Raw genomic sequence first — 57671 nt, 5'->3', positions numbered from 1 at the left:
CAACCATACTTTTCCCCCTTTTCAGTTCAATTTGATACGATAGTGACACCAAAACCTTATATTATTCATTAAGCCCTTTATCTTATTTAATTATCTTATTTAATTGTCTTATTCTAAATCCAACTTCTTATCGTCCAGTTTGAAAATGATTCTGAACAAACTGCCTTTGCCCGGCTTTGTCAGCACCTCAATTTTGCCCTGATGGCTCTGGACAATTCTTTCCACAACCATCAACCCGAGACCGGTTCCGGAATCACCCTTTGAAGAGAAAAATTCTTTGAACAGGTTTTTTCGGGTTTTCCTATCCATGCCGCTGGCATCGTCTTGAACAACATACATGAGGTGGCGGTTATCATAAAAATCCACACGGACATATACCACATGATTGTTCTTTTCAGTGTCTTTTTGACAGGCCTGCAATGCATTCCAAATGAGATTTCCCAGCATCCGAGAAATACCCGTTGGATCCAGTTTCATCTTGGGTACTTTGGGATTGAACTGTGACAAAAGCTGAATGCCCATGAAAGATGCTTTTTCCGCAAACAACTGGCATGTCTGACGCGCCACATCCACAGGCGAGCTAATCTTTATCCTGGGTTTTCTTTCCTTGGCAGAATAGAGAATATTCTGGGTAATCCCGGTAATCTCTGTGATATTTTTTTTAACAATATCCCACCCCCTGCCCAAAAGTTTGGTATCCTTGTCCTTAAAGCCCTCTTCAACCACATAACTCCCCCCCTGGAGGCCTTCAAGAATGTTCTTGATATCATGGGAAAGCAGGGCAATGGACTGGCCAAGGGTCACAAGTTCCCTTTGAACATCCTTTATCGTTCCCACGTTGACCAGAAGTTTGATACATGCTTTTACATTCCCCACTGCATCAAATAAAGGGGCTGAATAGGCGATCATTTCAATGATGGTTCCGTCTGACAAATAAATGGTCTCTTCACTGATATGCACTTTTTTATCTTTAAATGTTTCCCGGACCGGACACACAGTGCATTGATTGCGCGAACCTTTCAGGACCGAATAACAGGGAACATTGATAATGTCATCACCAAAATCGCTTTTTAATTTATGATTGGCAAACAGGATATGAAATTGAGGGTCCTGAATCATGAGATAACAGGGCAGTGCATCAATAATGCTTTTGAATGTTAAGTCCATTAAGTCAGAATTATTTGAATCGCTCATATCATATCCTTGAAATTGAATCCCGGCCTAGGGTAAAAGATCCTTTTCATTGCTTTGGGCTTCCAATGGTGATGACCTGGCAATTGGCATACTTTGATACATTTTCAGCCGTCCGGACATGGGTTCGGCGTTTGTTTTCATGGTGTCCAATGGTTCCGAGGATGATCATATCAATATTATTTTTTCCAGAATAGGTAATAATTTCAACATCTGGAGACCCTACCCTGACGATAAATTCATGATCAATGCCAGACCTGAGTCGATCATGGTAAACCTTTTTTAATGCCCCGAGTTCCTGGAGCATGTAACCCTCATCAATTTTGTCAGATTTTTTTTTGGCCTCTGATTTAGACATGGATTTTTTAAACATATTCAACCCGCAGGGATTGACCGAAGGGATCACATTCATGATATGAAGCTTGGCACCATACTTATTGGCCTGATCAAAGGCATGAACAAAAGCCGCCTCAGCATCTTTGGAATAATCAGTACACAGCAGGATGTTTTGATATTTTAATTGAGTAACCATATGAATTATAAAGCTTCCTATATATTGGCTTGGAATATATGCGGCTCCATTTCCTGGCACAAGATAAGTTTAGCAAAGCCGGGATACCAGGTCAAGAAATAACAATTACCTGGTCTCAATAAACAAAATAAAATTATTGATTATTAAGTCTGGTATAGATATCATATTAACGATTCCAATCTTGAATACGCGTTGTTCAAATACTTTTTTTAAACTCTATTAAGAAAGGGGAAAGGGATTATGGAAGCACGTGAAATAAAAAAAGATGAACTGGACCAATTGCTTGAATTTTATCAACTGCATCTTTATGATGTAAAAGATGATCCTCCGGCAGATCAGAGTGTTGTTGACCGGATATGGAACACGATTCAGACCAGTGAAAACTTTGCTGTTTTGGGGGTGTTTGATAAAGGCCTGCTCATGGCCTCCTGCTCCATTACCATCGTCCCCAATTTGACCCGGGGGTGTCATCCCTATGCCCTGATTGAGAACATCGCCACCCACAGACAATATCGCAGAGAAGGATATGGAAAGGCCAATCTTCTCCATGCCACGGAATATGCAAAAAAACGCAGTTGCTATAAAGCCATGTTCATGACCGGTCATCTGAATACAAAGGTTGAAAAATTTTGCAAGGCCAGCGGGTTTAACAGCCAAGAAAAAAAAGCCTACATAAAAAGATGGGAATATTAACCCCTGACCAGGTCTAAAAAATGATCAGAGCAAGCTTGAATGGCTTTTTTAAACAATGGCTTTAATCATATTCATGATTTGAAACGTTTCAAACCCATTCAGGTTTATTGCGCCGGACCGGCAGGATGTGACACAAAGCCCGCACCCCTTGCACAGGGTCTCTTGAATCCAGGCTTTTTTGGTTTTAAGATGAAACATGGGCGCTAAATAGGGGCAGATGGAAACGCAGGTGCCGCACCGGCTGCAAAAAACCGGATTGACATAGGCCACTGTGCCTTGCAAAAATACCGATTTTTGTGACAGCACCGTCACAGCCCTTGCCGCGGCTGCCTGGGCCTGGGCTATGGATTCATCAATGGTCTTGGGCTCCTGGGCCAGACCGCATAAAAACATGCCGTCCGTGGCGAAATCGTTGGGCCGCAGTTTAACATGGGCCTCTGCAAAAAAATGATCTTCATTTTGCGAGACTTTGAATAATTTCGCCACAGGGTTCTTCTCCGGGGAAATGATGGCCGGGGCAAGCACCAGAAGATCGACCCCAATGACCATTTTCCGTTGAAGTACCCTATCGGTGAATTCAAGGGTGATTAACGCATTGTTTTGGGACACATGAAGACCGCTGTCATGATTGTACCGGATAAAATGAATTCCCATTTTCCTGGCAACCCGGTAAAGGTCCTCCTGCAGTCCATAGGCCCTGATATCCCGATAAAGGATATAAATTTGTTTTTTGGGGTCCATCTGCTTGAGCAAAACAGCATTTTTAATGGACTGGGTACAGCAAACCTTTGAACAATAGGGACGTTGTTTATTGCGTGATCCCACGCATTGAACAAAGGCGACGGCTTTATAAGATTCAAAGCCTGTGTTTTTTTTAAAGGCCTGTTCCAGGTCAAGGCTGGTCATGACACGGTCACTTTCTCCATAGAGATATTCGGTGGGAACATATTGGGATGCACCACATGCGATAATGACAACGCCATGGTGAAGGATTATTTTCCGGCCGTTGGAACGGATAATGGTCCTGAAATTGCCAATGGAACCTTCCACTTCCAGAATTTCAACATTCAACCAGAACAAAAGCTGTGTTTCGTCGGTGATATCATCCATGAGCCGGGCAAAATAATCGCTAACAAACTCGCCTTTCCAGGTTTTGTAAAGTTTTTTGGCATGTCCTCCCAATTGACTGGATTTTTCAATAACATAGGTCACATATCCCTGATGGGACAAAATTTTTGCAGCCTCCAGTCCTGCAATACCACCGCCGATAACCAGCGCCTGCTGGTTGACGATCATTTCCGGTTCCGCAAGGGGTTTGTCGAGCATTGCTTTTGCCGCAGCCATTTTTACCAGGTCTTTTGCCTTGGTTGTGGCAAGTTTCCGATCAGACTGATGGACCCAGGAACACTGATTCCGAATATTGGCCATCTCAAATAAATATTTATTCAACCCGGCCTTGGTAATGGTTTGTTGAAAAAGGGATTCATGGGTTTTTGGCGTACAGGCGGCCACCACCACCCGGTTGAGTTTCTGAGCCTTGATGATCTGTGCCATCTCGTCCTGGGTGTCTTGGGAACAGGAAAACAGATTCTGCCGACAAAACACGACATGGGGCAATGTTTTTGCATAGGCCACCACAGCCGCCACATCGACATAGGCCGCAATATTGGTTCCACAGCAGCAGACAAAGACACCAATTCTCGGAGGCTCTCCCCGGATATCTGTTTCCGGAACATGCCCATGGATTTTTGTCTGTGTCCACCTTGATTCCGCCAGCAGGCTGCCGGCCTTACCCGCGGCTGCACTGGCATCTGTAACAGCCATTGGAATGGCTTTAGGACTGTGAAAGGCACCGCAGACATAAACCCCCGGCCTTGAAGTTTCCACAGGTTCAAAGCTTGTGGTTTGCGCAAATCCATAATCATCGATTTCAATGCCGAGAACACGGGCCAAGGATTTTGATTTTTCCGGTATGGTTAACCCCACGGACAGGACCACCATGTCAAACTCTTCCTCTATTTTTTGCCCAAAATCATCAATATAACAAAGGGTGTGGTTCCCATGGGCATTGAGCGGTTCAATGGTGGTGATTCTGGATTTGATAAACCTGACCTTAAGATCGTTTCTGGCATGATTATAATACCGCTCCAGATCTTTTCCCTGGGTGCGTATGTCAATGTAGAATATGGCCGCATCAAGGGTTTTAATGTGATCTTTTGCCAGAATGGCCCCTTTTATGGACGTGGTACAGCAGATCCCGGAACAATACCCATGGGCCCCTATATGCTCATCCCTGGAACCAATACACTGGAGCCATGCAATTTTTTTGGGCGGTTTTTTATCAAGGGGTCGAACCAGGTGGCCTTCATAGGGTCCGGATGCGGACAGCACTCTTTCAAATTCGAGGCTTGTGATAATATTTTTTGATTTATTATATCCATAGATATCCCATTGTCCCGGATCATAGGCCTGGCTTCCTAGGGCCAGGACGACAGCCCCGATATGAAGCTTTTTCCGGCTGGGCGCTTCTGCAAAATCAATGGCCTGGGTGGGACATATTTTTTCACAGAGTTTGCATCGTTTTTTCTGTATGTAAATGCAGTGTTCCGGATCAATACAGTATTTCAAAGGGACAGCCTGGGGATAGTCAATATAGATGGCCTTGCGCCTGCTCAATCCTTCATCATAGTCATTGGCTACCTTTTTGGGACATTTTTCAGCACAAAGACCGCAGGCAATGCATTTTTCCAGGGATACCCGTCTTGGATATCCGATAAGCGTGGCAATGAAATCACCGGCACAGCCTTCCAATTGGGATATTTCAGATAAGGTGAGCAGTTCAATATTAATGTTCCGGCCGACCTCGACCAGCTTGGGAGAGATAATTCACATGGCGCAGTCATTGGTTGGAAAGGTCTTGTTCAGCTTGGACATCATGCCGCCAATGGAGGGAGAAGAATCCACAAGATATACATAGAAACCGGAATTTGCCACATCAATGGCTGCCTGCATTCCGCTGATCCCACCGCCAATGACAAGTACCGAACCTCGGTTGTTCTCAAACATGTAAGATCTCCTAAAAATATCTTTTTTGCATTAATCGGCTGAAGATAAATACGATTCCAATGATAAAATACTAATCTGGTTATTCGCAAGTCCCAGGGTAGTTGAATCAATGCCCATGGCCAATCCCAGAAGTTGAGGATATAAAACCGGCCCCAGGGTTTGAAAATTGGCATCCTGCTTTGCCACTCGGGACTGAAATGTATCAAATTGCAAAAATGAATAGGGACAGGCAATGGCGATAAAGTGGGCCCCGGCCTGTCTGGCACTGGCCAACTTTTTTTCCATGATACGTTTTGATAGATCATCATTGATACCAAGCAGGGGCGCACCACAGCAGTCTGATTTTTTTGACCAGTCAACGCTTTGGGCGCCGGTCAGTTTAACCAGATCATCAAAAAGTGTGGGGGATGCCGGGGTATCGAACCGGGTGACGCTGGCAGGTCGAAGGGCATGGCATCCAACGCTTGCAGCAATTTTGAGGTCTTTGTATTTCACTTTTATTCGGGTTTTTATATTTGCAATCCCGACATCCGTGTAAAGTACGGACAAAAAATGTTTGATGGTTAGCCTACCTTTAAAAACCAGGCGCTCTTTTGCCAATACCCGATTAATCTTTTCAAGAACCGCTTTATTTTGTTTTAAACGAAAATCCGCCATTTTAAGGCTGCCGTAGCAGCATTTACACAGCACCAGGAGCGTTTCTTCTCGCTGTTCGGCAAGGGCCAGATTTCTTGCGGCAGACAATAAAAAAGTGAATTCATCAATATTACGCATGGGATACCCGCAGCACATGAATCCCTTTAGGGCTGTCAGACCGATATCAAGGTTTGCGCAGACAGCCTTTGCCGCATCATGGTATTGCGGTACCCGTGCCGGGATATTACACCCTATAAAAAGCGTATAGTTCATACCGTTTTATCCCCGAGAAATGCGTTGTTTTTTAATTGGAACAAAATATCACAGACCGCCACATTTTGCGGACAGTGCTCCTGGCACTGGTAGCAGGTCAGACAGTTCCAAATCATGGCAGCCCCCTCTGCCATGTCCACAAGCCCCAATCCCAGGCAGTACATAATCTGATGGGGCAGAAGGGTGAGGTCTTCTGCCGGGGCTTGAAAGCTTGTCACCACAGGGCAGATGGTGGAACAATTCTGGCATCCAAAGCAAAGGGAAAAACTCTCTGTCAAGGAAAGATCAATGGTAAAACTGGATCCATCTCGGGTATCAATTGTTACCGGCGGGGTCTTATCAAGTATTGATACGGTTTTAGCAAACACCTCTGCCAGGGGAGGCGCATAGGCTTTTTCTTCGATATTCATGGGATTTAGCCCCCGGACAAAGGAAAATGTGGAAAGCATGACAGGCGTGTCCAGGTTTTGTTGGATAAAATTTTCCCTGACACTGAGCCATAATGATTTCATGTTGATCCCGGAAGGGCAGACCACGGTGCACCGGTCACAATTGGTGCACAGGTATACCCCCTGGAAAAGCGATGTGACTTCGTGAGTATTCAAAGGGTCTTTTGATGCCGCCTTTTTAAGCGCCTGCATTTTTTCCGATGGCAGGATATAGTCATTTTTAATGGATTCATATATCATTCCTGCGGAACAATTAAAATTGCATGTACAGCAATGGGTGCAGGCATCCAGCTCCATGGCCTGTTTTGTCAAACAGGTTTCGTCTTCCAAAAAATCTTTTGTCTGGGCCCCATTGCTCAGAAGGCTGATGGGGGTGGCAACAATATGAAACATTTTACTGAACGGTACCAGGGCCAGGCCTATAAAACAGGCCAGGATATGGACATAATAAAAAATGCGAACCCCCTGGATCTCATCCAGGAAGATGGCAAAGGGGGAGATGAGCCTTGCCGTAGCATATCCCATAAAAGCGGATTTATTGGGGCTGTGGCAGTCCATGCAATTGGTTTTATGCAGTTCCAAACCCAGATCAAGCATCTGTTTTTCAACGGGTGAATCCATTCTGGAGGAAACAAGGGCGAATTCTTTGACCCAATACGCTTCAAGGGCCAGAGTGTCTTCATAATCAAGGCCTGCATACGCTTCAACCATGGCAGTAAATTCTGAAACAGACGCCATTTTCATACCCTCCAATAAAATTCCCGACAAAATTATGGATAGAAGCATGAGGATAGCAAAAAGATCTGCCATGGCGTTCTTTAGCCTGGCAGGCCTGAGAATATATCTTCTGTAAACGGCAATGCCGACACCTGCAAGCACCATCAGGCCAAACAGATTTCGCAAGAAAAAAAACGGGTTCATCGTGGAATAATAATAGGAAAACAGATTTTCACTGAAAACCGTATCCAGGGCATGCATGAACACAAGGGCCAGAAATCCCACAAAAATAAGAAAATGCATTAACCAGCGAAGCAAACTGGTTTTCAAAATGCGTCCCTGGAAAAGAACATCAATGAAAAATACTGGGACAAGGGAAAAGATTTTTAGGCTGAAAACAGTTAAGAGCATGCCCTTGAAAAGAGTTGAAAAACGATGGGAAGACGCAAGGCCCCTTTCATAGCCGACCGTTTTCCTTGTCCAGGCAACCGCTTTATAGCAGGTCCCGACGATGCAGATGGAAAGAGAAAAATAAAAAATGAGATTAAAAATCATAAAATTTGCCTCGATGTGTAAACAAAAATCCCAGCAAAAAAAAGTTTAATTCATAACAAAGCCCAGGCGATAGTTAATGCCGTTTTTAATGGTGAGATTGCAGAAAATGAAGTCGGGTCAAAGGTGGGTGGTGATTTCAATTCAATTTATAATCAATAATAAGTGCTTGAATTAAATACTGATCTCTAACAAAAAATTTTAACATAAAATGCGAAAAGGTGAAAGGTGTATTTAATTTTTCCCTTCCAGGATTTTAAAGTAAATTGATATCGATCCTGCCCAAATAGTTCCAGTTGTGATAGCTGCCAGACAGGTGTCCTGCATATACACTAGCAAACCGCACATCTGTTTAACGGACGGGTGGTCACCGATTATTTGGGCAGCAGCGGCACGCCGGTGACCATTTCCATGGCCCAATTTACAGGATTGCTCGAAACCACACAAAAGTGGAATACCCTGTTTGGGCGTTATCTGAAAATTGCGCAGTTTTTTCGCGCCTGGGTCTGGTGTTGATCGTCTTGTCCCACATTGGCCTGGCGGTTCTGGTTCAAACGAGACTGAAATAGCTGGGTGTAGCCGCTCCCGATGTGCAGTCCTTCGCACACCTGGGAAACCGCCTGTGCGGAACCCCGCTCATTTCCAAGGCAGATACCCCTCCCCCAAAAAAAAATCGACTTTCCCTATTCTGATATTTTTCAACCGAATTTAAAAACACTCTTTCAGTTAAGGTAGTTACAAACTATTCCCTGGGACGGCACCAAATCTGGTTCATATTTTGCAATAATTGGTATGATTTCAAAAAAAAACGGATTAAACCATTAAACCCATAACCCTTAACATTAGGAACAGCATCACATGAAACCATTAAAAAAAATAATCACCTGCTTAACTGCTGCAGCCTGTCTTTTCTGGATTGCAGGAACGGCCCAGGCCTACGAGGCCACCACAGGACCCACCGGCGTTTTGAAATATGACAAGGGAAAAGCCTTTGAGGGATACACCCTGTTTTCACCCCAGATCGGCAGCAAGACGACCTATCTCATGGATATGGAAGGCAACATTGTCCACACCTGGAAATGCGATTCCACGCCGGGGCTTTATGCGGAACTGCTGCCCAACGGGAACCTGCTTCGGGGCGGACGGGTTGACCAAAAGAAACTGATCGAAGCCAAAACCGGCAAAAGACTCCACAAAAAAGACTTTAAAAATTATGTTGGCCTCGGCGGATTCGGCGGCATTGTTCAGGAAATAGACTGGAACGGCAAGGTTGTGTGGGAATACAAGATGGCAGAGCCCTACAAGGAAATACAGCACCATACCTTTCATCGTATGCCCAATGGCAACACCCTGCTTCTGGGCTGGGAATACATGACCAAGGAAGAGGCCATCAAGAAGGGCCGTGATCCCAAGACCATCCCCTCCGAGCCCGTGATTTATCAAGGGGCCAGCCATGACGGCTTTTGGAACGATTTTGTACGCGAAGTGGACGTCAACGGTAAGACTGTATGGGAATGGCACGTATCTGATCATATGGGCACGGGACCCAAAAAACTGGATTTCAACTATGTCCTTCCGAAACCGGTTGGTGGACTCTATTCAAACTTTGACTGGTCCCACTTTAATACGGTCAACTACATCCCCGAAACCGATACTATCGTTATGAACTCCCGCAATTTGTCTGAATTCTACTTTATCAACCACAAGACCGGTGACATCGAATACCGCTGGGGCAACCCCAGCGCTTACGACCCCAAGGCAAAAAAGCCAAGCTGGTACGACAACGGGGATCAGATCATCTGGGGCCAGCATTGTGTCACCCCCCTGGAGAATGGCAATATTCTCATGTTTGATAACGGCTCCGAAGCGCCGGAAACACGTCATTCCCGTGCAGTGGAGATGGATCCCAAGACCGACAAAATTGTCTGGGAATACCACACCAACCATTCTAACAGTTTCTATTCCCATCGCCAGGGCGGTGTTCAGCGTTTGCCAAACGGCAACACCCTCATCTGTTCCACCCACGGCGGCCATGTTTTTGAAGTCACCCCGGACAAGAAGATCGTCTGGGAATTTGTGAACCCCTTTGTTTTCGGCAAGGCCAAATGCGTCATAGATGATGATGAAGGGGCTTTGCCCTACAAGTACCATGACGATTCCATGTGGGGCATGCTCCACCGGGCATTCCGTTATGGTGCTGATTATCCAGGCCTGGCGGGCAAAGAACTGATACCCCAGGGCTATGTTTCAGGAGACGACTGTCCGCGCTTTTTCCGCGATTTTAAAAGCGGCTCAACCCTGGGTACCAAGAAATAGCATTTATACCCAGGTGAAGAAAAGAACAGCCCTGCCATGTATGACATTTCTGCTGGGTTGTTCAGGTTAATCTTCCCAACAGGGGCCGGTCAAATCGGTTTTTTGACCGGCCCCCATCATCTGCAGGGGTTCTCCCTTTGGCTATCACTGCCACCTTAATTTTCCCCCAATGCCTTCACCTTTTTCACAATTGCGCCAATATCGGATTTGATGGTGATGGACTTGTCTTTTATCTTCCGGTTAACGGCTAAATTTTCCAAATTAATCCGAATTAAGGTTGCATCCAGGCAATGGGCGGTGATCCGTTCAAAGGGGTATCGGATAATAACAGGCGTGTTAAGGCCGACGCCAAGTTCCAGTAAAACTAATTTGCTTTGTTTTGCCTGGTCTATGAAATCCACGTAGTGCTCCTGGTTCCACAAATAGGGGTCTTGAACAAAGGAATTGTCCGCTCTTAAATTATACGTCATCAGTTCACCGCAATCCGGACATCTGGGGATATCGGTTTTTCGGATACACAATGACTCGGGATCAAACCCCTGGAGCATGGCATCAACATAGGATTTATTATGATAAATTTTCTGGTTACACGGCCGGATACATTGAAACATGCCATAACTTCCCTGCATGGAAAAAATTTTGTTTGGGTCAAATCCCCCCTTGAAAAACTGCCCGTCCACATTTGTGGTAATGACAAAGTAGTTTTTGTTTTTTACCAGATCATACAGGTCTGAATAAACCGCCAATTGAGATGGTTTATAAAAGATAGCCTTGATGTGATGACACCAGAACCCCCAAAATTTTTCCGGTGGGACAAGGTTATCCAGTTTGAAAAAATTCATCCTGGCATGATCAATACTCTCATATCCCTTGTTAAAAAAGGGTTCGTAATGTTGGCGAAAAAATGTTGGATCCGTATAGCTCAGGCCGGCAGACGCTGACAGCCCGGCACCGGCTCCGATGAGAAGATAATCGGATTGGTCAATTTTTTCCCGAACGGCTTTGATCTGCTGAAGATACCTTTCTGTAAACATTTAATTCGTCCTCACTAAACACATTGACAATCACCCGGTCAAGGGCATCGGGGGTATGGTTCATATAGTGGGTAATTGTTTCCAATGCAATGGCTGCGGCCTGCTCTTTTGGAAAATTGAACACCCCTGTTGAAATCGAACAAAAGGCCATGGAACGGATAGACTCATGTTTACCGGCAGCAGACAGACAGGCCAGGTAGCAGTTTTTAAGTGACGTTTTGTGATCCTGGGTTAAAGGGCCGTCCACAATGGGCCCCACCGTATGGATGACAAACTTTGACGGCAGATTGTATCCCCTGGTGATCTTTGCCCCGCCGGTGGCTTCCTTTGACCCCTGTTTTGTCATAATTGCATGGCAGGCGTTCCTTAATGCAAGACCGCTGGCCGAGTGAATAGCATTGTCAATACAATTATGATGGGGGTGAAAACACCCGAGCAGGGCATTGTTGGCGGCATTTGTAATGGCATCTGTTTGTAAGGTTGTGATATCCCCTTGCCAGAGAAAAATCTTGTGCCCGATTTTTTCATGAATCTCATCCATCCCGGTAATGTGTTTTTGGGATAATTCATTTTGAAGATACGCGGCTTCTGCTGTATAATATTCCTGGCTTAAATCATGGGGCGGGGTGATGTTCATCAAGGATCTGATTAAATATTTTTTCTCATTCAATCTTGTCGGCAGGCCTGAATCAACCCCATTAATTTCCATCAATTCCTGCAGCAAATAATCCAGATTCATCTGTTCTCCATCCATTGGGCGAATCCCTCCTGTTGAAAGCCTTTAGCCTTACTCATTGATCACAATTTCAATGGCATCTGTTGGGCAGACCGTGTAGCAGTCGCCGCAGACATCACATTTTTCAGGATCTATCACAAACCGATCTTCCTGTTGATAAATGGCTTTAAAGGAACACCCTTCCTGGCATTCCCCGCAGGCGATGCAGTCATCGGTGATGCGAACACCGCTGAACGGGATGGCGGAACCGCCAAAGGCAAAGCCTGTGCGCAATAATTTATGGGGTCGGTGTTCCATTTCAAAATCAAAATCATACACCTCTCCCCAGGCCCGATAAAGGCAAAAGGTGGTCATGGCCGGGTACTTTTCAATGTCCTTTACCCCCAGCGCAAACATGTCATTTTTCTGGGCTTTGGTTTTAAGTTCTTCCAGTGAAATTTCCTTGATGTCACCGGTGGCACGGATGGTATATCCCGGGGGAAAATAGGGCATGCCCTCATCATTGTGGCTGACCATGGTTTTAGGATACATGCCGCAGATGGAAACCTTTTTCGTATCTTGCAGCTGTTTGTAAAACGCTTTGGTGATCATGGTTCTAAAATACAATCCCTCTTCATCCTGGGCAAACAGGTGGGCAATTCTTGTTTGAGGGATATTCTTGTCAATGGTGGCAAAGGTGAGGCAGCCAATTTGATCAAATTTGTGATAAATGTCGGAAATATTCATCATTATAATCTTCCTTTTGCTTTATAATCTTCAGTCCCATGGGAAGCCAAAGGGTCTGCCCGGGGATATCATCGCCGGGCAGGACCTTTGGGCATCTACCACAAAGGATGCGTATTTTTGCTGTTTTTGAGCTTGACAGGGGTTGCGGTGCCGAAATGTTCGGCAATTTTGCCGGCCGAGTTGAACCGAAATGAATGCTGGACCAGTATCCGCATGGGCGAGCCGTCATCTTTGGCTTTCAGCTCCTTTCGAATCTGGAAATAGACCAGGTCCTTGTCGGCGATAATATTATAAAATTTCACCGTGTGTTTGGGCCGGTCCTTGAATTTTGGATCGGTTTCCAGGTAGTGGATCAGGGTGTCGAATCCGTCACCGGACAAATCGGGATCATGCTGAATATACTCGGCCACATAGGTTCTGGCAGCCTCGTAGTCCCGATCGCCCACGATGAGTTGAAAAAATGTCGTGGCCGCTTTTTTATTGGCCACCTCCATGTCCTGTTTTGCCTGAAGGGTCATGTTTTCAGCGGTAAACCCCACCTGTCCCAGAACCATCAGTACCAGTGTCGCCATAATGCATATTGCTGTTTTTTTCATGGTTTTATCTCCTTATTTTGTAAGCCCCTGGGCGTTGTGCCGCAATTCCTGGGCTGAAGTGAAAATATAGTTACGACCGGTGGCACTCATCACCGTCTCTGCAATCGTGTCCAGGGCATCGGCCTTGATCCCCATGGCCCGGGTATCTTTGGGGTTAAGATTCAACAAATAATCCGCCAGTTGGGCTGCCCATTTGGCATCCCCATTGGTCAGCGCTGTTTCTGCTTTTTTCAAAAGCGCAACCGGGCCACCGGAAAGCGCTGCCATTCTGGTTGCTTCCTCTTTTAATGTCATGGGAGCCAGGTTAACGGCATTGCCGTCAAACCAGCCCAGGTGACCGGAAAAAATCGAGCGCACCGACCAGGCCACGTTACCATAATATTCACCCAGGTAATCCTTTTGGGCCAGTTCCGGAGGCAGTTTAACATACTCAATCAACTGGCGGGGGGTCATGCCCTTGTTCATACCCTCAATGGTCTTGTCATAGACAAATTCAATGGCATCCCGATAATCGCCCAGGGTCTGGGCCACTTTTTCTTTGCCGAAAACGGGACGGGTGTGACCGGGAACCAGGTATGAAGCTCCCTCTTTGCTCATCTCATCCACACTATGGGCCCACAGTTTGACATCCCGATAGCCAGAGCCTCGGATGGCATACAGGTTGGGGAAGGATGCATAATAATTATCCCCGGAGAAAAGGACCTTTCGTTCAGGCAGCCAGACATAAAGCGCGTCTGAGGTTTCTCCCGGGGCTGCCACCAGCTCCATTTTTACACCGAAAAGCGCAATGGCGATCCGATCTTCATCAAAGCTGTGATTGGGTTTCACCTGGTCCGGCATGAGGAAAGCGCCCTTTTGCTTTTTTTCACCCGGCTTGCCAAAGGGATACATGGCAGGCGCGATGCCGTTGTTGATGCGTTTTTCCGGGGGCAGTGCAAATCCCCCCTGGCGGGCCCCACGCATATTTGCCGCCTTGAGCACGGCTTTGAGACGGCTATTCTCGGAATTAAAATTGCTGCGGCCCCAGACCTGAATATCCTGACCTTCTGCCAGGAAAACCGAAGCGCCCCGGACATGATCCGCATGGGAATGGGTTAAAATAATGGCCCCAACCGGCTTGTCACTGATCTTGCGGAACTCGGCCATGATTTTCCGGGCGTGGGCGGGTGCAAATCCGGTGTCAATGATGATCAGGGCTGTATCTCCTTCTATCATCGAAACCGTGGAGACCGAGTGCCCCACAGAGGTGTAGATCTTGTCGGTGATGGGAATGATATCTTCCCTGAGCTCATGGGTGCGGGCCTTAAGTTTAAGGGTGGCCGGACTATCCTTGGCCATGGCCACTGAGGTGAACGAAAGGGCCAGCACAAAGGCCAGCATGGGTAAAATAAAATGGGGTGAAGTCTTCTGCTGCATGGTAGATGTTCCTTGTAAAAAAAAAGTTTTATGTCCAACTAAATAATCAAAAAAAACTATAAATTGGTTTTAATTCTATCCAGTAACGTGATGAGAATCCCTTGTTCAAGGTCTGTGAAACCCGCATACACCTTGCCAAGCAAATGGGCTGAGACCTCCTTGAAAACAGGTTCCAAGCGCTGTCCTTTTTCTGTCAACCGAATCAGGGTAACCCGCCCGTCAGAGTCGTCTTTGCGTTTTTTAAGATAGGACAGGCCCTCAAGTTTATTCACCAGGGTGGTGACCGTGGATTTGTCCCGGTCAATGGCCTGGGCCATCTGTCCCATGGTCATTTCCCCATTTCGAAACAAGGTTACAAAGATGCCGCCGTGGGCTGGCACCACATCAAGGATCCCATGGGACCTCAATTGATAAAGGATCTGCTGGTTGGCCTTGTCACGGATGGTGGAAACAAGGCCGATAATTTTATTGGAGGATTTCATGGGACAAATTATAGTTGGATATCAAACTAAAGTCAAGGCTTTTTATATCATTCAAATAAAAATGGCAGTGACCCTCACCCCTAATTTGGGGTGAGGGTCACTGCCATCCGTGTGCATCCCTGAACTGATCAAGTATCAGAATTATTCAATTCAGAAATACCGATTTATAGGAACGCCTTTCAGCCATATTCAGGCTAAAAGGGGCCGGTTATTTATACACTTTGTAAAATTGCTGACATCCACCCAGGGGCGCTTTAGGTGTCAGGTCTTTGCCGTTTAATCCTGAGTAGTCTTTTCCATAACGGTATGCCCTGTGGACCATATTAAACATGCTGTTTAGATGAAATTTTTCCGGGAATGCATCGGCTTCACCTACCACACACTTGGCCTTGTTTTTAAAAATCGGGCTGACATATTCCCAGACCACTTGTTTTTCCTTGGTAACTTCGATCATGTGTCCGCCATGGGTAGAGGTGATAAAGGTATTGCCATTGGCAAGTCTCTGTACAGACCCCTGGCGATAGGAGTAGAACCCGTTGGGATGTTTTGAATGATATTCCCAGACAATTTCACTGGTTTTTGGATCCACTTCCACAGCGGCGGATCGATTGCCTTCAGGGCGTTCAGACCCATTGTCAAACACCAACACATTGCCGTTGGCAATGGGGGTGGCACAATGAGACCCAAAAACCTTCTGATCGCCATTGTCGTACCATCCGGGTCGTTGTCCCTGACCATGGGTGGAAGGGTTGCCCCAGCGGTAGGTCATCTTACCGGTCTTGTGATCAATAAAGAAAAATTCGGAAAAATTCCGGGAATTTAAAACAATGGTATCTGTCTCGGGGATATAATTTACCGTATTGCAATGGCTCCAGTCCAGGTCGGGATACAGGATGCCATGGCCCACATGAGCAGGCAAATGGTAATTGATGTCAAACTGGTCCGGTCCGGTACCAATATGATCCCACATATGATATTCCCATACGGTTTTACCATTCATATCCACTTCGCGAATAAAGTCCACCCAGAAATCATCATGCATGACTTTTTTATACCGGACCGGTTTTGAAGGGATTGTTTTTGGATCACGGCCCTTGTTTATGGCTTCCTGTTTGGTCTTGGCTTCCCAGGCCAGGATCAGGGTGTTGCCGTTGGGCATGCGGGCAAAGGTATGATGTTGGATCTCCTTGCCGGTTTCAAACAATTTGTAGGACCAGACCAGGTTTCCATCCCAGTCAAACTCTTCAATGATACCGCCGACACCCCCTATTGCACAAAATTTTTCCCCTCTTGGCTGGGGAATGACGCCAGCGCGTAGCAGGTGGCCGTTGGGAAGAAGTTCGGAATAAAGCCCGGGGGTATACTGGCTTTCCCAGGTATGGGCCACATTGCCTTCCATATCGATAAGGTAGGTGGTCTTGCACCCGATCATGGGACTGAACAGGGTATACCCGTCATAGGCTTTTTCCTGGTCATAGGCCAGGACGCCTGTGGGACCGGTCAAGGATTCATACCCATAAACAGGTGACAGACAGGTGAGCATGAATATCAATCCCGCACAAACTATCAAATTTCGTTTCATTTTGTTCCTTTTCTCCAAGGGCTTAATGATGCGTTGTTATTGTCAAACAAAATCATATCAGATTAATCCAGAGTGTTAGTAGGCATTCATGCCGGGCTCACCAGCTTTTTCAAAAACAATATCCCCTTCTTCATCAAAGGGATCCAGCATTTTGTAAAGCTCATCGGTCATGCCGGGCACTTTTTTCAGATCTTCGGCAACCTTATAGGGACCATTGGCCTCCCGATAGCTCACAATCCCCTTGGCAACTGCTTCCGGGACTTCTACGATCTGGATTTTCATGAAGTCAGACGCCGGGGCGGTATTAAAACTGATGAAGTCATCGTCCGTGCCGGCAAAAGCAGGCTGCTGAAAGCAGGTAACTGCCAGGGCTGCAACCAGGACCAGTGTTGCGCATAGATATTTTTTAATCATTGTTGTTTTCATTTTAATCTCCTTAAATCAAGTTCAATTGAATCGTGTTAAAAATTTGCAAAGCGAGGTTCAACCATACACCTTACATCAGCACTTGGACGGCGCCAGTGCTGGTTCCGCATCTGGGTCATAGACAATGTCCCCGTCCATGTCCTGGGGGTTGAGCTCTTCAATAAAATCCTGGGTCATGCCCGGAACATTGACCACCTGTTCGGCGGTCTTAAAATCTCCATTGGCCTTGCGATAGGTCACCAGGGCCTGGGCCAGTTCCGCCGGAAGGTCCAGCTCTTCAAAAAGTGTCTGAATCTGTTCCAGGGAGGCTTTGTTCAGGCTGACAATTTCGTCTTCTGCCAGGACATTGCCGGCAAAAAAAGAAAGTCCCAGGAACAATATGAGTACCATAGCTTTAATATTTTTTTTCATTTCAACGATCTCCGTTTGGTTTGGGCAGATGCCCGGCATCTGATAACAACGGGCATCTGCATTTGGACCCCATGGGGGCCTTATTTACATGGTAAAACGGATCACCCCTGGGCTTTTATCCGAAAGGTTTTGCGATCCGGTGGAATTACCGCTTTTTCAGTTTGTTTTCCCAGTTGAGGGACATAGTCATAGGGAACCCGATAGGCACGGTAGACCAGGTTGTAATTTCCTTTTTTAGTGTAATAGGGGCTGATGTACTCCCATACAATTTCATGGTCCGGGGTCACTTCCTGGAACTGGCCAACCGCACCGTTGGTGATAAATGTGTTGCCGTTGGGCAGCCGCTGGGCAGAGCTGACATAGTCTGAATAAAACTGGTATTTGTTGCGCAATCCCATGGTTTTGGCCGAGTGTTCCCAGACAATTTTCAAGGTGCGGGGATCAATTTCAATCACCCGTGAGTAATCCCTTCTGGCATCGGACCATCCAAAATGGGCCCCCGGGTTCCGGGGGCCGTAACCGGCATATCCCCCATTGTCATAGATCATGATATTTCCCTCGCCGGGAAGACCTTTGGGAATCATGTGGGTGTGATGCTGGCCAATAATCTGGCCCAATCGTTTGTAGGCTCTTTTGTAGTACTTGCCATTGAACACCCACTTGGAGTCTGCATAGTAGAGGGGACCGATCTGCCAGACGATTTTACCGCTTTTTTTATCAATGATGCAGCTGGTGTTGGTCTGGCGGTTGGAAATAATGACATTTTCCGGATGAAACATTTTATAAAGTTCCGGGTCTTCAGTATACCACTTGTTGGGGCCTAAATAAGAAGCTGCGTTGACATGGATCCAGTCTCCGCCCTTGACACCGGGGGTTCGTGTCATGGAATAGGTGGGGTGTTTATACATGGCTTTGCGGAAGGATTCGGGAAAGTTCATCTCTTCCACATGGTCGCTGGCCAGCCACTCCCAGATGATCTTGCCATCGGCATCCACTTCGGCAATATAATCATCATACAGATCTTTGTCTGAGATGGCGGCATTTTTAACCATTTTATGGGAAAGGATCAGCATCTTTCCCTTGTAGTTGTCCACGGGCATGCCCGGAACGTGGTATCCCACTGGATTGCCTTCAAACTGGTAGTCATGGTGCATGCCGGCCTTTGGGATTTTTCGAACCACGTTGCCGTCCCAGTCAACCACCACAAGATCGGTGGAGTGTTCATCGTCCCAGATGCGCCCTTTTTTATCCGGAGCCGGCCGGGAGGTGCCTGCCAGGTAACCGCCTTTTAGCAATTTTGCGGGATGTTCCGCCTGGCAGATGGTGTTCCATTGTTTTACCACATCACCGTTCATATTGACCATTACGGTTCCCTGGTCCACAACTTCCGTGCCAAAAACGGTGAACCCGTTATAACATTTTTCCGGATTATAAATGGTGGTGCCATGGGGGAAAACCGTGGGAAATGCCAATGCTTTGATGGGGTTGGTCACGGCCAGGGCAATGGTAGTAACGGCAACCCCTTTGATAAAATCTCTTCTATTTTGATCCATTCAAGAACTCCTTCTCTAGTTAAATCGAATTCAATCAACGACACAATTTTGGACATATAATCACCGCGTCACGCTTGTCTTTTTTCCTGTTCTTTTGCAAATCATGTGCCCGGTATCTATTTTTTTAAAAAAAGCCCGAAACCCAGCGGCTTTCATGGTAATGATCCTAAAAAAAATTGGGGAAAGGTTTTTGTCAAAGGGATGGGTGTGCGGAGATGTGTACATAGGCCAGGGGGCTGTGCGTCCCACCGTACACAAAAGGGATCTTATTCGATGTGAAAAAATTCCATTTTATCATACAGAGTCCGCCTGCCAATGCCCAGGTTTTTTGCCGCCTGGGTGCGATTGCCTTCGGTCTGTTCCAGCATCTCCCGGATGGCGATTTTTTCTGCCTCTTCCACCACTTTTTTAAGGCAGAGGGGTTGCTGGACATTTTGGATAATGCCAGCTTTGATGTTAAAGCTGAGCAGATTCGGGGTAAAAACATCGCCTTCTGCCAGAAGAACAGCCCGTTCCATGGCATTTTCCAGTTCACGGATATTGCCCTTCCAGGGCATGGTCTGGAGGGTTTGCAAAATATCGGGTTCGAGACGGACAACCTTTTTATTATAGCGCTGGTTGAATTTTGTTAAAAAATGGGTCGCAAACAATGGAATATCAAATTGTCTTTCCCTCAGGGGGGGCAGGTGAAGGGGAATCACTGCCAGGCGGAAATAGAGGTCCTTTCTGAATCCTTTGGTTTCAATCTCTCGTTCAAGGTCCCTGCTGGTGGCGGAAATGAACCGTACATCAATTTTAACCGACCGGTTTCCCCCCACGGGTTTGATCTCCAGTTCCTGGATAGCCCTTAAGAGCTTCACCTGGGTGGCAGAGGTGAGTTCACCGATTTCATCTAAAAACACAGTTCCGCCGTGGGCCTCTTCCAGCAAGCCCCTTTTGGCTGCGCTTGCCCCGGTAAACGCCCCCTTCACATGGCCAAAAAGCTCACTTTCAAGCAGGGTCTCGGCAAGGGCAGCGCAGTCAATGGTCAAAAAAGACTGCGAACCCCGACTGCTCTTTTCATGGATGGTTCTAGCAATCATGGATTTTCCCGTGCCGGTTTCCCCCATGAGAAGGATGGGGGCATCTGAAGGGGCGACCTTTTCAATGGTGTGCATCACATCCTGCATCTGACGGCTGCTGCCGACAATTAAATTATCTTCCCTGGTATTTTTTTCATGTCGGGCCAGTTGCCGGTGAAGGCGCCCATTTTCAATGGCCCGCTGGAGGGTGATCTCCAGGTCGCCGGGGGCAAAGGGTTTGGTAATATAATGAAAGGCACCCTGTTGAATGGCTTCCACCGCACTTTCAATGGTGCCCACACCGGTCATGATGATGATGGGCAGCAAGGGATCTATCTTCCTGATTTCCTGGATCAGCGCAAGCCCGCTCATGCCGCCGGGCATGGACATGTCGCTGACAATGGCATCAAATTGGGTCTGATCCATTAGAGACAATGCGTTTTCCGCTGATGTGGCGGTTTGGGCCTGAAATTGGCCATAGTTGAAATAACTTTCAAGAACCCTGAGAAAATCGGGTTCATCATCAATGAATAAAATTTTATGTTTCATGACAAACTTCCTTGTTTACAGGGACTGCCTGCCGATTGTCTCGGGTTTCCATCAACGGCATTTCAATGATGAACTCCGAGCCTTTTTCAAGCTCAGATTCACAATAAATAATGCCGTTGTGATTTTCAATAATGCGATTGGAGATGAACAGGCCCAGACCAAATCCCTCTTTTTTGCCTTTGGTGAAAAAGGGTTCAAAGATTTCTGTCAGATGGGATTTGGGTATTCCCACCCCCACATCTTCAACCCGAAGCCTTGCCATACCGGATCCTTCAGGCACACAGCAGGTGACGGTGAGCCGTGGGGTCGGGGTGTTTTTCATGGCCGATACGGCATTTAGCAAAAGGTTGACCAAAACCTGCTGCAGTAGATTTGCATCCCCCCAGACCAGGGCGGGTTCTCCTTTGGTTTTCTGGGTGATCTCAATTCGTTTGAGATGGGCCCCCATCATGTCAAGGGTTGAGGTAACCAGTTCCCATAATTTTACGGTTTTCATTTCAGGGGTTTTGGGTCTTGCCATGGCAAGGAGGTCCTTGGTGAACCCTCCGGCCCGGATCGTGTTTCTCTGGCAGGATTCCAAAAACTCCCTTGCCTCATCCGTGAACCACCCCCGGGCCAGGATCAAGTCGATATTGGCCCGTATGATACCGATGGGATTATTGATTTCATGGGCCACATCCGCAGCCATCTGGCCGATGATGGCCATACGGTCTGCCTGGACAAGGTCTCGTTCAATTCGGTTTCGCTGGGTGACATCCCGGGCAAAACAACAGGCCTGGGGTTCTTCAGAGGGTGTGGATGGCAAAAGGGTGGCGGCCACATCAATTTCCCGAAAACTGCCCGACGCATTTTTCAGACGAAACTCCCGTGATGCGCTGTTTTTGCTGAACACCTCCCCCAGAAAGGTGTTAAATTCTATTTTATCGTTTGAGATCAGTATCCCTTTAAAGTTGATCGTCCTATTATGCGGGTTCATGGAGGAGGGGAGAAAGGTTCTGGCCTCCCGGTTGGCATGGTGGATGATCCCCTGATCATTTACGACAAAAATCATGTCCGGGGAAGATTCAATGAGATTTTTGTAACGGATCTTTGAGTCCTGAAGACTATCGGTCATTTTCTGGACCTTTTTTTTCAGCTGATAGTTCCAGGTGGTGACCATGAAAAGGATGAGTATAACCGAACCGATGCCGGAATAAATATAGAGGGTATATCGTTCCAGAAAGCTTGGAGAATAGGTGATGCCATACCATTTATCTTCTATTTTTTTAAAAGCGCCGGATTTATGAACCAGTGACATGACTTTAATTAACTGAGCATAAAGGATCTCATTTTTTTGCTGGACCGCAATCCCCAGGTTTGTCCGGTGTAAAACAAGCCCCACCCTGCGGATATTTGTAAATCCTTCCTCTTTTATGATAAACTGGGCTATGTCTTCAGCCGGTGCAATAAACACGTCCACAAAACCTGTGTCGAGCAATTTTAAGGCCTCCAGGGGTGTAGACATATAAAAAGCATTGCTTTCAATGGGCGGATCCATGAGCATCAAGGCCTGGGAGCCCTGGATGATGGCCACCCGCTTTTGGGTCAGGTCCTTGGCACAGACTACGGTGTTGCAGGATTTATGTACAAAAAGCCGGCTGTTGAGATGAAGCCCCACGGGAACATAATTAAACTCAGAACCGGTTCTTCCAGTTCCCGGTATACCGGAAAAGGCGGCCATGTCGATTTTCCCCTGTGCCAGCATTTTGTTTCGCGACTCAATGCTGTCGCATTTGATGTACTTGATGTCCACGCCCATGTGATGGGCCACCTGGTTCATAATATCAACGTTTATGCCCCGTAGGGCCATTTTTCCCCGGCGCCATGAAACAAAACAATAGGGGGGGATGGAGGTCCGGATTCCCACCTTTATGATTTTTCTTTCAACACCAAAGGCAGACGATCCCGGGGAAAAAACCATGAAGAAAAAAGCCAGCGCCAGAATGCGGCAGGCATTGTTAAAATGGTTCATGGGACGGTCACCCTTTTTATAAATGTTATCCGGTTAACGATTATCCTAAGATTTTTCATAGGGGTATTTCTTAATTCCTTATTTATATGCATAGACAATACCATAAAATTGATTTGTTTGCATTTTATGGTGGTTTTATTCCAGGCCACCCCATTAAACCCGAAGGTAAGCCAGGGTATCAACCCCCAGGGTATCAAACCCCAGGGTATCAACCCCCTGGGCAGCAATCACCATGGGGAGGCATATCTTTTCCCTTCATCGCCATGTCTGCGGTACAACCCCTTGGTGTGCTTGAATCCGCACAATGGAAAATAGGTGTGCGGTCCACCACACAAAAAAAGATCCCCGGCAAAAAAATGCATTTACTTTTGGGTCTTGGAAATGGATTGAATGTCCATGTGGCAATGTCAGGATAAAGGGATCTACGGTATGGATGGACCAGGAGATGCGCCTTTGCCGAAATAGTTTTTTTGGAAAAAATATAATCTGGTACGCTTATTGTAATGCTTGTCTGAAAACCTAAAACAATAAGGGCCACAGGATGATTAAGATGACAAAACCAAGGATGTTAATGAAAAAAAAGATATCAACGTATCTATTGCCGATTCTCCTGATTTCATGGGGGGTGATATTCAGTATTCCCTTTTCAGCCCATGCGGCTGATGTGGATCCCCATGGGCTTCAGCCGGCGGAAAATATGATGTTTCTTCCCAAGTTGAGTGGATTAAGAAACAAAACCTATAAAAATCAATATGGGAAGAAAAAAGCCCTGTCCGAAGCCGTTGTGCTCCGGCAGAGTGTCATAAAAAAAGGCCAGGCAACGGTTCCCCAAGGGGGGCTGTTTTATATTTCCGAAACCAGCGGGGATGCCCAGCCGTTTAGGCGGGATCCATTTCTGGTGCTGGGTGAACACGCCTATCTGGTGGATCTGTCCACTAAAACCCACACGATAAAGGATTTTAAGGTAAAGATCGGGGATCGCAAGCCTGTTGCAGACACGGGGTATCGCCTCTGGTTTGACTATGCCACGGATCATTATGAAAAACCATATGGCGAGCTGGCACTCATTGCGCCTTCCGGCGGCTGGCCCCTGGAATTTCCCATTTCCACTTCTTTTCCCGGCCGGGAGGAGGTTCGCAAACTTACCACCGGGGAAGGGTATGTGGGGCAGCTTCAAAAATTTTACATGGACAAAGAATATCATTATGGTGCCATGCACTTTAAGGCCAGCAACATTGGGTTTAAATCAGCGGAATTTGAAAAATTTGAATTTCCGGCCATAACCCATGCCACCTTTTCCATGCACCGACCCATTGTCATGGATGTGCGCCAGGAGGATTTCAGGTATTATTTTAACAAGCGGATTTATGCCTTTCGCAGGCCCGACGGGCTGCTTGTCCGTGTGACAGATTTTTCTGGCGAGAAGACTCTGGGAGAAAAGCTCGTCAAGCCGGTTACCGCACAGGGATATAAAACCCTGATGACGGAAAAGGACAAGTATCATCTGACCCTGCCCGAACTTGACATGCGCATAGAGGTGATGGTGCATCCTTCTTTTATGAAGCATTCCGACTTTGTGCCCTGGTCCACTTCAAAATCCCATGGATTTCAAAAGGGAGAACTTAATTTTGTCATCTACCGGGGGTTGATCCATGTGGAGAACAATCAACCCTGGCCCCTGGATCATCGGTATAATGTCCTATTGGAACCCAGCATGCTCACCGGCATGCTAAAACGGCTGGTCATTGAAAACAATGCCCCCTTTACCCTGGACAACGAAAACACCACCCACAAGGGGCCTGTAAAATGGTCTGATGTGTGGAACCGTCCCGCCTTTTCCCTCACAGCGGACACATTTGACGGTAAGGTGGTTCGTAACCTCTACCTGCGGGATTATTATTTCATGCGCACGGAAAACATGGTGGTCTGGGACCAGGAAGGACGTGAAAACATCGACTTTTTTGTGGGTTCTTCCCCTGTGCTGGAACCCATTCTGGAAGACAGCTTTTTGACTCGCCTTGCAGACTCGTCCTTTGGCACGGTGGTGGAAAAATCTCATTTTTCCTCCTATCCCAAGGTGATATCCGACGCCTCTTTTTACGAGCCGGATCATACCGCCCCCTTTGTCCCCAGGCTTAAGGGACTTAAAAGAAAGCTGGTGAGAAACCGGAAAAAGGAACGTCTGGTCTCCTCGGAAAGTGTGTTTATCCGGGGCAGTTACATCGACTGGCGAAAAAACCGGGTGGTGATTCCCCCGGCAGGGCTGTGCTATAGCACAAGAAACGCCAGAAACATGAGAACCCTGGCAGGAGAGGCATTTCATTTGCTGGGCAAGAAGGCCTATCTCACCACCTTTACCTCCAGCACCTTTGTAAAACGCAATTTTAATGTGGATTTCTGGAAGAACCAGCCCATGGGTGACGGTAACCTCATGTTTTGGCAGGACAAGCTGCTGGGGGTTCGCAACAAAGCCCTTCGCATGACCAAAAAGCATTACCTGGATGACCGCCCTGTGTCTGAACTGAGCCTGATGAAATATTCAGGCAACCGGTGGGGGGCCCATTTTCTCATGGCCCAGGGCCTTAACCCGGAGGATGGCGACCGGTATTATATTCCCGAGGTGTTTGCCGAAGGATCTACCTGGATCATCCCTGAGTATACCGGTTCAAATTTTATCAAAATCAAAGAGTTTGGTACCCCCTCCATTGAGGGCATCACCTTTACCTATAAAAAACCCAAGAAAAAGAATCTGGGGGTGGGGGAAAGGGTAAAACTTGGCCCATATACCCTTGTTTGTACGGGAATGGATCAGACGGCAAAAACCGTATCCCTTGAACTCCGGGATACCAAAGGAAAGCTGGCAGCATCTAAGGTATTGGGGCCATTGAACCAGGAAATGATTGATCTTTTGCCCCAGCACCAGACCGCGGCACGAGCCATGCAGTTTCTCCACGACACTGTACTGGCAGAGCTGGATATCAAAAATCCCTTTAACAAAGACAAGGTCCAGCTTTATTTGTTCACACAGATCCAGGCCCTTAAACGGGACACCCCCTTTGAGTATGATCACCGCTTCATGGTAAGGCCGGATGTCTGCGGCCACTGCTACCAGCTCAACGAGGTGTTGCTGGACAATCCTGAGCCGATTATTCTGGACAACGACCATCCGGTTTATGAAGGCCCGAAACGAAAGGACGGCACCCCCTTATACCGGCTGGTGCTGGATGATTTTGACGGGGAGATGATCCATGCCTGGCACGTGGAAACCGATGATGCCAAAAAGGGGGTCATCAAGACTGAAAACCTGGCATTTCGACCCAGAAATAATATGGATGTTCTCATTGGTGTGACCGGCACCACAGAGGGTTTTTTGCGGCTCTCCATGCTGCCCAGGCTTGGGTTCATGGAATCCTGGCGGGTCAGTGCCAAAGAACCGGCGGTCAAACTATCCGGGTCAGTTAACACCGGCGGCAGTGCCCATATCCGGCGTTAACAGGACGTAAGAATGCTGAAAAACGGATATCTTATATTGAAATTATCACAAGGAAACAGATCATGAATAGCATTGTATCCACATATAAAACAAATCAGGGGGGCGTGGCATCTGCCTATGATCGCTCAAGACGGTCCATCCTGAGTAGTCTTTACTCCTATAAGACTGTTCTGCCAGGGCTTTTGGCCATGTTGCTCATTGCCGTATTTGCCAATAACCTGCCAGGTGTGCCCAACCCCTTTACCCTTGAAAATCTTTTTTTCTGGCTGGACGGAGTGGTAGGCCCCTTGAATCATCAGCCCCTGTTTCAGATACTCAACTCCAACTTTGTGTGGAACCCGTTGCTGTTAGGGCTGATCATCGGCAACCTCTTTGGCGTGCCCGACATCTGGAAGCGGGGATTGAGCTATATTCACATGCTCATGCCATTGGGCATCATCATGCTGGCCCCCCATTTCATGATATTCCATGCATCCAAACTGGGAATTGCGCCCATTTTAATCTGTACCCTGGCCTTGTTTGCAACGGCCACCATCACCCTTGTGCTGGCAAAATATTTAAAGCTGGATGACCGGCACGGATCCATTATTGCCGGTGGGCTTGCCACGGGTGATCCCCATGCCTGTGTCATTTTAATGCCCCTGATCAAGGCCAAGGGCGGTCAGGTGGTTAATGGGGCCATCTGCGTTATTGCCTGGGGACTTGTGGCCATGTTTTTGCTGCCAATTCTGGGCGAGATGATCGGCATTCCAGCCAAATACCTGGGGCTGGCCGCCGCTACCGGGGTGGGCAACGGACACCAGGCGCTGTTTGCGGCTTATTCCGGAGGGTACGAAGCCGGAAGATATGCCATGTACTTTGATGTGGGCCGCCATGTGATCATGCCGGCAGGGTTTCTCTATGTTTTTACGGTCATGTTCATCCGTAAATTAAAATTTCGCAATGACCCAGAGGTCATGGCCACAAGGGGAATCAAGACCTTTCCCATCTGGCTGGGCGTATTCATCTTCTGCTGGATACTGGCCTGTCTGCACCTGTTCAAGGAACCGGCCCACCACATGATTTTTAATATGGTAAAATGGGACTTTTCCCTGGCAGCATCAGCCCTTGGACTGAGCCTTTCCTTCAAGGACATTGCCGCCCCGGGTCTCAAGGGATTTTTGGTCACCGCCATTGCAGGTTCCCTTCGAATTGTGCTGGTTCTGGCCGCTATTTTGCTCTGTGTCAAAGCCGGATGGTTCCCGGCCTAAGCCCACGGAGCCCAGGCCCTGTTTCACAAATGGAAAACTTTTTTTAAAAGCATTTATATGGAAAGAATAGGAAAAAAAATGGAAAAAAATATGCATACCACCGATGACACTGGGTTTGACTACATGGCCAACACCGGTGTCGAAGAAAAGGACCGGGATACCTGTGGGGTCATCATTGCGCTGATCATCATGGCAGGGTTAACCCTATTTCAATACCTGGGATGGTACTAGGAGGATTGATGTTTTTAAATATTGTATTTATCTGTCTGATGATCATGCTGTTTCTTTCGACAGGATCGGCTCTGTTCATGGGTATTTTTAAGGGTAAGACAGGGGGTGTCGGACGTAAGGTTCTGGAGCGCGGTATATCCTATGGAATATCCCTTGTCTTCTGGTGTTCCTGTTACAGCTGGCATTACCTTGGATGGTAATATCTTATAAAAAAAATAAAGGAGAATAAAAATGAAAAAAATGATTACAACACTGGTTTTGGGGTGTTTTCTATTTCTGACGTGTCTGACGGCTTATGCGGGGAATGAGAATGCCGGAAAGGTGAATCTCAATTCGGCCACAAAAGAACAGCTCATCGCCGTGGGAATTACCGAAGAAATGGCCACCGCTATCCTGGAACTCAGGACAGAAAATGAAGAATTTGTGGACATGGATGAGTTGCTGGATGTGGAGGGAGTGGATACAAATTTTCTTCGTCAGTTGAAGAAAAAAGTGTTTATTGAAGAGGTCAAGGGTTGTAATTGCTGATCTTTACCACTCATTACCTGCAATTGATTGTCGGTAATTGATTGTTCTGGATGTGTAATCCGAGAATGCGTAAACGCCCTGCGGGGCCTGGAGAATATCATGAATTCCAAACGAAATATTTTCATGTTTTGTGTTGCCACAGCAATTGCCCTGGCACCGCTTAAAGCAAACGCGGAACTATTGGGGGACTATGTGGGCTATAAGGCCTGTATTAGTTGCCATGAAGATAAAGTTGAGGGATGGAAAACCACCCCCCATGCCCATGCCTTTGAAAGCCTTGCGCAACAGGGCAAAGAAAAACAGACCACGGCAGGATGCGTCGAATGCCATGTGGTGGCCTTTGAAGAAGACGGGGGGTTTATCGATATGGCCATGACCCCGGAACTTGCCGATGTTCAGTGTGAATCCTGCCACGGACCCGGGAAAAACCATGTGGAAAGCGAGGGGGACACCTCCCTTTTAACGATGACCCCTTCTGATGCGTCCTGCCGGACTTGCCATACCATTGGCCAGGACAGAAATTTCAACTTTGACCATAAAAAACGCTGGGTCCATCAAAAATCCACTGAACCGGTTCAAGAAAAGGTGGCATCCAATGCCCATGCAGATGCCTTTTTTATCTCCAGCCAGGATATTGTCTTTGGCAATCTCATCGAAGGGGTGAGGGCGCAACGAGAGGTGACCTTAAAAAATATAGGCAAAGACCCTGTCAAAATTGTCTATGTAAAAACCAACTGAGCTTGCACCACCACCACGCTGGGTCAGCGTGAATTAAATCCTGGAGAGGCAACCACATTGACAATCGTTTACAATACCTACAAATTTCCGGGCCGGTTCAATAAACTGGTGACAGTGGCCACGGATATTGACGGGGGTGCAAACTTTGAAATTGAGCTCAACGGGTATGTGGATCCCATTCCCATGGGCGTCCTGAAAGTGGACAATCGGAAAATCCTTATAGAATATGCCATAGCCCTTGATACCCGGACCATTGAAATTCCCATCCGCAACACCGGAGATGCAGACCTGGTGATAACAAAGGTGATCTCTAAAAAACGGGGCACCCTTTATTATGACCAGAAAAAAGATGGGCCATTCATTATCAAGGCCGATAAGACAAGGGCATTGTCTCTTTCAATCACCCTGCCTGAAAAAGGCCGGTACATGGATTCAGTGATGATTCATTCAGATGCCAGGAATGTCACCGCCAAAGGCTACAAATTAATATTAAAAGCGGATGTAAAATAAATAATATTCGAATTCCCCGGGATAATCTGCCAGGGAAAAATCACGGGTATAAAAATGGCAGGGTCTCTTGGAGGCTCTGCTGTTTTTTATTTCCGTTATCTTTGAAACATAACGTATGTGGACCCCAGCCCTAACATCTGTGCATCTTATTATCTATTATACTCCAGGCCCTGACGGTTACCCACAGGGAATAAAATGCCGGACAGTCCTTTCTTGTTCTATGGGAACCTTGATGCGATGGCATCAATGGCATCCTGAGCAGCTTCTTTGAGATCCTCATTTTTTAAGTTCCGGATGCGTTTCTCCACCCACCTCTTTGTTTCAAGGTTCCCGGTTTCTCCAAGGGCATAGAGGATATCTCCCTGGACAGGGATCTCACTGTGCTCAAAGGCCTGGATGAGCGGGGAACATAATTTTAATGCCAGCTCCGGGTTTTCTTCGGCCAGGGATTCCACCACCACCATGGCCCCTAGTCGAACAGACCAGGTGTCATGGCGCAATAATTGAACAAACCCTTGAAAAATGGTGCCAGCCTGGATCATTTCTTGGGATATCCAGTCGGCATCCCCCTGTTCCAGAATGGTTTTCAGGGTTTGAGAACTTAAGCTTGACACATCCCGCTGGGTGATCATGGAAAGAACCTCTTCTGCCGTAACGGCACCGATCCACCGGAATCCATTGTCAAGGATCAGGCAGGGAGCGGACATGACCTTGTCTCGTTGGGCTGTTTCGGGAAACAAGGTGCCATCGATAATGTGTAGATTGATTTTGTCCGAGAAGACGGCCAGAGGGAAAATGGTGCTGACCACCCCGGGGCAATGGGGACACTCCATGGCAATATAGAGGGTCAGGTTGCAGGGAACATGGATCTGGTCTAAAAGTGCCTGGACGGGGGGGGTAAGTTCTGGCGTCCGGGTTTGGATACAGGAGAGTCCCTTTAAAAACGGGGGCAGTTCCTTGCCCAGGGCAAGGGCGGAATAGATGATATTCTCTCTTAGAAGCAATCCGGGTAGCGGGGTCTGCCTTGCAGATGTGTTTACCCGGATGGAGGGTGCAAGGCTTGCCAGGCTGCGGCCAAAGGATTCAAACCTCTCTTGCTCCCCATGATCGGTTGACAATATTTTAAGGGGATGCTGCCGGGTTTGTTTTTTTTCTCAGGATAAAAGAGTTTGGCAGTCTTTCGGATCAATCATAGGGGATCACCATCGTTTTTTTCCTCTCTCGCTTTTTGCAAAATTGGTGGAATTGCTTCTTTCCTCTTCTTTACCAGAAACCTGCTTTAAAATTAAGGAAAAATCATGTAATAAATTAAATTGGTAACAATTTGAATCCTTAAATATATGGCAAACAGAAATGACCTTTATTGCAGATCTCCACATCCATTCCAAATATTCGCGTGCCACATCCAAAAATCTGGACCTGGAAAACCTTTATTATACCGCACAGATCAAGGGGGTTTCCGTGGTCGGGACTGGGGACTTTACCTTTCCTGCATGGGTTGAGCAAATCGAATCCAAGCTGGAAGAAACCGAGCCCGGGCTTTTTTCCCTGAAGCCAGAAATTGCACGAAAGATTGATCAAACCGTGCCAGCATCATGCCGGAACCCGGTCCGGTTCATTTTGCAGACAGAGATCAGCAATATCTATAAACGAGAGGGACGGGTTCGCAAAAATCATAACCTGGTTTATTTTCCGGATCTTTTGGCCGTTAAAAAATTTAATGCAAGGCTGGATGCCCTGGGAAACATTAAATCAGACGGCCGCCCCATATTGGGCCTGGATGCAAGGGCGCTCCTAGAGATTATGCTGGAAACAAGTGATCGCGGCTTTTTTGTCCCGGCCCATATCTGGACCCCCTGGTTTTCCATGTTGGGTTCCAAATCCGGGTTTGACACCATTGAAGAATGTTTTGGAGATCTAAAACGCTATATCTTTGCTGTGGAAACAGGGCTTTCTTCGGACCCCCCCATGAACTGGCGGGTATCTGATTTGGACCATGTCAGCCTGATTTCCAATTCAGATGCCCATTCCCCGGGTTACCTGGGCAGGAATGCCTCGGTATTTAACACGGACCTGGATTTTTTTTCCATGCGCTCTGCCCTTGAGACCCGGGATTGTGAGGCGTTTAAAGGTACCCTGGACATGTTTCCCCATCAGGGAAAATACCATTATGACGGTCACAGAAAATGCAATGTCAGTCTGAATCCTGAGGCCACTGTAAAATTGGGCGGCATCTGTCCCGTATGTAAAAAACCCCTGACCCTGGGGGTGCTTTACCGGGTCCAGGAACTTGCTGACAGAAGGGAAGGGTTTGTACCTGAGAACCGGCAGACCTATACCCATATTATTCCCCTGGCCGATATTTTAGCTCAAATTTTTGAGGTTGGACCCAAGACCAAACGCGTAGCCGGATATTATCAAAAAGCCATTGAAGCCCTGGGGCCGGAACTTCCCCTTCTGACACAACTTTCCTTTGAGAAGATTAAAAAGGCCGGGGTGCCGCTATTGGCCGAGGCCATCATGAAGATGCGGGGGGGTGATATCCAGATAGATCCCGGATTTGATGGCGAATACGGCAAGGTGAATATTTTCAGCCGTCAGGAAAAACAAGCGCTCAGGGGGGAGAAAACGCTTTCGTTTATTCTGCCTAGTCCCAGGGCCTCCAAAAAAGAAAAGAGTGTCCCGCCCCGTATTGAAAAAAAATCAGGGGTTGAAAAAAAACCAAGGGTTAAAAAAAGGCCCGCCACTCTTCCCAAACCAGTTCAGCCGGCAAGGGAATTAGGCCTTTTAGAGGGATTGAATCCAGGTCAAAAACAGGCGGTTGAATCCAAGAATCCGGCTATTTTGATCCAGGCAGGGCCTGGAACGGGTAAAACCAGAACATTGACGGCCAAAATTGCCTCGCTGATCTCTGAAAAGAGAACAGACCCAAATGCCATCCTGGCACTGACATTTACCAACAAGGCGGCCCAAGAACTTACCCGGCGAATTGATGGCTTTCTTCCCAGGGAGGGCAACAAGGTTCTGGCAAGTACATTTCATGGATTTTGCCTGAAATTTTTAAAGGAGATGTTTGAATTTAGTGCAGGCCTTATGGAGGATCGTCTGAGACTGGAACTTATTAAAAATGGGCTTGAAGCCGCTGTTCAACCTGATTTGACCCTGGAAAATGGGATCAGGGAGAAGGGCGTCAGGAAAAATAAGAGCAAGGGCCTTTTTTCCGGGAAAAAAGGGGTGGGTCAATTGGACCGGATGATTTCTTTGTGTAAACAGCAGTTACTGGGACCTAATGATGATTTGTCTTGTATAGCAGGCAAGGGGGAGGTTTGGGTGCTCGGGCAGGTTTACACTGCCTATCAGCAGCAATGTGATGCGCTGAATCTGGTGGATTTTGAAGAGTTGATTTTTTTATTCCATCGCCTTCTGAAGGGGTCGCCCAAGGTTTTGGCCCAGGTGCAAAAAAGGTTTGCCCATATCTTTATTGATGAATACCAGGATCTGAATATGGCTCAGTATGAACTGGTCAAATTGCTGGCCCAAACAAGTAATCTTGTGGTGATCGGGGATCCGGATCAGTCCATATACGGGTTCCGGGGATCGGACAATCGCTATTTCAAACGGTTTGCAATAGATTTTCCTGGATGTGAAAAGATTTTCCTGGACCAGAATTATCGTTCCACCCAGACCATCTTAGATGCTTCTTTTCAAATGATTTCGCGTTCCGCTGAGAACAACGGGTCTCCGATATTTTCCAATTTCAATACCGCTCAACGGTTGATTGTCAAGGAGACCGCCACCCAGACAGCCGAGGCGGTGGCCGTGGGAAAGATGATAGAAAAACTGGTTGGCGGGCTGTCTTTTTTTTCCATGGACGCCGGGAAATTAGACACTGGGAAATTGAATACCAGTGGGATATCCATGGGAGAAAAAGAGTATTCTTTTTCAGATGTTGCGGTTCTTTTCAGGACAAAAAAACAAGGGGATACATTTGCTGAGGTGTTTCATCGAGAGGGGATTCCCTTTCAGACAGCAGATAAAACCAACCTTTATTCCAAGGACGGAATCCAGCAGGCACTGAGTCTTTTCAGGGTCATCACCCGCCGGGCCAATAAAATGGATTACCAGATTCTCAGAGATCATTTTAACCTTTTATCCCAAAGAAAAGGTCTTAAAATTCAGCAGAACACGGAGGGTCAGACCCGGGAGATCATCGCACCCATTTTTGACCAGATCGGTGACAAGAACAGCTGTGCCTGCCTGGAAATTATAATTGATTTCCTGGATGTGAGACAGGTGATCCAACAAAATGAGGGCCTGGTTACGGCATATGAAACCCTCATCTCTTTGGCCTGTCTTTATCCAGACCCTGAATCTTTCATGGATTATCTGGCTTTGGACCAGGACCCGGATCATTTGGCAGGGTCCGTTGAAAAAGTTTCCCTGATGACCCTGCATTCGGCCAAGGGACTGGAGTATCCTGTGGTGTTTGTCACCGGGTGCGAACAGGGGTTGATTCCCTTTGCAAGGGATGGGAAAACCTGTGATAATCTTGAAGAGGAACGGCGCCTGTTTTATGTGGGTATGACCCGGGCCATGGATATTCTTTGTTTGACTTATGCCCAGAAAAGACGCATATATGGCGTCAGTAAAAACCGGCAACGGTCTTTTTTTATTGATGATATTGAGAAAAAATTGGCCCAATACGAAACGAATATCATCCGGGTCAGGAAAAAGAAACGAGAAATCCAATTGGAATTGTTTGGTGAAGATATCTCCTGAAAACCGTTAAAAATAACACCATGGAAACGAAAAAATGAACAACATAATATTCAAAACAATGGAACTTGAAAATGGCCTTACCCTGGAAATTCGTGATGAATCCAGGAAAATAGGGGAAGATGCCTATGTGGTGATCATGGGGGCCCGGATGGAAATCCAGGTCCAAAAAGATCTTTTTGCTGCACAGGCGGTATCAGATACAAAGTTTGCCGATATCTTGGAAATACTGGGGGATGATATCCTCTATGAATACAAGAGTGAGCGAAATATGATCATGGCCAAGGAAAAGGATGCGGTTTTTGAAAGCCAGGTGGACACCTTTGTAAAGAACATGGTACCCTATATTTCCAAATCCATATTTCCGGAAAAGATGATCTTAAAGGAATACAGGGAAAGGGTTGAAAAGAAAAACAAATATAAATAAAGGCGTTTTCGATACCCTTGATCGAGAGGGTTCGTTTCGTTTGGGGGTAAGCCTCCTGGTGATTTTTTTTCTGGTCTGTTGCCTTCCGGGTCCTTCCCGGGCGGACATCTACCGGTATATTGACAGTGAGGGTATTGTTCACTATACCAATACCCCCACCGCATCTGGTTTCAAATTGTATATCAGGGAAAAACCGGTGGGAATAACGGTTGGTTCTGTTTCCAAAACCTATGATGCTATTATTCGAAAAGCCCAGGTAAAATACGGGATTGCGTTTTCCCTGATCAAAGCGGTGATCCATGCAGAATCCGGTTTTAACCCCCGGGCTGTTTCAAAAAAAGGGGCCAAGGGGCTCATGCAGATCATGCCAGATAATTATCGGGCCCTGTCTGTTTTAGATCCCTTTGATCCGTCTCAGAATATCATGGGGGGGACACGGTATTTGAAACAGCTTTTAAACCGATATGATGCCAAACTGCCATTGGCCCTTGCCGCTTACAATGCAGGACCCACGGCTGTAGACCGATACCGTAGGATCCCGCCCTACACAGAAACCCAAAATTATGTTCAAAAGGTCATGACCCTGTACAATCGTTACAAAAATATTTAAAAGTCTCGTTGAATTTCCCGGATAAAGTGGATCAGCTTTTCTCTCATTTCCGGCCGTTCCAGGGCAAAGGCCAGGTTGGCCATTTGAAATCCGGCCTTGTCTCCACAATCAAACCTTGTGCCCTCAAATTTATAGCCAAATATGGGCTGCTCTTTGAGCAGGGCTTTCATGGCATCGGTGAGCTGAATTTCCCCGCCCGCCCCCTTCTCTTTTTTCTCCAGATGTCTAAAGATAGAGGGTGTCAGGATATATCGACCAATGATGGCAAGATTGGAAGGTGCTTTTTCCGGCAAGGGTTTTTCCACCATATCATTAATCTGGAAAATATTGTCTTCCAATTTAACGGCATCTAAAATACCATATTTGTCGGTCTGGTCGTTATCGATTTCCATGACCGCTGCAATGGAGGCCCGGAATCGGTCAAATTTTTTTACCATCTCCTTCAATACCGGCTTGTGTGTCTGAATCAGGTCGTCTGCAAGGAGGACGGCAAAGGGCTCATCTCCCACAATATCCCTGGCACACCAGATGGCATGGCCCAATCCCAGGGGTTCGTTTTGCCTAGTATAAATAATGGTCCCGGTTTTGGGGACCAGTTCCTGGATCTGTTTGAGCAGTTCTGTTTTGCCTTTGTTTTTCAGGGTCAATTCGACTTCAAAGCATCTGTCAAAATGGTCTTCCAGGGCTTTTTTCCCCCTGCCGGTTACAAAAATAATCTGTTCAATTCCGGCATCAAAGGCTTCTTCCACGGCATATTGAATCAGTGGCTTGTCAACCACGGTGAGCATTTCCTTGGCCATGGCTTTTGTGGCGGGGAGAAACCGGGTGCCAAGTCCTGCCACCGGGAAAACTGCTTTCTTGATCTTCATATAAACTCCTTGGATTCAGGTCGTCAAAATAGAACACAGCGACTGGCCTATACGGTTATGGAAAGAGATGACAATTTATGTATTCCTTACTTTTTATTTAAAAGAGATTTAGATGTCAAATTTATTTTTTTTTATATGAAACTTTGGCCAAGATATTGCGAATGTATGAGTTTCATTTTTTGTCGTGTTCAGAAGCAAATACCATGCTCCGGCCATGCCGGTTATTCAGAGCTGGGTATAGCTGCGCTAATGCGGGGGCATAATTGTTTGTTCTGCCACAAATCTTGTATCCGTTTGACATTATTATATCTTTTTTGTATAGTCCACACCTTTAAGTGACCTGTTACAAATTGATGAGGATACCCCATGAATGAAGATATAAAGAAAACATCTGAAATAGCCCCTGAGCAAATGAGTCTTAAAAGCCGGTTCAAGTTTAAATGCCACAAAGGGGTGAAGTGTTTTACCGATTGCTGCCGAGGCATTGATATCATGCTTACCCCCTATGATGTCCTGACCATGCGCAAAAAATTGGAGTTGACATCCGAGGAGTTTCTGGCGGCTTTTACCCAGCCCCAGATCCTTGAAAAAACAGATATGCCCGTGGTGACCCTGAAACTTTTGGATGACGAACGACGTTCCTGTCCCTTTGTTGAGGACAAGGAGGGGTGTGTCATCTATGAAGATCGCCCCACTACTTGCCGATATTATCCCTTGGGAGTCGGCGCCCTGAGTTATACCGGGGAGCATGGCAAAAAAGATGAGTTCTTCTTTACGGTCAAGGAGGCCCATTGTCTGGGTTTTGAAGAAGATAAAGAATGGACCGTGGCAGAATGGCGGGAGGATCAGGGCGTTAATCTTCGGGACGAGGTAAATGACGGATGGCTGGATCTTATGGTTCGGAAAAAATCATTGCCCGCCAGTATGCGGCTTTCCGAAGAGAGCAAAAAAATATTTTTCATGGTCTGCTATAATATTGATAAATTTAAGGAATTCGTTTTTAACAGTTCATTCCTTACCCGGTATGAAATTCCTGCCCAAAAAATAGAAGAAATCAAGGCCGATGAGGTCAAATTGCTTCAGTTTGGATTTGAGTGGCTCAATGCAACATTCTTCCAGGCGCCCACCGAGGTGTTTAAGATAAAAAAATAAACTTTTTTTTGCAGGGTTTCGTGGAACCCTAAAAATAGAAAGATAAAAAGGGTCGTGCAGCTGCTGCACGACCCTTTTTATCTTTAAAATCTGGTATCGGTTAAGGGTGATCCGGCTAATAGTCGTACCAGAGAGTTGCCTGGTATTCTGTGTTGTTGAGCCGTTCGTCAATGTCCACGTCGAAGAAATCGGCAATGGGTTTGAATATGTCCGGTGTGTCTGCCTGGACCTGCTTCAGGGCTTCCAGCACAATGTTAAATCCCTTTGCTGTCATTTTTCCCAATGGTTTTCTGCAGGGGCCGGAGGGCATGCCCAGGAGCTGCATCATGGTTTTAAGGGGCAACGGGTTCCTTGCCCGGCAGTCGACAGGGCCATAATTTTTTGTTTTTTCCTGGGTGGTCACCACCACAAGATCCAGCAGGGGTTTAAGCGTATTCTGGATTTTTAAGGCCTCTTGTTTTTTCCCCTGGTTGAGCAGGGTGACCATCCGGGTCATGAATTTGGGTACAATATTGGCCATGACGGAAAAGGAACCACAGGCGTTGATTTCAGGATCAATCATTATATCATAGACCAGTGCGTCATCCCCGGACAGGATGTTAAAGTTATTTCCGCAGTATTTCCGGGTGAGCTTCATATTGTCAAGATTGCCCGTGGCTTCTTTTACAGAAGAGATATTGGCAAAGTTTTCCGACAGAATGGCAAGATCCTGGGGAAGCATCTGGGCACCGGTTCGCCCTGGGATAATATAGGGAATGATGTCCATGTCCGGATATTGTTTTGCCACCACCTCATAATACTCTCGCCTGATTTCAAGGGAAGAGGGCCCGTTATAATAGGGATCCATCATGAGGATGGCATCCACCCCTTCTTTGTTGGCATAGCCTGCGCCCATAAGGGCTTCTTCTGTGTTATTACTGCCGGTTCCGGCAATGCAAAGGCATTTGCCTTTTGTCTGTTTGGCCGTAAGGGCAATGACATGGTCGTGTTCTTTCCACTTGAAGGTCGGGCTCTCTCCTGTGGTCCCGGTTGTCAATATGCCGGTGATGCCATTTTGGATCTGAAAATTAATGAGCTGGTCAAGGCCTTGTCTGTCAAGTTCTCCATCTCGATTAAATGGGGTGATTAATGCGGTAAAGCATCCTTTTTCCATAACGACTTACTCCTGCAGTGTAAAAAATAAATTAATCTTTTTGGATTATTTGCAAATCAGGTGCTATCACAAGAGAGATGCGGGTTCAAGATTTATTATTCGAATCAAATGCCTTGACACCTGTGTTGAGGATATTATTATATAAGGTTTTTAACAGAAAACAATACAAAAATAGATTTAATATGAAGGAGTCATAGATGTCAGACACTCAAGACCCCAGCCACCTGTCAACTAATGTGGACGAAAAAGTTTCGAGTTTAAGGTCCCACTTATCTACCAATGATGAATGCGGCACCACCCATTATAACCTGGCCGTGGCACTCATGGGAAAGAAGGAATATGTGGATGCGGAAAATGAACTCCATGAAGCCATTGACTGTAGTCCCAGTCTGGCCGAAGCCTATGTGCTTCTGGGCGGTATCTGTCTCCAGAGAAATGATCTGGAAGGATGTTACCGGTTTAACCAGCGGGCCACAAAAGCCCGGGCAGGATTTGCAGAAGGGTACGGCAACATGGCCTTTGTACTGCTTCAGCTGGTGGATGGTAAGGATGCAAAGGAAGATGAAGAAAAAGTGGACAAGGCCATCAAACATTTAAGGAAGGCCATTATTCACAACAAGAATTTTGTCCAGGCCTTTACTACCCTGGGAACCGCTTATTTCATGAAAGGCCTTATTCCCGAAGGCATTAAAGCCAATCTTGAAGCCCTTGCCGTGGAGCCCAAATTTCCCATCGCCCATAACAACCTGGCCGTTGCCTATCTTGAGAGTGAAGAATATGAAAAGGCCATTATCCATTGTGACCAGGCTGTGAACTTAGGTTTTGAAGTGGCCCCAGCCCTTTTGGATGAACTGGCTCCCCATAGAAAGGCATGAGCACTTGCCCCTCCTTTAAATTTTATATTCCCGGTGCGAAGGGGCCTGTTTCCTGTGAGAGTGACCTGTGGCATTTTCCCCTGTCTGGAAACTCTGGTGAAGTCTTAAAGAATGTTCAGGCCCCGGGAGTTGTCACAGGGCCTGAACCGACCATTGGTGATTATTTTTCGGCTGCCAGAACTTTTTTAGAAAAAGAAAATTGTCAACTGCTTGCCAGGGCCTTGTCTCTCATGGCTGGCAAGGGGGAAAAAAATGATCCTGTCCGGGCGGTGGAACTTTTCCTTGAAAAGCATGGTGCTTTCTACCACCCGCTGCGGATAAAGGTTGTCTCAAAAACCGGCAGGTCTGCCACCCTTGTGCTTAATGGGGCGGTTTCCCGGCCCGGGCTTGCCTTGATAGAAAAGGAATACCAATTGCTGGCCAATCTTGAAAAACAAGAGGCAATTGCTTATACCCCCCGGGTTTTTGGGGCAAGAATCCAGGCCTTTGAAATTTCGAATTCTCAGAAAGTGATTTCTTTTGATGATATTCCTTTAGACGCTACCCCTATGGATTTTAATTCAGTGGGGTTTTTTCTTGGAGAATGGTTTGAGGGGTTCCGGGAATTTCATATTTCCGATTGTGACGGGGAACCTAAAGTTGCGGTCTGGTCATCAAACGGGGATGTCGACTATCTATCCCTGGCGAGGGCAGCGATTATCTACGAGCAGATTGCCCATATCCTGACAATCTATTATAACCTTAATACAGGTGAACAAATTCACCCCTGGCACCATGCTGCCGGGGATTTTGTGGTCGATCCCCTGGCCCAAGGATTGCCTGTTAAATTGATCACCGTGCGCGGATATGCCTCCTTGATGGAAGTCGATCCAGGGGAAGGCCCGGTCGGTCATGTTTTGCCTGGTCTTCTTTTCTTTTTTTTAAATTTGACCCTGAGGATACAGATGGATCGTCTGGATGGTGTCGGGCCCTTGGTTTTTCTGGGAGAAGGAGTTTTGCGAGCAACGGTCACGGGTTTTCTCAGGGGATTGGATTACAAGTCAGAATCTGCTTTAAGCCCAGAAGAGCCTGGACCAAGGGGAATACCGGGCTTGAGCGATATCTTCGTCGAGGTTATGGCGGGATTCAGCCGGGAGCAGATAGAGGCGATTCTGACAAATTTGATTGACGCATGGCCCACAAATGCATCTGAACGAACCATAGCAGGTGCGCATCTTAAGTCCCACGCTAGCTTTGTACATTCTGCGTTTAAAAACTATTAAATCACAGGATTTTTATTGACATGTGGAAATAGAAATTCTATATCTGCAATGTTATTTTGCTTAAGATGTTCAATCTTAAATGGTTGAGCTTTATTAACTATTTGAGATAACTGGAAATTAGATTATTGAATGAGAAGTTTGGAAAACCTTTTCATTAATTGAGTGTAAATTAACTATTAACGGAGGTAAGTAAATGGCAAAACATGAGACTCCTTTACTGGACCAGCTGGAATCCGGCCCATGGCCTAGCTTTGTCTCGGACTTGAAACAACAGGCCGAAGTCAGGGCAAAGAATGAAGCGGGTGTTGAATTCCAGATTCCCACAGAGTGTGTAGACGATCTCCTCGGGGTTGTGGAACTGTCTTACAAGCATGGTAGAACTCACTGGAAACATGGCGGTATCGTAGGTGTTTTCGGTTATGGCGGTGGTGTTATCGGCAGATACTGCGATCAGCCCGAGACCTTCCCAGGGGTGGCGCATTTTCATACAATGCGGGTTAATCAGCCAGCTGGTAAATACTATACAACAGATTACCTGAGAACCCTGACCAAACTGTGGGATTTCAGAGGATCCGGTCTTACCAATATGCATGGTGCCACTGGTGATATCATCCTCCTGGGTACCACGACTCCCCAGTTGGAAGAAGTTTTTCATACATTGACCCATGACATGGGCCAGGATCTTGGCGGATCAGGTTCCAACCTGAGAACTCCTGCCGATTGTCTGGGCCAGTCTCGATGTGAATATGCATGTTACGACACCAACGCTTTGGTTTACTTTTTGACCAACGAATACCAGGATGAGCTCCATCGTCCGGCTTTCCCTTATAAGTTTAAATTTAAACTTGACGGGTGTCCCAACTGCTGCGTAGCTTCCATTGCACGATCTGACATGTCCTTTATCGGTACCTGGAAAGATGATATCCGCATTGATCAGGATGCTGTCAATAAATATGTTGAAAATGATCCTGCCTATCCTGCAAATGCTGGCGCTTACAAAGGCAGCAAAGACTGGGGTCCCTTTGACCTTGAAAAAGAAGTCCTGAATCTTTGCCCCACCAAATGTATGATGTTTAAAAACAAAAAACTTTTCATTGACACTGCCAATTGTACTCGCTGCATGCATTGTATCAATGTAATGCCTAGAGCCCTTAAAATTGGTAAAGAAACCGGTTGCTCCATCCTGTGCGGTGCAAAAGCACCGATTCTCGATGGTGCCCAGATGGGTTCTCTCCTTGTCCCCTTTATCGAAGTTAATCCTGACAATGACTACGAAGCAATCACAGAAGTCATTGAAAATATTTGGGATTGGTGGATGGAAGAAGGCAAAAACCGTGAAAGACTTGGTGAACTGATCATGCGTCAGGGATTCCAGAAGCTTCTTGAAGTAACTGGCATCGAGGCTGTTCCCCAGCACGTACAATACCCAAGAACCAATCCTTATATCTTCTGGAAAGAAGATGAGGTTCCGGGCGGCTGGGAACGTGACGTTGAAGAATACAGAAAACACCATCAAAGATAAGAAGGGAGAATTATAATGGCATTTATTTCTACTGGTTATAATCCAGCCAAGCCGATGGAAAATAGAATCACTGACATCGGTCCGAAAGACCATAACGAATTTTATCCTCCTGTTATCAAGAAAAACAAGGGTAAATGGTCTCATCACGAAATTCTTGAGCCCGGCGTACTGGTTCATGTAGCTGACTCAGGGGACGAAGTGTATACAGTAAGATGTGGTGGCGCTCGTTTGATGTCCACCACTCATATCAACGAAATGTGTGACATTGCAGATAAGCATTGTGACGGCCATATTCGGTTTACCACCCGTAACAATATTGAGTTTATGGTGGATTCAAAGGACAAACTAGAGCCCCTGAAAAATGATCTGGCTTCCAGAAAATTTGATGGTGGTTCCTTTAAGTTTCCCATTGGCGGAACCGGCGCCGGCGTTACCAATATTGTTCATACCCAGGGCTGGATTCATTGTCATACACCTGCAACTGATGCTTCTGGTACGGTTAAAGCAACCATGGATACGCTGTTTTCAGATTTCCAGGACATGAGACTTCCGGCACAGCTGAGAGTTTCCATGGCCTGCTGCCTGAACATGTGTGGTGCGGTTCATTGTTCTGATATCGCCATCCTCGGATATCACAGAAAACCACCGATGCTCGATCATGAGTACCTTGATAAAATCTGTGAGATTCCCTTGGCTGTTGCTGCTTGTCCCACGGCAGCAATCAAACCGTCCAAAGTTCAGCTGGCCGACGGAACTGAGGTAAAATCAGTTTCCGTTAAAAATGAAAGATGTATGTATTGTGGTAACTGCTACACCATGTGTCCTTCCATGCCCCTTGCTGATGCAGACGGTGATGGTATTGTTCTCATGGCCGGTGGTAAAGTTTCCAACAGAATTACCGCTCCCAAGTTCTCCAAGGTTGTTGTGGCCTTTTTGCCCAATGAAATGCCCAGATGGCCTTCCATGACAGAGGCGATCAGCAAAATGGTGAACGCATATTCAAATGGTGCCAACAAATACGAACGTCTGGGCGACTGGGCCGATAGAATCGGATGGGAAAAATTCTTTGAAGTGTGTGATCTTCCTTTCACTCATCACCTCATTGATGATTTCCGTCAGCAGGCATACATGAGCTGGCGTCAGACAAGTCAGTTCAAGTTCTAATAAGAGTTTTTATTGAACTTTACCTGTTACATATGATGATAAAGCCGGAGTGCACCCAGGTGTGCTCCGGCTCATCCATTTGATATAAAGGAGTATGACAATGAGTGAACTTCTTGACGATAAAGAAGCAGCCGGAAAAGCCGTTGTGGATTTTATGACCAAAAAAGTCAAAACTAAAACCAAGTTTTATTTCAAAGATTTTTATAAAATTTTCCCCGATGACAAACCAAGAATGATTAAAAAAGTTATCAATAAAATGGTTGAAGAGGAAGTGCTTGAATACTGGTCTTCCGGAAGTACCACCATGTACGGTCTTAAGGGTGGTGGTATCCAGCACGCTTCCGAAGGCGAAGAATAAGAATAAAGATAATTATCCATGCAGGCGAATAGGGAAAAAATCCCGGGAATTGTTGTTGCAGGACTCAGGGGTGGCACGGGCAAGACGATTATTTCCCTTGGAATAACGGCTGCATGGAAAAGCTCAGGAATTCGTGTCTCTGCATTTAAAAAGGGACCTGATTATATTGATGCCGGCTGGCTTTCCAGAGCAGCCGGTCGCCCCTGTTATAATCTGGATACCTTTCTGTGTTCTCCCGAGGTTGTCCAGGCCTCCTATGCAATCCATTCCCAAAATTCTGATATCGCCGTGGTTGAGGGTAATCGCGGTCTATATGACGGCATTGATATTGATGGATCCACCTCCACCTCTGAGCTTGCAAAGCTGTTGAACCTACCGGTACTTCTGGTTTTGGACTGCACCAAAAGTACCCGGACCATGGCGGCTATGCTTATGGGGTGTATGCAGTTTGATCCGGACATTCATATCTGTGGGGTGGTGCTTAACCGGGTGGCAGGTATTCGTCACGAGGGGAAAGTTAGGTCCAATATCGAGCGGTTCTGCAATATCCCGGTATTTGGCGCCGTGCCCAAGCTTGCCGCCGAAGATTTTCCCGAGCGGCACATGGGGCTGGTCACATCTGAAGAACACAGTTTTTCAGAAAAGGCCATTGCAGCCAATGTTAAGGTTGCCCGGGATCATATCGACCTGGATGACCTGTACAAGGCTGTGACAGCCTTTGATTGCGCTGCCATGGTACCCGATGTACCCGATGTACCCGATGTTCCTGGGCTTTCACTTGAAATTTCTGGATCACTTGAAATGTCAGGATCGCGGGAAGATGATCCTGTTACCATCGGTATTATCCGGGACTCTGCTTTTCAGTTTTATTATCCAGACAATCTGGAGGCGTTGATAAATCTTGGGGCAAAAATTGTTTACATCAGTCCCTTGGAAGAAGAGAGCATCCCAGAGGTACACGCCATTTATATGGGCGGTGGATTCCCCGAAACCCATGCACAAAAGCTTGCTAAAAACCAAGTATTCAGGGACGCTCTCAAGGCATTGTCCCAACGAGGATTGCCCATTTATGCTGAATGCGGGGGATTGATATTTCTAGGACAGAGTATTTCGCTTTCAGGCGTTGAATATCCCATGTCCGGCATCCTGCCCATTCGGTTTGGCCTGTCCCGCAAACCCCAGGGCCATGGCTATACCCGGGTAATAGTGGAAAACGACAACCCCTTTTACAAACGAGGGGAGACGTTAAAGGGTCATGAATTTAGATATTCCAAGATTCTTTCCATCGACTACCAGGATCACGAAATGGCGTTTCGAATGGAAAGGGGGAAGGGAATCCTTGAAAAAAAAGACGGATTTTTCAAGAACAATACATTTGGTACCTATACCCATATTCACGCTCTGGGATCCGTTTCCTGGGCACCCTCATTGGTCAATAGGGCCAGAATCTACAAGGCATCATTTCAAAAGTAAAATAAGTGTTTCCTAAGCATCTGGCCCCGTAACTTAAAGTGTCCCCCCCCCCATTAGTCTTGCCAAGACAGGTGGCGGTCTGAGGAAAAGCTCATTTTCCTGTCCGACAAAGGATCCTTGAATGAAATTTTTTCGGCGAGAAGCTGAAGGGGATCTGTAAAATCCAATTTTTTTTCTTCCAGGAGTTTTGGGTAAACCCTGTCATTGAGGATGGGAAATCCAAGGCCACTTAAATGGAGTCGAAGCTGGTGTTTTTTCCCGGTGACAAGAGATATTTTAAAAAGGGCTTTCTCCCCCCTGGTCTTTACCATGGATATTTTTGAAACAGCATTGGGTTGGCCGGGGCTAACTTGCATCCTGAACCACGGATCGCCCTGAATGATTCTGTTCTCAACGGTCCAATCCTTTTCTCCTGGCTCTCCGGAATACCTTGTCACCGCGCGATAGGTTTTTTCAACCCTGTGGTTCATGAATAATTCCTGGTATCGGCCACGGGTTTTGGGGTTCGTTGAAAATAGAACAAGCCCTGCGGTTTCCCGGTCGATCCTGTTGATGGGCGAAAGGGTTTCATTTCCTGTCTTTTTTTTTAAACGGTTCAGCAAACATTCGTTTACATAGGGCCCCCCGGGGATCACCGGAAGAAAATGGGGTTTACAGGCTACCAGCAAGTCTGCATTGCAAAAAAGAATTTTTTCGGTAAAGGGGATAGAGGGTTCTCGCGCAACCTCCCTGAAATAATGGAGTCTCGTTAATGGCGTATAGGGGGTGGTAAGACCAATAGGATCACCTTGTTCGGTGAGCACTTTTCCGGCAAGGATTCTGGCTTCCCAGGTTTCGCGGTCAATGGAGGGGAACCGTTTGGATAAAAAATCAAGGATAAAAGGGTAGGGTTTCTCAATTCTTGGCATGAGGACGGTGGAGTGATATTTTGAAATTGTCATTTTGGGGCCCTTGGTATGAAATTACTCATTTCCAAATTTAGGATTGGCACAGAATATACCAAAACCCGGATTTGAGTACAAGGCAATTTCTTTCCTGGCACGGGTGCACCAGGAAAGAAAAATAACCATTATGCCATAATGGCAATCAAATCATCCTCTTCAACGTCGTCGCCAACTTTTTTCAAAAATTTTTCAATCACGCCGTCGCAGGGTGCATAAATAGGTGTTTCCATTTTCATGGCTTCGATGAAAAGGATCTCCTGGTCTTCAAACAAGGAGGCACCCGCCTCGACATCAATTCTTACGATTTTCCCCGCCATGGGTGCCAATATTTCTGTTGCCATTTTTTTCTCCAATTGTTTTTTAAGTTTAATTAATCGATTACTTTACCCAGGGACCTTATCCATGGGTATCATTTTATTTGGCCTTTAAATTTTTAGGGGAAAGGGCAATCCCTCCTGGTTATTTTGGGGTTTAAGGGGACAAAAAAGTTACAAATATACCCGCTGCTATGACCGTGCCGATCACTCCTGCCACATTGGGCCCCATGGCATACATGAGCAGATAGTTTTTCTTGTCTGCTTGCATACCAACTTTGTGGACAACCCGCGCCGCCATGGGAACTGCCGACACCCCTGCCGCCCCCAAAAGCGGGTTGATTTTGTCCTTGGAAAACAGATTCATACCCTTGGCCAGCAATATCCCCGTGGCAGTGCTGACCATAAATGCGCAAAGACCCAGGCCAAATATGAAGAGAACCTTAGGTTGAAGGAAAACTTCAGCGTTCATGGTGGCGCCTATGGGCAATCCCAGAAAAATGGTCACAATATTCATCAATTCATTCTGGGCAGCATTTTTTAACCTTTCCACCACCTTGGCTTCTCTAAAAAGGTTGCCCAGCATTAACATGGCAATAAGGGGGGCTGAGGCCGGGACCAGCAGGATGATCAAAAAAGTGGAAACGATGGGAAACAAGAGTTTTTCCCGCTTGGTCACTTTTCTGCCTTTTTTCATTCTGATTTTACGCTCCGCCTCGGTGGTCATCAACCGCATAATGGGAGGTTGAATGATAGGAACCATTGCCATATAAGAGTATGCTGCCACGGCACAGGCACCTAACAGCTGGGGGGCTAGTTTTGATGCTAAAAATATGGTGGTGGGTCCATCCGCCCCACCAATAATACCGATGGTAGCCGCTTCCATGATATTAAATCCCATGGCGTGGGCTGCAAAAAAAGTAAGATATACCCCGGCCTGGGCTCCAGCCCCCAGGAAAATTAGGCGGGGATTGGCCAGAAGGGGGCCAAAATCCGTAAAGGCGCCTATTCCTAAAAAGATGAGGGGAGGAATTATTTCCCAATGGATGCCGTATTCGTAAAATTTCCATAACAACCCGTGTTCAGGGGTCATGAGGCCGCTCAAGGGAAGGTTGGCCAGCAGGATTCCAAATCCAATGGGAAGCAACAGCAGGGGTTCATATTCTTTTTTGATGGCCAGAAAAATCAGAACCAGTCCAATGACCCACATGAATATCATACCGGGTGTCAGATAAATAAACCCCGTGGTGTCTATTAATGCGGACAGAGGGGCGATCATGAGGGATCCTCATTTGAACCTTCGGGAAATTTATCTGTTATCAAGGCTGTTATTTTGATGGACAGATAGATGAGCATCATACCCAAAAATACACCGCTGATACCGCCTATAAATACAAAACCAGCTGACATCAAAAAATCTCCTTTGTTAAATTTTTAATTTACTTTTACTATGCGTTACTATATGTTGCATAGTGTTGCATCAGGATAACAATTTGCTTCCGGTCCCGTCAAGCTTTTTTAAAAAGCAGGTTGCTTTTTTTTGGCGGGTATCTATTTTTTATTTTGTGAGGTTTTAAACCTTTTATCCTGGGCTTTCGATGTTCTGAAGGGGAAAAAGGAGAACAAAATGGATGGCAATGCAGATCGGCAGTTTGTCAATTCTCTGGCAAAGGGGCTTAATTTGTTGATGTGTTTTACAAAGGAACGACCCTTGTGGAGTTTGACGCAAATGGCCAGGGCCAATGGGATGAATTTGCCAACGGCCAGACGTTATCTTCATACATTTATAAAACTTGGGTTTATGGTAAAGGATGATTCGGCCAAGACCTTTCAACTGACCCCCAAGGTGATGCAGTTAGGGGGGTGGGTCTTTGGGTCCATGGGAATTCGGGACCGGTTGATGCCCCATATGAAATCCATCCGTAATGAGATGGATGTCACCACTCATTGTGCAGTCCTGGACGGAAACCAAATCCTTGCCGTTGAAAGAATCCTTTCTTCTGATGTGGTGAATATCGATCTTTCGGCCGGCTCACGGCTTCCCATACACGCGACTTCTCTGGGCAAAGCCATTGTAGCCTTCATGGACGACAGGGAACAAAAGAAAATAGCGGGTTTGCTTGAGTTTAAACCCCTAACCCCCCACACCATCACAGATGCAAGTTCGTTTTTAAAGGATTTAAAAATGACCCGTTCCAGAGGATATGCCGTAGCTGATCAGGAACTTAATATTGGATTAAAAACCCTGGCAATACCGATATTTAATACCAAGGGCCAGGTTGAAGCGTCTTTTGGGGTGTCTTTCCCCTGGTCCAGAACCCAGGAGTCTGGATTTGAAGATCGGTTGATAGCGCTTTTGCTTGAAGTCAAGAACACCGGGTGACCTTATCGGGGCAGGATTTGTTCTGGAAATTAAAAAAAGGGGGCTTTCCCGGTGGGAAAGTCCCCTTTTAAGAAGGGCTAACTGCCTGGAAGATCAGGATTTTTTTATTTTTGTATGGCATTTGCCGCAGGATGTGGGGGCAGGTCCCTTTCTTCCTTTGGGATCACCAGCTTTTATGTTGATTTCTTTATGACAACTGATGCAGTTTCCATGCATGGCATTTTCATGGACCAGGATGTCTTTTTTGTTCTTTTTATCTTTTTTGAATTTGTTATGGCATTCGCCACATCCCTTTACATCATCTCCCATTTTGACATCAAGCGCTTTTCCATCTTTATCATGGTGGCATTCACCACAGGAAATTTTATAATCTGTGGCATGGGTTTTATGGGAAAATTCAACAAAATTAAATTTTGGTGGCGCTTTTTTGCGCTTTTTGTATCCGTCGGTTTTCATGGTCAGGGTATCTTTGAATTCAGTACCTGCATGAACAGCGGTTGTAGCAAAAATCACAGCAATCCCTGCAGCCAACAGTAGCGTGATCAATCTTTTGTTCATAACGTGTCTTTCTCCTTTAATAATTAACGAGTTACTTTGCCTTTTTACCGGAGACAGAGCCTGTCACCAGTTTATTCATAAAATCACTTTTATTTTTACACACAGGGGCCTGCAAAGTCAATATAAAACAGACCGGTTTAGGCGTCCGGGGAGGTGTCATCGTCCTGGGAATCGTCGTCAACGGTGTCATCTTCTGGTTCGCTTTCTTCCTCTTCCTCCTCCTCACTCTTGGCTTTTTTTCCAAAGATCTTTGCCCCGATGATACTGATTTCATATAAAATCATCAGGGGGAAGGCCATCATGATCTGGGTGACCACATCGGGTGGGGTGATGAGAGCTGCCCCCACAAAAAAGATCAACACCGCATATTTTCTGTTCTTTTTGAGAAAATCGACGGTCACAAGTCCCATGCGGGCCATGAAGGTGAGCACCAGGGGCAGCTCAAACACAAGTCCGAATGCCAAAAGCATTTTGGATGCAAATCCAAGGTATTCTTTCATGGAGGGCATGGCCTGGATGGTATCGGTGGCAAAGCCTAGAAAGAACGCAAATCCATAGGGAAAGACAATGAAATATCCAAAGGAAGAACCCAGCAGAAAGAAAAAAACAGATAAAACAACAATGGGCAGCAAATATTTTTTTTCGGTCCGGTATAATCCCGGGGAGATAAACATCCAGAACTCATAAAAAAGTACGGGGCTGGCCGCCATAATACCAGCCAAAAAGGATACTTTTAAATAGGTGAAAAAGGCTTCGGGCAGCCCTGTGAAGATCATTCTTGCATTTCCGGATTCTCCCATGGCCGTCACCAGGGGAGCAATCAGGATCTCAAACAGCCGTTCCTTGAAAAAATAGGCACAGGCAAATCCAATACCCACGGCAATGAAGGAACGAACCAGCCGGTCTCGCAGTTCACCCAAATGTTCTGTAAACGGACTTTTATTTTCTTCGCTCATGGTTGTTCGGTTCTATTTTCAGGGTCTTTGGGGGTGGGTGAATCCGGTTCTTCGGCGCTTGTGTCCGGGGGTATATCCGTGTTGATATCCTTATTTTCAGGGGTCATGTCCGATTTATCACCGGGCTCAACAATGGTTTCTTTACCTTTGTTCACATCCTTGATGATATCTTTCAAATCAGAAGCGGGTGTTTCAATGTCCTTAAGCGTTGTTTCTATATCAATGCTTTTTTTAAAATCCTGGGCAGATCGTTTGAATTCTCCCATGGCCCGACCCAGGGTTTTGGCAAGTTCCGGCAGTTTCTTAGGACCGATGACAATGAGAGCGATTGCCAGGATTAAAAAGATTTCAGGCATTCCTAAACCAAACATGTTAATTTAAAACTCCTTATATGCAAATTGCTTTTATTCATAGCCTTAGATTTTACACTGAGTCGCGTACTCGTGTCAATCCAAAGGGGGTCAGTCTTTTTTATTTTGATTTTTTGGGGGTCTGGGTCTGCCCCTATAGGGTCTTTTTTTCCCTTTAAAGGGTGGCTTTTTCCCTGTGCTTGGGCTGGCGGGCTTTCTTTGAAGGGGTTTTGGTTTGGGCAGTGGCCGATCCAGTTCATCGGAAGGGTATTCACATTCAATCTTGTTGCCCAGGATTGCCTCAATCTTTGGGATTTCAAATGAACTCATTTCATCGGCAAAACTGATGGAGGTCCCTGTGGCACCAGCCCTTCCGGTTCTGCCGATTCTGTGGATATAATGCTCGGGCTCAATGGGCAGGTCATAGTTGATGACATGGCTGATATCGTCAATATGCAGGCCCCTGGCGGCTACATCCGTGGCCACCAGAAACTTGATTCGTCCATTTTTAAAATTATCCAAGACCTTGAACCGTTTGTCCTGGGCAACATCTCCGGACAGAACGCCGCATTTTTGTCCATAGCGTTCTAATTTGGAGGCCAGGTATCTGGCGGTGTCTTTCCGGTTTACAAAAATAAGCACCCGCTGCAGGTTTTCGCTGACCAAAAGGTTGTAGACATTCTTAAATCTGTCGGCTTCCGTGGTCAGGTAAATAACCTGATGGATGGACAGGGCCGCTGCCTGATCCGGATCGATTTCGATTTGTACAGCATCCTTGGTCCAGGATTCTGCCAGGCGCAACACTTCGTCGGTGAGGGTGGCGGAAAAGAACAGGGTCTGGCGTTTGTCCTTGTGTGGGGTCATGTAGACCAGTCTGCGTACATCCGGGATAAATCCCATGTCCAGCATTCGGTCTGCTTCATCCAGAACTATGATTTCTACTTTTGAGAGGTTGATCAGGCGTTTGCTGATAAAATCGAGCAGTCTTCCCGGGGTGGCGGTAATGACATCCACGGGTTTTTCCCGGAGAATGGTCATCTGCTGGTTGTAACCGGTGCCACCAAAAACAGAGAGAATCCGCAGCTTAGAATATTTGGCAAGTTCGTTGAAGTCTTTTTCAATCTGGTAAACCAATTCCCTTGTGGGGGCGAGAATCAGGGCCCTGGGCATCCCGTTTTTGGGTTTAAAGGGGTTTTCTAAAAAACTTTTTATGATGGCAACCAGAAAGGTGGCACTTTTGCCGGTTCCGGTCTGGGCCTTGGCCGTTGCATCCTTGCCCTTGAGGGTATGGGGAAGCAGTTTGGCCTGGATATCTGTGCAATAGTTGAATTTCAGATCGCTGATGGCATGCATCAGGTTGATGGGAAGATCCAGGTCGTGGAACCGGGTTTTTCCTTCTTCGGGGGCCACTTGAAATTTATCCAGGGTCCAGAGATTTTCTTTTGGCCTTGGGGGTGATTTTTTTTGTGGTGGTGAAGAAATCGGTTTCGGCGCTGTTTTCGGCGCTAGGTTTTGTTTTGGGACTGGTTCTGAAATTGGTTCTGGAACCGGTTCTGGAACTGGTTTTGGAACTGGTTTTGGGCTGGGAGACGGGGGTAAATTTTCTTCAGTTGTTTTTCCAGTGAACCGGTTCTTTAGAAATACGAGTAATCGTTTCAATAGTGTGTTCTTTCCTGGTTTATAAAAATATTAATAGTCTGTTACCATGGTGTAACAGACAGACAGCCGTTTGAAAAGCAAAATCTGTTCCAGGAGGCTTTATCCCCCGGCCACCAGGGGGAGCAATTGAAGGATGGATTTGTCCGGGACCTGGGTCTGGGAAAACTTGGGACTGGACACCAGGCGGCCGTTAAGGCGGACCACGGAACAAAAGTGGGCCCCCTCCATCTGTTCTATGATGGATGCAATGGTCATTTCTTCTGACCATTGCATTTTTTTTTCATCAACCTCTATCATTGTATAACAGGCCTATTCAACCCCATTTTTTTTGAGAACTTCCAGCACTTCCGGATAATCAATGCCCAGGCGTTTAATTGTTTCAACGGTGGGAATTCCATTGGGCGTCCAGCCCCGGCGCAGATAAACCGCATCCTTGAGCAGCTCATATTGTTCTTCTCTTCTTTCCCGCAGGGCTGCCACCTTCGCGTCGGTATCCATATCAGCAATGTCCAAATTGTATTTTTCAGTGAGTTGGGTGTCGTAGCGGTCTGCTCTTGATTGGTATTCTTCCGCGGTTACAGGACCCATGGAACGATAGGGAATGGTGTCGTGTTCTCGTGTGCCGTATCCCATTTTCAGATTGAAGACCCGCTGGAAATTATAGACGGCCTCGCTCATGGTGATAAGATCGTCGGGACCCACCTTGCGACCGGTCACGGCGGTAAAAAAGTCGGCATACCATCCCACGTGCTTGGCCACCTTGGCCGGTTCGGCCGTGTCTTTATTGTCTTCGGGGACGATGTCGTTCCAGGGCAGTTTGCACAGACCGCACAGGCCGAACCAGGTTCTGAACATGGGAAACCAGTGAAGGGCTTCTGCCTTGTCTTCAAAGGTGGGCATGAAATTGTGGACCATATCAAGGAAGATCAGCCAGGCTTCATCATGCTGGGGACCCTTGAGGGCAAGACCGTAACCTCCCTGTTGGGCCAGGGATTCCTTTGTGATATATTCAGAAAATTCAAGGCCTTTGGATTCCATGCCAATATCCTGCATAAAGGCCGGATCAGCCCCAAAGTCCCGGGCAAAAATGGTTTTCATCCGGCGGATTCCTTTGCCCACAATGGCGCCGAATCCTTCGCCTCTTGCCATCTGATGGATGAGTTCCAGGGTGTTGTACCGGCTGCCAAAGCTTAAATCCATTCCGCCTGTGTGCTCAAGGGTGAGAAGCTTGTTTTCAAAGCATTCCATGACAAAGGCGATGGAGGTCCCCACGGAAATGGTGTCCATTCCATAGGCATCACAATAGAAGTTGATTTCAAGGATGGTCTGGGCATCAAATATTCCCAGGCTGGAGCCGCATCCGGCCACGGTTTCATATTCAGGTCCGTCCACAAAAACCTTTTTTCCCCTGTAAGGACCGGTAAAAGGAGAGAAGTTTTTTACCCCATGGGCGCAGGCCACGGTACAACCCTTCCAGCATCCGTCAAATCCCTTGTCAAAGATGTACTGGAAGACCTCTTCGCCAATGACATGGCTTTCAGGGTGGGAACCAAATTTGAAATTGTGGACCGGCAGGCAATCGTGGTCATTCATGATGGGAACCAGATGGGTGGTACCCACAACAGACATTCTATTTTGTTTGGGGTCAAGGGTGGCGATTTCCTTGGCATGGGCTTTGGTAACTTTCTTTAGGGCTTCAAGGTCGGCGGGATGGTTGGTTTTCATGGACACGGACCCAAAACGTGCCACAATCGCCTTGACGCGCTTGTCGGCAAACACGGTGCCGATGCCGCCACGTCCTGCTTGTTTATAACGGACCATTTTACGCCCTGAATCCCACCAGGAAAAATTCAAACACCCAAAATAGGTTTTTTCAGCGCCGGGACCGGCGGTTACAACCGATACATTGACGGGTTTTTCCTTGTCAAAATGATGGGTTAGAGCAGCGGACATCTCATAGGAGTCCTTGGGAAGATCCGAGGCTGAAAAGACCTTGATTTTGTTTTCAATACCGTCAATGAGGATGACCGTGTCTTGTTCGGCCTTGCCATCGATCTGGATTACATCAAAACCGGCAAATTTTTTGTAGGGGCCAAAGTATCCGCCCACATTTGAATCAATGGGTATACCGGTCGAAGGAGAGATGGCTGTGACGATGCTTTTTCCGCCGCCGGGATATCCCGGGGTCCCGCCCAGAGGGCCCGACGAGATGCAGATGGCATTTTCAGGGGAGTCCCAGCGGGTATCTCCTGAAACGGCGTTCCACATCATCCAGAGGTCATACCCCTTGCCACCGATAAATTTTTCTTTAACAGCCGCTTCAATGGGGTTGATGATAATGTCGGTTGTGGTAAGATTGACACGAAGTGAAAAGTCTGTATACCCCTTTTTTACCTCTGCCCTTTCATAGGAGACGGATTTTGTCTCCTTAAGATTTAATTGACCCATTTTTACAACTCCTTAAATATTATTTTTCTAAGTAGATTTTTATTTGTACTCCAATACCTGTAGATCCGGCAAAAATCTTCAAGTAGGGTTCCTTTGAATATATTTATACCATATATGCTTCCCCGGGTACACATATGCAATACTTTTCCATTCATTTGAATGGTTTAACCATTCCTAAACTATCCCCATGGGCTTGTCAAGCCGGGAATCGATCAACCATAGGGCTTACGCAAGTAAATTTAGATTTGAATATAATCTTTGAATATTGTTATTTCTAATCCAAAGATTTTTTAAGAAAATTAAAAACAATTTTTTTCGCGTCCACACGATATCTGAATTAAAATGGAAAACTGAGAATATTTAATATTTAGGGGGCTTTAAATACGGTAATGGAGGAGATGAGTAAATAGAGACATCGTCAGCATAATTTCAGGATGATTGTCGGTTCCTGTCAGTCTCCAATAGAGTAGAATAGCCCTACTCAAAATGGATTATGCTATATTTCCACTAAAATTGATTGATCGAAATCCCTTTATTACAAAGACAAAGAGCCTTTCAGGTCAGAAGCAAGAAAGGCCCTTTAAAATGATAGAAATCCGTGCAGGTAGTTTAAAGATTATCTAAAATTTTAATGTTTTGCCATCTGCCGCCATGTCGATCAGATGAGGGCCGCCGTCCAAGACCATATTCGTGAAAAATTTCGCTTCATCAAGCCCACGGTTTTTGGCGCAAGGCGTGCAGATGCCTACAGTAACTTCATTTTCTACCAAATATGACAAGTAATCTCCCGGGCAGTCTCCCGTGTCCGTTTTTTGGCTTAAATCCCTGTCTTGATTTGCCCACATCACTCCAGCATCAATGAAAAACATATCAACATGATGCCCTTTGGAATGAGCAATTTTCGCAAATTGAAAACATCTTGTAGCCGCTTCATTATCATCTTTGCCAAGAACAAACAAAAAATTCTCCATAAAACTCTCCTCTATTGATGAATATGTAATTAAATTTAGTAACAAATGATTATTACAATCGTAACTATGACTACTTAGAAAAGAATGAGCTGTCAATAGGTTATATTCTTCTCTCTGAAAATGCCAAATCCAGTGACAAAGTAACATGAAAAACTCAACAACCGAATATTGTATGCGCCTTACAAATGCCGCGCCCGACGTACGCGCCCATCTAAGTGGTCGTGAAGTTTCAACTGGTCTCTTCCTTCCAGTCACTAAGTGGGAACAAGACTGGCGAACTTCCTCGGACTTTAACAGTATCTCAGACCAGTGCATAAATAATTACATGTGCACAATTAAAAAGTCAATTCATCCTTAAAAATTTCCGTGAAGCGGTTCAGTTCGTATTCATAAGGCTCAATATAGATAGATTATAGGCAACTCCATATATGGGATATGGATCTTTTTCGGCTTTAAAATTTCAATTCAAATATATAAACCGCAGGCATCATTTTTGGCTATTCTCCAACAGTGTTTTTTATAATATATACATCACATTGTAGCAGATTCCTGGAAAATATTTTTCCGGGCCTGGAGCAAAATCCGGTTCTCTCCAATGAAAATTAATGGAGCCTTTGAAAATTTGAATATGTTTTTTCCCAAATGAATTTCATATTCGACAATAAATTTGCCTTACACCACAATATGTACTATTATAATTCTTGTCCAAACGGACTTGGACCTCAGGTGGGTGACATCTTCTTCACCCCCATCTCCTTAAAGAGACTTGAACAAGTACTATCAAATAAATATCGACTTAATTAGTTGAAAAATTGTTTTCGCTTTTGGTTATTCTTTCTTCTGTAAGGTTGGATTTTAACATCTAAAACATACAGGACGGAAATATGGAAAAATGCGAATGGAAATTTAGTGTTGTTGAAGATGAAAATCATTACGAATCTGGATGTGGTGGTGAGTGGTTTTTTTTCGAAGGGAATACAAAAGAGAATCATATGAATTTATGTCCATTTTGTGGTGAACCAATTGATGTGGATTTTGAGCAGTAAAAATGCCAATTGGATTTTGTCAGATCTGTTACTGTTACTCTTCAATAAAACGTAATTAGCAGAAAGCAAATTTTTTAACAATTTATATAAACGGGATTAAAACCACCTTAAGCAAGGAGAATAATCCATGAAAACATCCAAAGGATTCAGATGGTTCCTCAATATCGCTGGCGGTCTGATAGCTTTTATTTTGCTGGGTGCTGTATTGCTGGCTTTTGTGAAAATATCTTTTGATCTGAGCAAATACAAAGGACCAGTAGAATCAGCTGCAAGTTTTGCCCTTGGTAGAAACGTTAATGTGGGAGAAAAAATCATTTTAACCACATCAATCCGACCGGTTTTTTTGATGGAAGGTTTGCGGATCGGCAACCCTGAAGGGTTCAGAAAAGGAGATTTCATGAGGATGAAATCTGCCAGGCTCAAGGTCTTTTTACTGCCCCTCCTGCAAGGCAAAATCCATGTTGCGGAAATGAACGTTAAAGGTCTTTCCATAAATCTTTTTGAAAATAAACAGGGGGCGGTGAATTGGGTTTTCCCTGCTGAAAGGAATGTGCCGGCAGAAACCAGAAACGAATCAAAACCAGGGAGCCCCTCCAAGCAGCCGCAGAATAAAAGTAACTTCAAGCTGGCCGGCGATTCTTTG

Annotated in this window: 54 protein-coding genes and 1 pseudogene (2 of these 55 only partly in view); 22 read left to right on the top strand and 33 right to left on the bottom strand. The window is 46.3% G+C overall.

All coding sequences use genetic code 11. The features are described 5' to 3' along the window. From ACZ45G_RS23945 to ACZ45G_RS23935, 3 genes are all read right to left on the bottom strand, one after another. Nucleotides 1–7 carry the start of a response regulator gene (locus ACZ45G_RS23945; RefSeq protein WP_464173039.1) on the bottom strand. Its footprint begins 386 nt before the window's first position, so only the first 7 of its 393 coding nucleotides appear in the window; it begins with the start codon at nucleotides 5–7; the stop codon falls past the left edge of the window. Nucleotides 8–108: 101 nt separating this feature from the next. Then, the gene (locus ACZ45G_RS23940; protein ID WP_464173038.1) at nucleotides 109–1194 is read right to left on the bottom strand and encodes an ATP-binding protein; all 1086 of its coding nucleotides are present in this window, start codon (nucleotides 1192–1194) and stop codon (nucleotides 109–111) included. A gap of 46 nt (nucleotides 1195–1240) precedes the next feature. Further along, the gene (locus ACZ45G_RS23935) at nucleotides 1241–1723 is read right to left on the bottom strand and encodes a universal stress protein (protein WP_464173037.1); all 483 of its coding nucleotides are present in this window, start codon (nucleotides 1721–1723) and stop codon (nucleotides 1241–1243) included. 240 nt (nucleotides 1724–1963) lie between these two features. Between ACZ45G_RS23935 and ACZ45G_RS23930 the strand changes: the two genes are divergently transcribed. Next, nucleotides 1964–2416, top strand: a complete 453-nt coding sequence (locus ACZ45G_RS23930) for a GNAT family N-acetyltransferase (RefSeq protein WP_464173036.1) — start codon at nucleotides 1964–1966, stop codon at nucleotides 2414–2416. Nucleotides 2417–2464: 48 nt separating this feature from the next. On the opposite strand, the gene ACZ45G_RS23925 is transcribed toward ACZ45G_RS23930, so the two are convergent. The 4 genes from ACZ45G_RS23925 to ACZ45G_RS23910 all read right to left on the bottom strand — a co-directional run bounded on the left by ACZ45G_RS23925 (nucleotide 2465) and on the right by ACZ45G_RS23910 (nucleotide 8717). Next, nucleotides 2465–5482: an FAD-dependent oxidoreductase gene (locus tag ACZ45G_RS23925; RefSeq protein WP_464173035.1), complete on the bottom strand. Its 3018-nt coding sequence runs from the start codon at nucleotides 5480–5482 to the stop codon at nucleotides 2465–2467. A 30-nt stretch (nucleotides 5483–5512) separates the two neighbouring features. Further along, nucleotides 5513–6391: a CoB--CoM heterodisulfide reductase iron-sulfur subunit B family protein gene (locus tag ACZ45G_RS23920; RefSeq protein ID WP_464173034.1), complete on the bottom strand. Its 879-nt coding sequence runs from the start codon at nucleotides 6389–6391 to the stop codon at nucleotides 5513–5515. Next, the gene (locus ACZ45G_RS23915) at nucleotides 6388–8112 is read right to left on the bottom strand and encodes a 4Fe-4S dicluster domain-containing protein (protein WP_464173033.1); all 1725 of its coding nucleotides are present in this window, start codon (nucleotides 8110–8112) and stop codon (nucleotides 6388–6390) included. The genes ACZ45G_RS23920 and ACZ45G_RS23915 overlap by 4 nt, the downstream gene beginning before the upstream one ends. A 467-nt stretch (nucleotides 8113–8579) precedes the next feature. Further along, on the bottom strand, nucleotides 8580–8717 hold the full coding sequence (locus ACZ45G_RS23910) for a hypothetical protein (RefSeq protein ID WP_464173032.1): 138 nt from the start codon (nucleotides 8715–8717) through the stop codon (nucleotides 8580–8582). A 250-nt stretch (nucleotides 8718–8967) separates the two neighbouring features. On the opposite strand from ACZ45G_RS23910, the gene ACZ45G_RS23905 reads away from it, so the two are divergent. Then, complete coding sequence (locus tag ACZ45G_RS23905; protein WP_464173031.1) at nucleotides 8968–10425, top strand: aryl-sulfate sulfotransferase; 1458 nt, start codon at nucleotides 8968–8970, stop codon at nucleotides 10423–10425. A gap of 155 nt (nucleotides 10426–10580) precedes the next feature. On the opposite strand, the gene ACZ45G_RS23900 is transcribed toward ACZ45G_RS23905, so the two are convergent. From ACZ45G_RS23900 to ACZ45G_RS23845, 12 genes are all read right to left on the bottom strand, one after another. Continuing rightward, nucleotides 10581–11459: a Sir2 family NAD-dependent protein deacetylase gene (locus tag ACZ45G_RS23900; RefSeq protein WP_464173030.1), complete on the bottom strand. Its 879-nt coding sequence runs from the start codon at nucleotides 11457–11459 to the stop codon at nucleotides 10581–10583. Beyond that, nucleotides 11407–12213, bottom strand: a complete 807-nt coding sequence (locus ACZ45G_RS23895) for a protein-ADP-ribose hydrolase (RefSeq protein ID WP_464173029.1) — start codon at nucleotides 12211–12213, stop codon at nucleotides 11407–11409. The genes ACZ45G_RS23900 and ACZ45G_RS23895 overlap by 53 nt, the downstream gene beginning before the upstream one ends. A gap of 33 nt (nucleotides 12214–12246) precedes the next feature. Then, on the bottom strand, nucleotides 12247–12924 hold the full coding sequence (locus ACZ45G_RS23890; RefSeq protein WP_464173028.1) for a 4Fe-4S binding protein: 678 nt from the start codon (nucleotides 12922–12924) through the stop codon (nucleotides 12247–12249). A gap of 92 nt (nucleotides 12925–13016) precedes the next feature. After that, the gene (locus ACZ45G_RS23885) at nucleotides 13017–13517 is read right to left on the bottom strand and encodes a nuclear transport factor 2 family protein (RefSeq protein WP_464173027.1); all 501 of its coding nucleotides are present in this window, start codon (nucleotides 13515–13517) and stop codon (nucleotides 13017–13019) included. Nucleotides 13518–13529: 12 nt separating this feature from the next. Further along, nucleotides 13530–14933 (bottom strand): alkyl sulfatase dimerization domain-containing protein, encoded by a 1404-nt coding sequence (locus ACZ45G_RS23880; RefSeq protein WP_464173026.1) that lies wholly within the window; start codon nucleotides 14931–14933, stop codon nucleotides 13530–13532. Nucleotides 14934–14989: 56 nt separating this feature from the next. Then, on the bottom strand, nucleotides 14990–15415 hold the full coding sequence (locus ACZ45G_RS23875) for a MarR family winged helix-turn-helix transcriptional regulator (protein WP_464173024.1): 426 nt from the start codon (nucleotides 15413–15415) through the stop codon (nucleotides 14990–14992). Between the two features lie 208 nt (nucleotides 15416–15623). Next, nucleotides 15624–16997, bottom strand: coding sequence for an aryl-sulfate sulfotransferase (locus ACZ45G_RS23870; RefSeq protein WP_464173023.1), 1374 nt, complete (start codon nucleotides 16995–16997; stop codon nucleotides 15624–15626). Between the two features lie 75 nt (nucleotides 16998–17072). Continuing rightward, on the bottom strand, nucleotides 17073–17423 hold the full coding sequence (locus ACZ45G_RS23865) for a ComEA family DNA-binding protein (RefSeq protein WP_464173022.1): 351 nt from the start codon (nucleotides 17421–17423) through the stop codon (nucleotides 17073–17075). Nucleotides 17424–17498: 75 nt separating this feature from the next. Continuing rightward, on the bottom strand, nucleotides 17499–17834 hold the full coding sequence (locus ACZ45G_RS23860) for a ComEA family DNA-binding protein (RefSeq protein WP_464173021.1): 336 nt from the start codon (nucleotides 17832–17834) through the stop codon (nucleotides 17499–17501). A gap of 101 nt (nucleotides 17835–17935) precedes the next feature. Further along, nucleotides 17936–19387, bottom strand: a complete 1452-nt coding sequence (locus tag ACZ45G_RS23855; protein WP_464173020.1) for an aryl-sulfate sulfotransferase — start codon at nucleotides 19385–19387, stop codon at nucleotides 17936–17938. Nucleotides 19388–19653: 266 nt separating this feature from the next. Next, nucleotides 19654–20997, bottom strand: coding sequence for a sigma-54-dependent transcriptional regulator (locus ACZ45G_RS23850; RefSeq protein ID WP_464173019.1), 1344 nt, complete (start codon nucleotides 20995–20997; stop codon nucleotides 19654–19656). After that, nucleotides 20987–23008: an ATP-binding protein gene (locus ACZ45G_RS23845; protein WP_464173018.1), complete on the bottom strand. Its 2022-nt coding sequence runs from the start codon at nucleotides 23006–23008 to the stop codon at nucleotides 20987–20989. Before ACZ45G_RS23845 ends, ACZ45G_RS23850 begins: the two co-directional genes overlap by 11 nt. Nucleotides 23009–23579: 571 nt before the next feature. Here ACZ45G_RS23845 and ACZ45G_RS23840 point away from each other — a divergent pair. From ACZ45G_RS23840 to ACZ45G_RS23810, 7 genes and pseudogenes are all read left to right on the top strand, one after another. Beyond that, complete coding sequence (locus tag ACZ45G_RS23840) at nucleotides 23580–26501, top strand: hypothetical protein (protein WP_464173017.1); 2922 nt, start codon at nucleotides 23580–23582, stop codon at nucleotides 26499–26501. Between the two features lie 62 nt (nucleotides 26502–26563). Continuing rightward, nucleotides 26564–27751 (top strand): putative sulfate exporter family transporter, encoded by a 1188-nt coding sequence (locus ACZ45G_RS23835; RefSeq protein WP_464173016.1) that lies wholly within the window; start codon nucleotides 26564–26566, stop codon nucleotides 27749–27751. A 78-nt stretch (nucleotides 27752–27829) separates the two neighbouring features. Then, on the top strand, nucleotides 27830–27982 hold the full coding sequence (locus tag ACZ45G_RS23830) for a hypothetical protein (RefSeq protein WP_464173015.1): 153 nt from the start codon (nucleotides 27830–27832) through the stop codon (nucleotides 27980–27982). An 8-nt stretch (nucleotides 27983–27990) separates the two neighbouring features. Beyond that, a complete protein-coding gene (locus ACZ45G_RS23825; protein ID WP_464173014.1) occupies nucleotides 27991–28182 on the top strand; it encodes a hypothetical protein in 192 nt (63 codons plus the stop codon). Between the two features lie 31 nt (nucleotides 28183–28213). Continuing rightward, complete coding sequence (locus tag ACZ45G_RS23820) at nucleotides 28214–28510, top strand: ComEA family DNA-binding protein (RefSeq protein ID WP_464173013.1); 297 nt, start codon at nucleotides 28214–28216, stop codon at nucleotides 28508–28510. Between the two features lie 99 nt (nucleotides 28511–28609). Next, a complete protein-coding gene (locus ACZ45G_RS23815; RefSeq protein WP_464173012.1) occupies nucleotides 28610–29248 on the top strand; it encodes a multiheme c-type cytochrome in 639 nt (212 codons plus the stop codon). A gap of 15 nt (nucleotides 29249–29263) precedes the next feature. Then, nucleotides 29264–29758: pseudogene (locus tag ACZ45G_RS23810) on the top strand (hypothetical protein); the annotation flags it as partial. A gap of 218 nt (nucleotides 29759–29976) precedes the next feature. On the opposite strand, the gene ACZ45G_RS23805 reads toward ACZ45G_RS23810, so the two are convergent. Continuing rightward, the gene (locus ACZ45G_RS23805) at nucleotides 29977–30876 is read right to left on the bottom strand and encodes a thioredoxin family protein (protein WP_464173011.1); all 900 of its coding nucleotides are present in this window, start codon (nucleotides 30874–30876) and stop codon (nucleotides 29977–29979) included. 235 nt (nucleotides 30877–31111) lie between these two features. Here ACZ45G_RS23805 and ACZ45G_RS23800 point away from each other — a divergent pair, with 235 nt between their 5' ends. From ACZ45G_RS23800 to ACZ45G_RS23790, 3 genes are read left to right on the top strand one after another with little or no spacing between them, the layout of a single operon-like run. Beyond that, complete coding sequence (locus ACZ45G_RS23800; RefSeq protein ID WP_464173010.1) at nucleotides 31112–34537, top strand: UvrD-helicase domain-containing protein; 3426 nt, start codon at nucleotides 31112–31114, stop codon at nucleotides 34535–34537. A 34-nt stretch (nucleotides 34538–34571) separates the two neighbouring features. Next, the gene (locus ACZ45G_RS23795) at nucleotides 34572–34961 is read left to right on the top strand and encodes a hypothetical protein (protein ID WP_464173009.1); all 390 of its coding nucleotides are present in this window, start codon (nucleotides 34572–34574) and stop codon (nucleotides 34959–34961) included. After that, entirely contained in the window at nucleotides 34936–35571 is a 636-nt protein-coding gene (locus ACZ45G_RS23790) for a transglycosylase SLT domain-containing protein (RefSeq protein ID WP_464173008.1), read from the top strand. The genes ACZ45G_RS23795 and ACZ45G_RS23790 overlap by 26 nt, the downstream gene beginning before the upstream one ends. Here ACZ45G_RS23790 and galU read toward each other — a convergent pair. Then, entirely contained in the window at nucleotides 35568–36440 is an 873-nt protein-coding gene (gene galU / locus ACZ45G_RS23785) for a UTP--glucose-1-phosphate uridylyltransferase GalU (RefSeq protein WP_464173007.1), read from the bottom strand. The two genes, ACZ45G_RS23790 and galU, sit on opposite strands and share 4 nt — an antisense overlap. 366 nt (nucleotides 36441–36806) lie before the next feature. Between galU and ACZ45G_RS23780 the strand changes: the two genes are divergently transcribed. Continuing rightward, the gene (locus ACZ45G_RS23780) at nucleotides 36807–37592 is read left to right on the top strand and encodes a YkgJ family cysteine cluster protein (protein ID WP_464173006.1); all 786 of its coding nucleotides are present in this window, start codon (nucleotides 36807–36809) and stop codon (nucleotides 37590–37592) included. A 115-nt stretch (nucleotides 37593–37707) separates the two neighbouring features. On the opposite strand, the gene dapA is transcribed toward ACZ45G_RS23780, so the two are convergent. Next, nucleotides 37708–38745 (bottom strand): 4-hydroxy-tetrahydrodipicolinate synthase, encoded by a 1038-nt coding sequence (gene dapA / locus ACZ45G_RS23775; protein WP_464173005.1) that lies wholly within the window; start codon nucleotides 38743–38745, stop codon nucleotides 37708–37710. Between the two features lie 197 nt (nucleotides 38746–38942). On the opposite strand from dapA, the gene ACZ45G_RS23770 reads away from it, so the two are divergent. From ACZ45G_RS23770 to ACZ45G_RS23745, 6 genes are all read left to right on the top strand, one after another. Continuing rightward, nucleotides 38943–39620, top strand: coding sequence for a tetratricopeptide repeat protein (locus ACZ45G_RS23770; RefSeq protein WP_464173004.1), 678 nt, complete (start codon nucleotides 38943–38945; stop codon nucleotides 39618–39620). After that, nucleotides 39617–40882: a hypothetical protein gene (locus tag ACZ45G_RS23765; protein WP_464173003.1), complete on the top strand. Its 1266-nt coding sequence runs from the start codon at nucleotides 39617–39619 to the stop codon at nucleotides 40880–40882. Before ACZ45G_RS23770 ends, ACZ45G_RS23765 begins: the two co-directional genes overlap by 4 nt. A gap of 193 nt (nucleotides 40883–41075) precedes the next feature. Next, a complete protein-coding gene (gene dsrA, locus ACZ45G_RS23760) occupies nucleotides 41076–42404 on the top strand; it encodes a dissimilatory-type sulfite reductase subunit alpha (protein WP_464173002.1) in 1329 nt (442 codons plus the stop codon). A 15-nt stretch (nucleotides 42405–42419) separates the two neighbouring features. Continuing rightward, nucleotides 42420–43568, top strand: coding sequence for a dissimilatory-type sulfite reductase subunit beta (gene dsrB, locus ACZ45G_RS23755; protein ID WP_464173001.1), 1149 nt, complete (start codon nucleotides 42420–42422; stop codon nucleotides 43566–43568). A gap of 100 nt (nucleotides 43569–43668) precedes the next feature. Further along, on the top strand, nucleotides 43669–43926 hold the full coding sequence (locus tag ACZ45G_RS23750; RefSeq protein WP_464173000.1) for a dissimilatory sulfite reductase D family protein: 258 nt from the start codon (nucleotides 43669–43671) through the stop codon (nucleotides 43924–43926). 18 nt (nucleotides 43927–43944) lie between these two features. Then, a complete protein-coding gene (locus tag ACZ45G_RS23745) occupies nucleotides 43945–45399 on the top strand; it encodes a cobyrinate a,c-diamide synthase (RefSeq protein WP_464172999.1) in 1455 nt (484 codons plus the stop codon). 53 nt (nucleotides 45400–45452) lie between these two features. Here ACZ45G_RS23745 and ACZ45G_RS23740 read toward each other — a convergent pair whose 3' ends face one another. The 4 genes from ACZ45G_RS23740 to ACZ45G_RS23725 form a co-directional block, all read right to left on the bottom strand. After that, entirely contained in the window at nucleotides 45453–46340 is an 888-nt protein-coding gene (locus ACZ45G_RS23740) for a pseudouridine synthase (protein WP_464172998.1), read from the bottom strand. A 128-nt stretch (nucleotides 46341–46468) separates the two neighbouring features. Next, on the bottom strand, nucleotides 46469–46684 hold the full coding sequence (locus ACZ45G_RS23735; protein ID WP_464172997.1) for an acyl-CoA carboxylase biotin carboxyl carrier protein subunit: 216 nt from the start codon (nucleotides 46682–46684) through the stop codon (nucleotides 46469–46471). 130 nt (nucleotides 46685–46814) lie between these two features. Then, a complete protein-coding gene (locus ACZ45G_RS23730; protein WP_464172996.1) occupies nucleotides 46815–47936 on the bottom strand; it encodes a sodium ion-translocating decarboxylase subunit beta in 1122 nt (373 codons plus the stop codon). Continuing rightward, a complete protein-coding gene (locus tag ACZ45G_RS23725) occupies nucleotides 47933–48067 on the bottom strand; it encodes a hypothetical protein (protein ID WP_464172995.1) in 135 nt (44 codons plus the stop codon). Before ACZ45G_RS23725 ends, ACZ45G_RS23730 begins: the two co-directional genes overlap by 4 nt. 217 nt (nucleotides 48068–48284) lie before the next feature. Here ACZ45G_RS23725 and ACZ45G_RS23720 point away from each other — a divergent pair, with 217 nt between their 5' ends. Beyond that, nucleotides 48285–49040 carry an IclR family transcriptional regulator gene (locus tag ACZ45G_RS23720; RefSeq protein WP_464172994.1) on the top strand — a complete coding sequence of 252 codons (756 nt, stop codon included), beginning with the start codon at nucleotides 48285–48287 and terminating at the stop codon, nucleotides 49038–49040. A gap of 93 nt (nucleotides 49041–49133) precedes the next feature. Here ACZ45G_RS23720 and ACZ45G_RS23715 read toward each other — a convergent pair whose 3' ends face one another. From ACZ45G_RS23715 to ACZ45G_RS23685, 7 genes are all read right to left on the bottom strand, one after another. Beyond that, a complete protein-coding gene (locus tag ACZ45G_RS23715) occupies nucleotides 49134–49598 on the bottom strand; it encodes a cytochrome c3 family protein (protein ID WP_464172993.1) in 465 nt (154 codons plus the stop codon). Between the two features lie 137 nt (nucleotides 49599–49735). After that, complete coding sequence (tatC, locus tag ACZ45G_RS23710; protein ID WP_464172992.1) at nucleotides 49736–50554, bottom strand: twin-arginine translocase subunit TatC; 819 nt, start codon at nucleotides 50552–50554, stop codon at nucleotides 49736–49738. Continuing rightward, entirely contained in the window at nucleotides 50551–50925 is a 375-nt protein-coding gene (locus ACZ45G_RS23705) for a twin-arginine translocase TatA/TatE family subunit (RefSeq protein ID WP_464172991.1), read from the bottom strand. Before ACZ45G_RS23705 ends, tatC begins: the two co-directional genes overlap by 4 nt. Nucleotides 50926–51015: 90 nt before the next feature. Continuing rightward, the gene (locus ACZ45G_RS23700) at nucleotides 51016–52314 is read right to left on the bottom strand and encodes a DEAD/DEAH box helicase (protein WP_464172990.1); all 1299 of its coding nucleotides are present in this window, start codon (nucleotides 52312–52314) and stop codon (nucleotides 51016–51018) included. Between the two features lie 348 nt (nucleotides 52315–52662). Then, the gene (thiS, locus tag ACZ45G_RS23695; protein WP_464172989.1) at nucleotides 52663–52860 is read right to left on the bottom strand and encodes a sulfur carrier protein ThiS; all 198 of its coding nucleotides are present in this window, start codon (nucleotides 52858–52860) and stop codon (nucleotides 52663–52665) included. A gap of 12 nt (nucleotides 52861–52872) precedes the next feature. Then, on the bottom strand, nucleotides 52873–55011 hold the full coding sequence (locus ACZ45G_RS23690) for an aldehyde ferredoxin oxidoreductase family protein (RefSeq protein WP_464172988.1): 2139 nt from the start codon (nucleotides 55009–55011) through the stop codon (nucleotides 52873–52875). 620 nt (nucleotides 55012–55631) lie between these two features. Then, nucleotides 55632–55982 carry a DsrE family protein gene (locus ACZ45G_RS23685; protein ID WP_464172987.1) on the bottom strand — a complete coding sequence of 117 codons (351 nt, stop codon included), beginning with the start codon at nucleotides 55980–55982 and terminating at the stop codon, nucleotides 55632–55634. An 884-nt stretch (nucleotides 55983–56866) separates the two neighbouring features. Here ACZ45G_RS23685 and ACZ45G_RS23680 point away from each other — a divergent pair. Beyond that, a complete protein-coding gene (locus ACZ45G_RS23680; RefSeq protein WP_464172986.1) occupies nucleotides 56867–57028 on the top strand; it encodes a hypothetical protein in 162 nt (53 codons plus the stop codon). A 127-nt stretch (nucleotides 57029–57155) separates the two neighbouring features. Continuing rightward, a protein-coding gene (locus ACZ45G_RS23675; RefSeq protein WP_464172985.1) for an AsmA family protein crosses the window boundary here: on the top strand, nucleotides 57156–57671 show its 5' portion. The gene runs 1515 nt beyond the window's last position; the window shows 516 of its 2031 coding nt (coding positions 1–516); its start codon is at nucleotides 57156–57158; its stop codon lies off the right edge, out of view.

The sequence above is a fragment of the Desulfoconvexum algidum genome (genome assembly GCF_055382125.1).
This window is presented reverse-complemented; position numbering and strand designations above follow the sequence as displayed.

Bases quoted from the DNA above. Each gene is read 5' to 3' on its own strand.
- ACZ45G_RS23940 (WP_464173038.1), bottom strand. From the start codon at position 1,194: ATGAGCGATTCAAATAATTCTGACTTAATGGACTTAACATTCAAAAGC.
- ACZ45G_RS23935 (WP_464173037.1), bottom strand. From the start codon at position 1,723: ATGGTTACTCAATTAAAATATCAAAACATCCTGCTGTGTACTGATTAT.
- ACZ45G_RS23930 (WP_464173036.1), top strand. From the start codon at position 1,964: ATGGAAGCACGTGAAATAAAAAAAGATGAACTGGACCAATTGCTTGAA.
- ACZ45G_RS23920 (WP_464173034.1), bottom strand. From the start codon at position 6,391: ATGAACTATACGCTTTTTATAGGGTGTAATATCCCGGCACGGGTACCG.
- ACZ45G_RS23915 (WP_464173033.1), bottom strand. From the start codon at position 8,112: ATGATTTTTAATCTCATTTTTTATTTTTCTCTTTCCATCTGCATCGTC.
- ACZ45G_RS23905 (WP_464173031.1), top strand. From the start codon at position 8,968: ATGAAACCATTAAAAAAAATAATCACCTGCTTAACTGCTGCAGCCTGT.
- ACZ45G_RS23900 (WP_464173030.1), bottom strand. From the start codon at position 11,459: ATGTTTACAGAAAGGTATCTTCAGCAGATCAAAGCCGTTCGGGAAAAA.
- ACZ45G_RS23895 (WP_464173029.1), bottom strand. From the start codon at position 12,213: ATGGATGGAGAACAGATGAATCTGGATTATTTGCTGCAGGAATTGATG.
- ACZ45G_RS23890 (WP_464173028.1), bottom strand. From the start codon at position 12,924: ATGATGAATATTTCCGACATTTATCACAAATTTGATCAAATTGGCTGC.
- ACZ45G_RS23885 (WP_464173027.1), bottom strand. From the start codon at position 13,517: ATGAAAAAAACAGCAATATGCATTATGGCGACACTGGTACTGATGGTT.
- ACZ45G_RS23880 (WP_464173026.1), bottom strand. From the start codon at position 14,933: ATGCAGCAGAAGACTTCACCCCATTTTATTTTACCCATGCTGGCCTTT.
- ACZ45G_RS23875 (WP_464173024.1), bottom strand. From the start codon at position 15,415: ATGAAATCCTCCAATAAAATTATCGGCCTTGTTTCCACCATCCGTGAC.
- ACZ45G_RS23870 (WP_464173023.1), bottom strand. From the start codon at position 16,997: ATGAAACGAAATTTGATAGTTTGTGCGGGATTGATATTCATGCTCACC.
- ACZ45G_RS23865 (WP_464173022.1), bottom strand. From the start codon at position 17,423: ATGAAAACAACAATGATTAAAAAATATCTATGCGCAACACTGGTCCTG.
- ACZ45G_RS23860 (WP_464173021.1), bottom strand. From the start codon at position 17,834: ATGAAAAAAAATATTAAAGCTATGGTACTCATATTGTTCCTGGGACTT.
- ACZ45G_RS23855 (WP_464173020.1), bottom strand. From the start codon at position 19,387: ATGGATCAAAATAGAAGAGATTTTATCAAAGGGGTTGCCGTTACTACC.
- ACZ45G_RS23850 (WP_464173019.1), bottom strand. From the start codon at position 20,997: ATGAAACATAAAATTTTATTCATTGATGATGAACCCGATTTTCTCAGG.
- ACZ45G_RS23845 (WP_464173018.1), bottom strand. From the start codon at position 23,008: ATGAACCATTTTAACAATGCCTGCCGCATTCTGGCGCTGGCTTTTTTC.
- ACZ45G_RS23840 (WP_464173017.1), top strand. From the start codon at position 23,580: ATGAAAAAAAAGATATCAACGTATCTATTGCCGATTCTCCTGATTTCA.
- ACZ45G_RS23835 (WP_464173016.1), top strand. From the start codon at position 26,564: ATGAATAGCATTGTATCCACATATAAAACAAATCAGGGGGGCGTGGCA.
- ACZ45G_RS23830 (WP_464173015.1), top strand. From the start codon at position 27,830: ATGGAAAAAAATATGCATACCACCGATGACACTGGGTTTGACTACATG.
- ACZ45G_RS23825 (WP_464173014.1), top strand. From the start codon at position 27,991: ATGTTTTTAAATATTGTATTTATCTGTCTGATGATCATGCTGTTTCTT.
- ACZ45G_RS23820 (WP_464173013.1), top strand. From the start codon at position 28,214: ATGAAAAAAATGATTACAACACTGGTTTTGGGGTGTTTTCTATTTCTG.
- ACZ45G_RS23815 (WP_464173012.1), top strand. From the start codon at position 28,610: ATGAATTCCAAACGAAATATTTTCATGTTTTGTGTTGCCACAGCAATT.
- ACZ45G_RS23800 (WP_464173010.1), top strand. From the start codon at position 31,112: ATGACCTTTATTGCAGATCTCCACATCCATTCCAAATATTCGCGTGCC.
- ACZ45G_RS23795 (WP_464173009.1), top strand. From the start codon at position 34,572: ATGAACAACATAATATTCAAAACAATGGAACTTGAAAATGGCCTTACC.
- galU (WP_464173007.1), bottom strand. From the start codon at position 36,440: ATGAAGATCAAGAAAGCAGTTTTCCCGGTGGCAGGACTTGGCACCCGG.
- ACZ45G_RS23780 (WP_464173006.1), top strand. From the start codon at position 36,807: ATGAATGAAGATATAAAGAAAACATCTGAAATAGCCCCTGAGCAAATG.
- dapA (WP_464173005.1), bottom strand. From the start codon at position 38,745: ATGGAAAAAGGATGCTTTACCGCATTAATCACCCCATTTAATCGAGAT.
- ACZ45G_RS23770 (WP_464173004.1), top strand. From the start codon at position 38,943: ATGTCAGACACTCAAGACCCCAGCCACCTGTCAACTAATGTGGACGAA.
- ACZ45G_RS23765 (WP_464173003.1), top strand. From the start codon at position 39,617: ATGAGCACTTGCCCCTCCTTTAAATTTTATATTCCCGGTGCGAAGGGG.
- dsrA (WP_464173002.1), top strand. From the start codon at position 41,076: ATGGCAAAACATGAGACTCCTTTACTGGACCAGCTGGAATCCGGCCCA.
- dsrB (WP_464173001.1), top strand. From the start codon at position 42,420: ATGGCATTTATTTCTACTGGTTATAATCCAGCCAAGCCGATGGAAAAT.
- ACZ45G_RS23750 (WP_464173000.1), top strand. From the start codon at position 43,669: ATGAGTGAACTTCTTGACGATAAAGAAGCAGCCGGAAAAGCCGTTGTG.
- ACZ45G_RS23745 (WP_464172999.1), top strand. From the start codon at position 43,945: ATGCAGGCGAATAGGGAAAAAATCCCGGGAATTGTTGTTGCAGGACTC.
- ACZ45G_RS23740 (WP_464172998.1), bottom strand. From the start codon at position 46,340: ATGACAATTTCAAAATATCACTCCACCGTCCTCATGCCAAGAATTGAG.
- ACZ45G_RS23735 (WP_464172997.1), bottom strand. From the start codon at position 46,684: ATGGCAACAGAAATATTGGCACCCATGGCGGGGAAAATCGTAAGAATT.
- ACZ45G_RS23730 (WP_464172996.1), bottom strand. From the start codon at position 47,936: ATGATCGCCCCTCTGTCCGCATTAATAGACACCACGGGGTTTATTTAT.
- ACZ45G_RS23725 (WP_464172995.1), bottom strand. From the start codon at position 48,067: ATGTCAGCTGGTTTTGTATTTATAGGCGGTATCAGCGGTGTATTTTTG.
- ACZ45G_RS23720 (WP_464172994.1), top strand. From the start codon at position 48,285: ATGGATGGCAATGCAGATCGGCAGTTTGTCAATTCTCTGGCAAAGGGG.
- ACZ45G_RS23715 (WP_464172993.1), bottom strand. From the start codon at position 49,598: ATGAACAAAAGATTGATCACGCTACTGTTGGCTGCAGGGATTGCTGTG.
- tatC (WP_464172992.1), bottom strand. From the start codon at position 50,554: ATGAGCGAAGAAAATAAAAGTCCGTTTACAGAACATTTGGGTGAACTG.
- ACZ45G_RS23705 (WP_464172991.1), bottom strand. From the start codon at position 50,925: ATGTTTGGTTTAGGAATGCCTGAAATCTTTTTAATCCTGGCAATCGCT.
- thiS (WP_464172989.1), bottom strand. From the start codon at position 52,860: ATGATAGAGGTTGATGAAAAAAAAATGCAATGGTCAGAAGAAATGACC.
- ACZ45G_RS23690 (WP_464172988.1), bottom strand. From the start codon at position 55,011: ATGGGTCAATTAAATCTTAAGGAGACAAAATCCGTCTCCTATGAAAGG.
- ACZ45G_RS23685 (WP_464172987.1), bottom strand. From the start codon at position 55,982: ATGGAGAATTTTTTGTTTGTTCTTGGCAAAGATGATAATGAAGCGGCT.
- ACZ45G_RS23680 (WP_464172986.1), top strand. From the start codon at position 56,867: ATGGAAAAATGCGAATGGAAATTTAGTGTTGTTGAAGATGAAAATCAT.